Origin of the sequence: Scandinavium sp. M-37 (genome assembly GCF_043558715.1) — a bacterium.
GTDB classification, from domain to species: domain Bacteria; phylum Pseudomonadota; class Gammaproteobacteria; order Enterobacterales; family Enterobacteriaceae; genus Scandinavium; species Scandinavium vulneris_A.
This window is the reverse complement of sequence record NZ_JBIGIN010000025.1, coordinates 1-56,958: the sequence shown is the minus strand read 5'-3', so window position 1 is coordinate 56,958 and position 56,958 is coordinate 1. Positions and strand designations below refer to the sequence as shown.

The window sequence follows — 56,958 nt, the reverse complement described above, 5'->3', positions numbered from 1 at the left end:
ACCACCGGCAAACGCCGTCACGATGCCTACCTCGCCTTCTGCAAAAAGCACAAGCTGCACCCGGTCGCCGCCCTCCCCGGCCTGGCGATGAAACAGGGCTATGACGCGGTGGCCAGCGTCACCCATGCCGAGACCACCGCGCTGGTGTGCGCCACTGACACCCTGGCGCTCGGGGCCAGCAAATATCTTCAGGAACAGCGTAACGACACCCTGCAATTGGCGAGCGTCGGCAACACCCCGCTTATGAAGTTCCTGCACCCGGAAATCGTCACCGTCGATCCCGGCTACGGCGAGGCCGGACGTCAGGCTGCGCACCAGCTGATCGAGCAGATCAACGGCCGCGCCGCGCCGCAGCAGCTGGTTATCCCGGCCGCCCTGGCCTGATCCCTTCCTGCCTGTTCATAACGAATTATTGTGATCCTCGCCTGATTTCGGGAACGTTCCCATTTTCCCAAATAAGCGAAACGGATAGGCTTGCGTCCAGGTCATTACTCTCTTCTTGAGGTTTCATGGTGAGCAAAGTCAGACAACAGGATATCGATCGGCTGATCGAATTGGTGGGTGGACGGGACAACATCGCCACGGTCAGCCACTGCATTACCCGCCTGCGTTTTGTACTCAACGATCCGGCGAAGGCCAACCCGAAAGCCATCGAAGAATTGCCGATGGTCAAAGGCTGCTTCACCAACGCCGGGCAGTTCCAGGTGGTGATCGGCACCGAAGTCGGTGATTACTACAAGGTGCTGATCGCCAGCACCGGTCAGGCATCGGCAGATAAAGAGCAGGCCAAACTCGCGGCGCGCCAGAACATGAAATGGCATGAGCGGATGATCTCGCACTTCGCGGAAATCTTTTTCCCACTGCTGCCAGCGCTGATCAGTGGCGGTCTGATCCTCGGGTTCCGTAACGTGATCGGCGATGTGCCGATGAGCAACGGCCAGACCCTGGCGCAGATGTATCCCGGCCTGAAAACCCTGTATGACTTCCTGTGGCTGATTGGCGAGGCTATCTTCTTCTATCTGCCGGTCGGCATCTGCTGGTCTGCGGTCAAGAAAATGGGCGGGACGCCGATTCTCGGCATCGTGCTCGGCGTGACGCTGGTTTCCCCGCAGCTGATGAACGCCTACGAACTCGGGAGCAAAATCCCGGAGGTCTGGAACTTCGGCCTGTTCGCAATTGAGAAAGTCGGCTATCAGGCGCAGGTGATCCCGGCCCTGCTGGCGGGCCTGGCGCTCGGCATGATTGAAACGCGCCTGAAGCGGATCGTGCCTGATTATCTGTATCTGGTGGTGGTTCCGGTGTGTTCGCTGATCCTCGCGGTATTCCTGGCGCATGCCTTTATCGGCCCGTTTGGCCGCTGGATTGGCGACGGCGTGGCCTATGCGGTGCGTCACCTGATGACCGGCAGCTTCGCGCCGATTGGTGCCGCGCTGTTCGGCTTCCTGTATGCGCCATTGGTGATCACCGGCGTGCATCAGACTACCCTCGCCATCGACATGCAAATGATTCAGAGCATGGGCGGTACGCCGGTGTGGCCGCTGATTGCGCTGTCTAACATCGCTCAGGCCTCTGCGGTGGTCGGGATCATTATCTGTAGCAAGAAACACAACGAGCGTGAGATTTCCGTTCCGGCCGCGATTTCCGCCTTCCTCGGCGTGACCGAACCGGCGATGTACGGCATCAACCTCAAATACCGTTTCCCAATGCTGTGTGCGATGGTCGGCTCCGGTCTGGCGGGTTTACTCTGCGGTCTGAACGGCGTGATGGCCAACGGCATCGGCGTCGGTGGCCTGCCAGGGATCCTCTCCATTCAACCAACCTTCTGGCAGGTTTATGCCCTGGCGATGGCAATTGCGGTGATTATCCCGATTGTCCTCACCACGGTGATGTACCAGCGTAAGTTCCGTCAGGGCACGCTGCAAATCGTTTAACTCCTTTTGGGGCGCGCTTGCGCCCCTTCTGTTTTTGATCAGGAAAGCCTTATGAACAACCTTCCGCAGTGGTGGCAAAACGGCGTCATCTACCAGATCTATCCAAAAAGTTTCCAGGACACCACCGGCAGCGGCACCGGCGATTTACGCGGCGTCACCCTGCGTCTGGATTACCTGAAAACCCTCGGGATTGATGCCATCTGGCTGACGCCGTTTTATGTCTCTCCGCAGGTGGATAACGGCTATGACGTGGCGAATTACACCGCCATCGACCCGGCCTACGGCACGCTGGAAGACTTCGATGAACTGGTGGCTGAAGCCAAATCGCGCGGGATTCGGATCGTGCTGGACATGGTGCTGAACCACTCCTCGACGCAGCATCCGTGGTTCCAGGCCTCACTCAACCCGGACAGCCCGTATCGTCAGTTCTATATCTGGCGCGACGGGAAATCGGGCGAGCTGCCGAATAACTGGCGCTCCAAGTTTGGCGGCAACGCCTGGCAGTGGCACGCCGAAAGCGAACAGTATTTTCTGCACCTGTTCGCGCCTGAACAGGCGGACCTCAACTGGGAAAACCCGCAGGTTCGCGCTGAACTGAAAAAGGTCTGCGAATTCTGGGCCAATCGCGGGGTAGATGGCCTGCGCCTCGACGTGGTGAACCTGATTTCTAAAGACCAGGATTTCCCGAACGATCCGGTCGGCGACGGGCGCTGTTTCTACACCGACGGCCCGCGCGTGCACGAATTTCTGCAAGAGATGAGCCGGGATGTGTTCACCCCGCGCGACCTGATGACGGTGGGCGAAATGTCCTCTACCACCCTCGATAACTGCCAGCAGTACGCCTCCCTCGATGGCAGCGAGCTGTCGATGACCTTTAACTTCCATCATCTCAAGGTCGACTATCCGGGCGGGGAAAAGTGGACCCTCGCCAAACCGGATTACGTGGCGCTGAAAGCCCTGTTCAGCCACTGGCAGCAGGGAATGCACAATGTGGCATGGAACGCGCTGTTCTGGTGTAACCACGACCAGCCACGCATCGTGTCGCGCTTTGGCGATGAAGGTGAATACCGCGTTCCGGCGGCGAAAATGCTGGCGATGGTGCTGCACGGGATGCAGGGCACGCCGTACATCTATCAGGGCGAAGAGATTGGCATGACCAATCCCCACTTCTCGCGCATCACCGATTATCGCGACGTCGAAAGCCACAACATGTTCGCCGAACTGCGTGCCCAGGGCTTTGATGCTGACGAGCTGCTGGCGATCCTGGCCAGTAAATCGCGCGATAACAGCCGGACCCCAATGCAGTGGAGCCGCGAGACTCACGCCGGGTTTACCACCGGAGAACCCTGGATAAGCCTCGCCGATAACGTGCAGGAGATTAACGTCCAGGCGGCGCTGAAAGATACGGATTCGGTGTTCTACACCTATCAGCAACTGATCGCCCTGCGTAAAAACGAACCGCTGCTGACCTGGGGCAGCTATCTGGATTTACAGCCGGAGCATCCCTTCCTGTGGTGCTATCGCCGTGAATGGCAGGGGCAGACGCTGTTGGTGGTGGCGAACCTGAGCCGTGACAACCAGTCGTGGCAGCCAGAAGCGGTCGACGGCGAGTGGGAGGTGGCGATGAGCAACTACCCGAACGTCGGTGCTCAACCGGGCGCGATGACCCTGCGCCCGTTTGAAGCGGTGTGGTGGATACAGAAGTAATGTGTTGAATTGCCCGGCGGCGCGTGGCTTGCACGGGCCTACCGAACCTGTCGGCCTGGCACGCTACGCGCCGCCGGGCGCTTCTGCGGTCACCGCCGTTTCTTTCTGCTGCGACGCATGTTCCTCTTTCGCCTTCAGCTTGTCCCAGGCGCGGAAGAACGGATAGTAAATCACCAGCGAAATCCCGAGGTTCACCGCCTGCAACACCGTGCCGGAAACATGCCCCCCGGTGGCCAGATAGCCACTGATGAAAATCGGGGTAGTGAACGGCAGCGCGATCCCCGCAGGCGGTGCTACCAGCCCGGTCGCCATCGCGGTGTAGCTGACAATCACCAGCAGCACCGGGGTCAGAATAAACGGCAGGAAGAAGTACGGGTTCATCACCAGCGGAATGCCAAACACCATCGGCTCGCTGATATTAAACAGTGCGGCCGGGGCGGCGATTTTACCCAGCTGTTTCATCTGCGCACTGCGGCTGCGCAGCACCATGAAAATCACCAGCCCTAACAGCGCCCCCGTCCCGCCCGGGGCAATCCACAGGTCATAAAATTGTTGGGTAATGATGTGCGGAATCGGCTGCCCATTCTGGAATGCGGTCAGGTTTTCCGCCATGTTCGATAGCCACACCGGCTGAATGAACACCAGCACAATGGCGTCGCCATGCAGGCCGAGCGTCCACAGAATGCCTATCAAAATCACCGACACAATCATCCCCGGCAGCGTGCCGCCGACATGATGCATCGGAATACCGATAATCGTCGCAATCATGCTGTTAATGTCGCCGAACGGTGAGGCTTCCACCACCAGACGCAGGGCCAGCACCACCGCCAGCACGCAGAACCCCGGCACCAGAGCGAGGAACGATTTCGCCACCGCTGGCGGCACGCCGTCCGGCATGCGAATAACCAGGTTACGGCTGGCGACAAAGCGATAAATTTCGGTGGAAAGCAGCGAAATCACAATCGCCACGAACAGCCCCTGGCTGCCCACCATACTGATGGGTAACACCCCTTTGACCACTTCTGCCGCCCCGTGAACCGGAGTGAACAGCGTGTTCTGTGGGATGGTCATCACGAATGCCACCAGCGACATCGCCCCGGCGGTGAGCGGATCCAGCGTGCGATACTTTTCCGCCAGGCGGTAAGCAATGCCGAAGCTCGAGATCAGCGCCATGATGTCGTAGGTCGCCTTCACCGGATAGAGCATCTTATCGCGCCAGACGTCGCCGAACAGATGGCTCATCATGTCGGCATAACCCGGCACTGGCAGGTAGGCAAAAATCAGGAAAAATGAGCCAATCAGCATAAACGGCATGTTCAGAATGATGCCGTCCCGAACCGAGAGCACGTGCTTTTGCCCGGCGATTTTCAGCGCGACGGGCATGACATAGCGTTCAATGAGCGTAGTTTTTGACATGGTGATACCCCGTGTTTATGCGTAAGAGAGCCGAACTCAGTTAAATTGCGGTAACCACTGACGATTCAGGGTTAAGACTTCTGCCAGTAACGCCTGGGCGTCGGTGACGTTGCCCACCAGCGGATTGGTCACCAGCGCCAGCAGCGCGCTGTCACGGCAGCCATGCACCGCCGCCTCAATGGCCAGGCGCTCGAAGGCCTTCACCTGCTGGGTCAGGCCATTCATCGCCGGAGGCAGCGGGCCAAAGGTAAGCGGACGTGCGCCCTGTGCGTCGATAATGCTATTGGTTTCCACCACCGCATCGTCATCCAGCCCGTGAATGGCGCCGTTGTTGCGGGTGTTGACCACCATCTCTTTGCCGAGATTGTTGTGAATGGCGTTGATCAACTCCACCGCCACTTCGGAATAGTACGCCCCGCCGCGGAAGCTCAACTGCTCCGGCTTCTCGTCCAGATTCGGATCGGCGTACAGCGCGAACAGCTCCTGCTCAACCTTCATCACCTGCTCCGCGCGGGTGCCTTTGCTTTTCGCCGCCTCAATCTCATCGGCCAGCATCGCAGGCGTCAGCCAGAAATAGCGGTGATACGGGCAGGGGATCGCCTTCAACGCCCGCAGGAAATCCGCCGGCCACGGCAGCTCTTTGATGTTGTTCATCGACAGCGCGTTGCCGTCGCACAGCATCTCAATCACCTCGGCGGTGACGTCTTTCCGGTCCTGCATCACCTTGTGGATCCATACCATGTGATTCAGTCCGGCAAAGCGCAGATTGAGCGTGGCTTCGTCGGCGTTGAGCATTTTTCCAATCATGTGCTGCATGTTGATCGGCACATTGCACAGGCCGATGATTTTCGCCTTGCTGTAACGGCTCACCGCTTCGGTAACGATCCCCGCCGGATTGGTGAAGTTGAGGATAAAGGCATCCGGGGCCAGTTCTTCGACCTTGCGCGCCACCTCAAGGATCACCGGAATGGTGCGCAGCGCTTTGGCAAACCCGCCCACGCCGGTGGTCTCCTGGCCGAGCAAATGGTATTTCAGCCCTAAGCGCTCGTCCTGCGCCCGCGCCGCCAGTTGGCCGACGCGTAGCTGGGTCAGCACAAAGTTAGCCCCGCGAATGGCGGCATCCAGCGTGAAGTGCACGCTGACGTGGACGTGCTCAAGCCCTTTGTGTTTCAGCATCCGCCGGGTCAGCGCGGCAATAATCTCGACCTTTTCGCGACCCGACTCGACGTCCACCAGCGCCAGCTCGGTGACCGGAAGCTGCTCGTAACGCAGAATAATCCCTTCAATCAGTTCTGGGGTGTAGCTACTGCCGCCGCCGATGACGGCGATTTTTAAGGGTGTCATGATGACCTCGTTTTCGGCACAGGGAAGCCCACGCGTGAACGTGAACGCCACGCGGAAGTGCCGGTCAGCGTAAAAGGAAAATCAGGAAGCGATCAGGGCCAGGGCTTTGTCGAGCACCGCCGCACCGCGCATCAGGCCATAGTCGGCCATGTCAATCACCGCCACGGCTTTGCCCTGCGGCTCAGCGATGGCGGCGAGACGGGTGATTTCATATTTGACCTGCGGGCCAAGCAGCACCACGTCGGCCCCCGGCAGTTCACGTTCAAACTCGGCGACGGGGACGGCGTAGATATCCAAATCCAGCGCGCGCAGCTGGGCTTCGGCTTTCATTTTGTTGACCAGCATGCTGGTCGACATTCCGGCGGCACAGCATAAAACGATTCGTTGCATGAGATTCCCCTTCAGTCATTCATGCGGTCAATAACGACGCGCATGTCTATATTGTTAAGATTATGTAATGAAGCAGGCTATATGAAATTTATTTTCATGGATGTGATCAAGGCTCAATTTCTCATCATAATTTACGCGAGCATTGGTGAGATAACCTGCGAAAACGTAGGCGTCATCGCCATTAAGTGGTATAAAAAGCCCTATCCATAAGTGAAAAATATTTTCAAACCGTGACAGCGCGCAAAGGACACAAACCGATGGATATCGTGGGTCAACTACAGGATGGGATGAGTCGCTTTAGTGCGCAGGAATCCCGCGTAGCGACGTTTATTCTGGAAAACATGAGCTTTACCGCCAGCGCGTCGATTGATGAACTGGCGGCGAAAGCGGGCGTCAGCCCGGCGACCATCACCCGTTTTGCCCGCTCGGTGGGCTGCGATGATATCCGCGACCTGCGTAAACAGCTGGCGCAGGCGAGTGAACGGCGTTCAACCTGGGTATCGGGCAACAGCCCGGCCCTGCCGTCCACCTGGCGGGACCGTTTCGACGTGATCAATCTGACGCTTGCCCATCAGCTACAGCACACCAGCGAAGGCGCGGTCGAGAAGCTCAAAGCCCGGCTGCAAACCGCCCGCGCGGTACACTGTTTTGCCCTCGGCGAGCAGGATGTGCCGCTTGCGACGCTGTTACAGCATCAGCTCCTGCCGCTCGGAATTGCGCTCAATCTTTGCCAGGATGGCAACCTGATGCGGATGATTGCCAGCACGCTCAGCGACGATCACCTCCTGTTGGTCCTCGCCACTGGCCCAGCGGACAACCTGCTGCAAAGCGCTACCTTGCAGGCCAGGATGCAGGGCGCGGCGATTTTCGCCCTCACCCCGCGCAGTCATGCCCTGAGCAATATGGCCGCCGAGGTGCTGCCCATCGCGCCATCGCCCCAGGCCGCGCGTTACGCGATCCTGATGCTGGTCGATTTGCTCAACGACACCCTCATCGCGTGATCGACCTCACAGCGCGGTGTGCGCTGTGAACATCTGATTTCGCTGCTTTTTTGCCCACATCAAATTACCAGAAATTTCTAATTAAGCAGAACTGCCCATCTGCTGCGCTGTCCCATTTTTACTTTGTTCTGAATCAAAAAAATCGCAAACATGTTTAATGCATAGCACTACATATAGAACTTAAAATGCACGCCGACCCTATATATTGTATTAAACGATGGAGTGATCATGACACCGCATGTGATGAAAAGAGACGGCTGTAAAGCGCCTTTCAACTCAGCACGCATCCAGGAAGCTATCCTGCGTGCGGCTAACGCAGCGGGAGTCGATGACGCAGATTATTGCGCCACCGTCGCAGATATTGTCAGCGCCCAGATGCAGGGCCGCGAGCGCGTGGATATCAATGAGATCCAGACTGCGGTCGAAAATCAGCTGATGTCAGGTCCCTACAAACAGCTGGCGCGTGCCTATATTGAGTACCGCCACGACCGTGACGTCCAGCGTGAAAAACGTGGCCGCCTGAATCAGGAAATTCGTGGCCTGGTGGAGCAGACCAACTCAGCGCTGCTCAACGAGAATGCGAACAAAGACAGTAAAGTGATCCCGACCCAGCGCGACCTGCTGGCGGGCATCGTCGCCAAGCACTATGCCCGTCAGCATCTGCTGCCGTACGACGTGGTGCAGGCGCACGAGCGCGGTGAAATCCACTACCACGACCTCGACTATTCGCCGTTCTTCCCGATGTTCAACTGCATGCTTATCGACCTGAAAGGCATGTTGACCCAGGGCTTCAAGATGGGGAACGCGGAAATCGAGCCGCCAAAATCCATCTCCACCGCCACTGCCGTGACCGCGCAGATCATCGCCCAGGTGGCGAGCCATATCTATGGCGGCACCACCATCAACCGTATCGATGAAGTGCTGGCCCCGTTTGTGACCGCCAGCTTTGAGAAACACCGTCGGACGGCGCAAGAGTGGCAGATCCCGGATGCCGACGGTTACGCCCATTCCCGCACCGAAAAAGAGTGCTACGACGCGTTCCAGTCGCTGGAATATGAAGTGAATACGCTGCACACCGCTAACGGCCAGACGCCGTTCGTGACCTTCGGTTTTGGTCTCGGCACCAGCTGGGAATCGCGGATGATCCAGCAGTCGATTCTGCGTAACCGCATTGCGGGGCTGGGCAAAAACCGTAAAACCGCGGTGTTCCCGAAGCTGGTGTTTGCTATCCGCGACGGCCTGAACCACAAACCTGGCGACGCGAACTACGACATCAAACAGCTGGCGCTGGAGTGTGCAAGCAAGCGCATGTACCCGGATATCCTCAACTACGATCAGGTGGTGAAAGTCACCGGTTCGTTCAAAACCCCGATGGGCTGTCGTAGCTTCCTCGGCGTGTGGGAAAACGAGAACGGCGAGCAGGTGCATGAAGGCCGCAACAATATCGGTGTGATCAGCCTCAACCTGCCGCGCATTGCGCTGGAAGCGAAAGGCGACGAAGCCGCGTTCTGGACCTTGCTGGATGAGCGTCTGCAGCTCGCCCGTAAAGCGCTGATGACCCGCATCGCCCGTCTGGAAGGCGTCAAAGCGCGGGTGGCCCCTATCCTGTATATGGAAGGTGCCTGCGGCGTGCGTCTGAAAGCGGACGACGACGTGTCTGAAATTTTCAAAGACGGTCGCGCGTCGATTTCACTGGGTTACATCGGCATTCACGAAACCATCAATGCGCTGTTTGGCGATTCGCACATGTACGACAGCGAGGCCCTGCGTGCCAAAGGCGTTGCCATCGTGCAGCGTCTGCGTGATGCGGTCGATCGGTGGAAAGACGAAACCGGCTACGGCTTCAGCCTGTACAGCACCCCGAGTGAAAACCTGTGCGATCGCTTCTGCCGCCTCGATACCGCCGAATTTGGCCTGGTAGAAGGTGTGACCGACAAAGGCTATTACACCAACAGCTTCCATCTCGACGTCGAGAAGAAAGTTAACCCGTACGATAAGATTGATTTCGAAGCGGCGTACCCGCCTATCGCTAACGGTGGCTTCATTTGCTACGGCGAATACCCGAACATCCAGCACAACCTCAAGGCGCTGGAAGACGTGTGGGATTACAGCTATCAGCACGTGCCGTATTACGGCACCAACACCCCGATCGACGAGTGCTACGAGTGCGGTTTCACCGGTGAGTTTGAATGCACCAGCAAAGGCTTCACCTGCCCGAAATGCGGCAACCACGACGCGGCTCGCGTCTCAGTAACCCGTCGCGTGTGCGGCTATTTAGGCAGCCCGGATGCCCGCCCGTTTAACGCCGGTAAGCAGGAAGAAGTGAAGCGCCGCGTCAAGCATTTGGGGAATGGGCAGTTAGGTTAATTTATTCATTGAGCTGCTGTCCCCCCTCACCCCGGCCCTCTCCCTGAGGGAGAGGGGGCAAAAAGTCCCCTCGCCCCTTTGGGGAGAGGGTTAGGGTGAGGGGAAAAAGGTTATACACTATGAATTATCACCAATATTACCCGGTCGACATCGTCAACGGGCCAGGCACCCGCTGCACCTTGTTCGTCTCCGGCTGTGTGCATGAATGCCCCGGGTGCTATAACAAAAGCACCTGGCGGCTGAACTCCGGTCTGCCGTTTACCGATGACATGGCCGACCAGATCATCGCCGATCTGAACGACACCCGGGTCAAACGGCAGGGAATTTCGTTATCAGGTGGCGATCCGCTGCATCCGCAAAACGTGCCGGAGATCCTGCGGCTGGTGAAACGTATTCAGGCCGAATGCCCGGGGAAAGATATCTGGGTCTGGACCGGTTATAAACTGGAAGAGCTGAACGCAGCACAGCGGGAAGTGGTGGATCGGATCAACGTCCTGGTCGATGGCAAGTTTGTGCAGGACCTGAAAGATCCGTCGCTTATCTGGCGCGGCAGCAGCAATCAGGTGGTCCATCACCTGCGCTAGCCGGTCAGAAGCGGCTGACGCACTCCATCGCCACGCTTTTGAATTCGCTGAAGTTCTGACAGGTACACAGCCGGGCCATCGCCCGTTCACGCAGGAAGGTGACGAAAATATCGTAAATCGCCATCGCTTCTTCGTATTCGCTTTTGCTGATCGCCAGCAGGAAAATCACATGTGCGGTTTCATCTCCCCAGGCAATGCCCTGGGGAGCCAGAACGGTGTACACCACGGTTTTCTTGGCCATCAGGCCTAAGGCGTGCGGGAGCGCGATGCCGTCGCCGAGCATGGTGCTGACGATGGCCTCACGCTCTACCACCGAATCAACAAACTCGCCATCAACAAACCCTTCCTCACGCAGCTGCTCACACAGCTCGGCAAACAGCGTCTGACGGTCAACCGGCGCGTTGATAATGCGGAAATGGCGGGCATCGAAGAACTTCTCCAGCATCCATGGCCGGGTTCGGTCCACCAGCACCAGCTTACCAATTTGCTCTAACTGGTAGTCCGTCGGGAACGGCGACATCACCACCACCGGCTTATCTTTTTCGGCGATACGCACCGTCGACACCACAAAATCTTCGCTGATGCTGTCCCGCTGCTCGTACTCGCGCAGGGTGATGGTTTCGGTCATTTCGAGCTGGGCATACTTGCGTTGCAGCACCGCTTCAATCATGCGCACCATCGCATTCCCGGCGTCGCACACCAGCAGCACGCGCGGCTGGCGCTGATAGCCAATGTTGTAGTGACGCTCCAGCCCGACGCCAATGTGCAGCACCAGGAAACCCATTTCGGTTTCACTGATGGTCCACGGGGTGTATTTGCTCCAGCCGGACACCGCTGCCAGGGTCATGTCCCACGCCATCGGATAGTGCTGCTTGATGTTATCCAGCAGCGGATTGGGGATCATAATCTGGTAGCGTACCCGGGTGATCATCGTTTTGATGTGGGTCAGCAGGTCGGCGTGCAGCTGCTCGTCGCTGAGCAGGTTGTAGTTATAGTGGTTATTGATGTACTGCAGAATGTAGTTCACCAGCGCTTCGTCATCGTCGGCGTTAATCTGGCTGGGGGCAATGTCCTGCACCTGACGCGCGGCGATATGCACCCGCAGCCAGTTCTCTTCCGATGTCGCCAGCGTTTTGCCCGCCAGCTGTTGAATGGCCGCCGCGATGTCGCGCGCGGCATGACGCACGTCGTCGGTTACGTCTTCGGCGCTAAACTCCGGCAGCGGGTAGCCTTCGCTTACGCGACGGACCGCCACCGCACAGTACAGACGCACAAACAGCTCGCCTTCATCGGTCAGGCGAATGTGCCAGCGGTTAAAGACGTCCTGCAATACGCCCGCCAGCTGTTCCGGCACGCCCGCATTCAGGGCTTCCTGGCTGAGCAGGGGATTGGCGCTGTCCTGCTGGGCCAGCTGCCAGAGCAGGTCCGTCAGACAGGCGCGAATCGACATTTCACTGCCGAACAGCTTCACCCCGTGTCGCGGTCGGGTTTCCAGGGTCAGTTGATAACGCGCCAGCCCTTCGCGGACTTCGGCCATATCGCCCTGCAACGTTGCCCGGCTGACAAACCATTCATCGGCCAAATCTTCCAGCTTCAGCGAGAACGCTGAGGTCAGGAAGCGAACCATCAAATAATGCACCCGCTCGCTGCCGGTGCGCGGGATGCGTAGCGTGCGCGGCCGGGCATCCAGAATCGACTGAAACAGCGTCGGATCGTCCACCCGCAGCTGATACCCGTTGCCACGGCTGAGAATAAACTGCGCCCCGTGCTGGGCCAGCAGCGCATTGAGTGCGGTGATATCGGCCCGAACGGTACGCGTGGAAACGGACAACCGCTGGGCGAGTTCATCCTGCGGCAGCGTTTCGTTTTGCAACATTTCAAACAGTTGCGCTAAGCGTTGATTCGGGAATCGCACTCGGGTGTCCTCTTGTTCAAAACGGGCGACATGCGCCCGTGGTCCTGCTTACTGTTACGGTGATATCACCATTTGCGATGGGCTGCCGATGGCGGTATAGCCCGGTTCGAAGGTCAGTTTTCCGCTGTGCGGCGCAACCTTAAAGCGGGTGATGTTGTCACTGCGCTGATTCATCACGTACAACCACTGCCCTTTGCTATCGAGAGTCAGGGTGCGCGGGTGGTCGCCACGGGTCCAGATATCATCCTGGTGAATAAGTTCCCCGTCAGCGGATACCGTAAAGTGTGCGATGCTGTTATGCAAACGATTGGCAACATACAGCTGTTTTCCGTCCTGGCTGAGGACCAATCCGGCGGCAAAACTGGTGCCTTGATACGCTTTCGGCAGCGACGACACGGTTTTCCCTTCGGTTAGGGTGCCTTTGCTCCTGTCGAGCGAATAATGGGTTAGCGTCGAGGCTTCTTCGTTAATTAACCATAGACCATCGCCCTTCGGGGTGAACACAAAGTGACGTGGCCCCGCGCCTTTAGACGACGCAGCAATAAACGGCGGGGTGTTTGGTGTCAGCTTGCCGGTGGTGTCATCAAGATGATATTGATAGATCCGGTCCAGCCCCAGATCGGTGGAGAAAACGTATTTTCCCTGAGGATCGGCAGCGATCATATGCGCATGTGGCCCGTTATGATCGCTGATGGCGAAACTGCCTTTCGCCGCCGCTTCCGGTTTACCTGCCCCCGCCGGACCCTGATCCTGATGGGTATCCGAGGCTTCGCTCAGGCTGCCGTCATCTTTCACCGGCAGCACCGCAATCGTGCCGCTGACATAGTTCGCCACCAGCAGGTGTCGCCCGTTCGGCGTCAGCGACAGATACACCGGCCCGGCCCCGCCAGAAGATACCTGATTCAGTTCCGTCAGGCTGCCATCAGCGCTAATCCTCCACGCCTGCACCACGCCTTTCTCCGCTTCACTGGCGGCATACAGCGTTTTGCCATCATGGGAAACGGTCAACTGCGCGGCGTTGGGTAGGGAGCTCACCAGCGTTTTGTCATGCAGATCGCCGGTGGCCGGATCGACCGTGAACCGGTACAGACCTTCGCCGTTCGGATTGTAGGTGCCAACCCAGGCAAACTGCGCCTGAGCATGGGCGGCGGTCGCGAGCAGTGAGAATGAAGCGACAAGCAGATGGCGTGCGGACAGCATGGGAACTCCTTGACGGTTGTGATGTGGTTTCCCCTCTCCCCAAAGGGAACTGTTTTGCTCCCTCTCCCCTTGGGGAGAGGGCCGGGGTGAGGGGTAACGATTTTACCCTACCAGCTTTTTGGTCATCTCCAGCAAGGTGCGAACATCGTCAGGACGCGTATTGCCGCTTTCCTTGTCGATAATCGAGCTGTAGATATGCGGGATCACTTTCTTCACCCCCGCATCGAGGGCGATCTTCAGGATTTCGCTGTAGTTTTCCAGATCGATCCCGCCGGTGGGCTCCAGCCAGAAATCGTGCCGGGCGCAGGCTTCGGCGACCACCTGATATTCATCGCGACTCTTCAGGCCGCCCATCGGGAAGTATTTAATAGAGCTGCAACCCATATCTTTCAGCAGGGCAATCGCGGTCTCCACTGGCACAATGCCGTCCGGCGCTTTGCTACTCAGCGGGCCGGTGGAGATTTTGACCATCCCCGGCGTGCCGGTGGGCGATACCAGACCGTTAACGACCGTCTCGTTTTGTCCGAGCAACGCGCGGCTGGTGGCCACGCCGGTGAACACCTGGTTCACGTGCTGCGGCTGCACTTCACGGGAAATCAGGCTGACCATTTCGGACTGGTTCGGATCACCCGCGCCGAGACCTACCGACAGCGCGTTATCAATCAGCGCCGCGTATTCGCGCATGTCGGTCACTGCGCTTGCCACATCAGGATAATTTTTGGAGAGTACGCCGACCAGCACGTGGCCTTCAGAAGCCTCGTAAACCTCGCTGGCGTTAGCTTTCGACCCGGCCAGGACATTCAGACAGACACGGTCACGGTAAAAATTCGGGCTCAGTTTCATGCGTTTTTCTCCTTGTTCAACACCTGCTCGATACGGCTGGCGACAATTTCCAGCTGCGCCGCGTTCACGCTGCGCACATCGGCTTCAATAATGCCTTCGTTGGCTTTGTAGCCCCGGAAGTAGATGGCGTATTCGCCTTTTTTCAGCTCGGCAACCAGTTCGCCGGTGGCGATGCCGGTCACGGCTTCATCAAATTTGATTTCGGTACGGGCGATGTCGCGTCCGGCGGCATCCCACACCACGCGGGAGGTCACACCGTTGAGGGCGTTCAGGGCGGTGATAAACGGCGTCATTTTTTCGACCATCTGCGCCCCGCTCTCTTTCTGCGCCGTCAGGTAATGTTCGATGGCGCAGGTCAGGCCGAGAATGCCTTCTTTACCGACTTTCATCGCCCGGCCAATGCCCGCAGACTGGCGTTTCACCCATTCAACGTACTGGGTTTTACCGATAACCAGGCCGCTGGTCGGCCCTTCGATGGCCTTCGCCCCGCTGTAAATCACGAGGTCTGCACCTGCACGGTAGTAGCACTGCAAATCTTCTTCGGCAGCCGCATCGACGATCAGCGGCAGGTTGTGCTTACGCGCCACCACCACCGCCTGCTCGACGCTGAGCATGCTCTTCTGCACGCAGTGGTGCGATTTGATGTACATAATCGCCGCCGTACGCGGGGAAATCGCCGCCGCCAGCTGATCGGCTGAACATTCGTTCGCGTAGCCCGCTTCGACCATTTTGCCGCCGCCCAGGGCGATCATGGTGCTGACCGGGGCGCCAAAGTTGACGTTATGCCCGCGCGGCAGCACGATTTCGTTGTTCTCAATCGCGGTGCTGTGCAGGTTTTCCAGCAGCCAGTCGCTGTCTTTCACCAACACTGCGGCAACGGACTGCGCAATCCCGGCAGAGGCACAGGACACCACCGTTGCGCCTTCGACCTCGAGTAGTCTGGCAATGTATTCCCCGGTCTTGTTGACCAGGTCTTTCATTTCAAAGTAGTGATTCATGCCGGTCAGCACCGCGTCAACCACTTCCGGGCGTGGAGTCGACACACCAAGCGCCGTCATGCGGCCAGAAGCGTTAATCACTTGTTTAAGCTGGTATTTCTCATAAATCGAAGACATGTTCTGCACTCCCTTGTTCGGTCATATAGCCCTTGCCCGCGCGGATCGCGGCCAGCGGCACCAGATCCAGGTCCGCCTGCAGAGCGTTGTTTTCAGCATCCACCAGCGTCACTGGCTGGTGTTTCAGGGTGAATACGGTCAGGTCGGCGTCGAAGCCCACCGCCAGTTGGCCTTTGTGCTTGAGGCGCATCGCCTCTGCAGCGTTGGCGGTTACGCAGTCGATAACCTGTGCCAGCGTCATCCCGATGGCGAGGAATTTCGCCATCACCCGCGCCAGGGAATGTACAGGCCCGTCGATGCGGTTGCGGCAGTAAATATCAGAGCTGATGGTGTGCGGCAGAATGTCCATCGCAATCGCCTGTTTCGCCACCTCAAAGCTAAAGCTGGCGGTGCCGTGGCCGACATCAAGCTTGATACCGCGCTTCAGGGCACCGGACACCGAGGCCCGCAGCTCGCCCGCGGGCGTCAGGATGCGATTCGGTTTGCCGTTATAGCAGTGGGTAATGATGTCGCCGGAGGTCAGCAGCTCGGTGATTTCATCGAGATTCGGCGGGTTGTTACCGATGTGGACCATCAGCGGCAGGTCGCCGTTGGCGGTCTGGATCTGTTTGGCTTTTTCCAGCGGGGTGATGCCGTTTTCACCGACCACGCTGCTGCTCATGCGTGCCTTCAGGCCGACGATGAAATCCGGGTGACGCTGGATAGCCGCCGCCGCCGCGTCCGCGTCGATGTTGGCCATATTCGCCAGTTCGTTCTGCGCGATTAACCCCACGCGAGAGATGTTCAGCAGTGCATACACGTCGGTGGCACAGGCGCGGGTCAGTTGATGGAAGGTATCCACATCGTCCGCCCCGGTGCTCCCTGCGTCGATAACGGTGGTGACGCCCGTCGACACGCCGACGCTGTCCGGCTGGTCGTGGTAAATCGGCGATTTCGGGTAGCAATGAACGTGTAAATCAATCCAGCCTGCGCTGACGTAGCACTCGCCGTTGAGCGAGACGACTTTCGTCGCCTCTGCGTCAATGTCGCCCAGCGCGGCAATTTTACCGTCCTGAATGGCGATATCGGTGACCGTATCGTCAACCAGTCGCGCACGCTTAAGCAGTAAATCAAACATCGTTTTCTCCTTGCGGACTTAACCGATCGCTACCGGGAAAATAGATCCGAGGATCATCGCACCGAGGATAGCCCCGCCGGTGATCGGCTTCTGCCAGATGTAGAACAGTAACGCGCCCACCAGGGAACCAATGCCGATTGGAATGGAGGCGGTCATCGCGCTGAGGATAATCAAAGGACCGAGGAAGCGGCCGGAGGTGTTACCCGCGCCCATCATTACGTCTGCCCCGTAGGTGGAATCGCTCTGATTGATGGTGAACTTACGCGCGAGGATGATGACGTAGCCAATCGCCAGACCAATCACCAGGCCGGTCAGCAGCGATGCGCCGAAGTTCGCCACCGGGAACACGATACCCGCGCCAAGCAGCAGTGCCGGAACGCCGAGGCCAACCCCGGTCTGGATAGCGCCGCCGATATCAAGGATGCCTACCAGCGAGCCTTCGATGATACGGGCGAACAGGAAGCTGGCCCCGAACGCCGCGACCGCGCCGTAAACGCCGGTATCAATACCCGATTTCAACATCGCCACGAAGGCGACTTCGTTAAACGCGCCGATACCGTACAGGTAGTACATGTGTGTCCCGGCGAAGATGCCGGAGGAAAGCAGGCCGACAAAGATCGGGAATGACCAGTCCGCGTACCAAAAACCTTTATTCTGTTCCATGCGTTATCTCCTTATTTCCCGCTCATGGCGTTGTGCAGCAGATCCAGCCAGTTCGGTACCGACATGTGGAAGGACTCAATCAACTTCATGTCGAAACCACGGAAGAAGGCGCTCAGCACAAACAGGGCCACAATCGCGCTCATCATCACTTTGGTAACGCGATGCCAGCCGCTCTCTTCAACGCCTTTACCGATAAGAATACCCAGCACCAGGCCCGGTACGGCGTTACCCATAATCAGCTGCGCTGCGCCACCGAAGATGGTCGCCCAGAAGCCCGATTTTTTACCGGCATCAATCGCGGCCAGCCAGAAGATAACCGGCATGATGATGTTCACCAGCAGGTTCGCCGCCGGGACCAGCACTTTCACTGCCGTGACCTGTAACGCTTCCGGAACCGCAGAAGCAGTAGAGTTGAGGAACGCGACCACCACCATGCCAATCAGACCACAGGCAATCGCCATTTTTTTCGGGTCATGCAGGGTTTCGGCTACGTTGCGGTTTTTAATCATCAGCGCCGCGGCACCCCAGTTTGGGATGATGCGGTGGTCAACGTCCTGAGTGAAAGCGCCCGCCGCCACTGAGGATGCCCAGGCGTTAAAGAAGAAGCCCAGACCGAAAGAGAAGTGGGAAGCCGGGTCACCTTCGCAGGAATTCAGCTCGCCCAACGTACGAAAAGCACCCATCCCCTGTGTGGTGGGCGCATGAAACATGCGTGCAGCTCCGGCACCCACACCGACGCCAACCAGGCCGCCAATGATGAGTGATTTAAAGAGAATAATCAGGAACATGTGTCTGTCCTTTTATACGGTTTATGTTGTTGTGACGAAATCCACTTTGTCGAGATTTAAGGCGGTCACGTTGACGGTAACGTCCAGCTCCACGCTGAACGTGCGTCGTTCCCGGCGCAGAAAGATAAACAGAAACGCCTCTTTCCGAACCGCTTCCTGCGCATGAACAACCGCCACGTCCTGTGGTTCGATGCGCAGTAGAATATGCGGCGATGATTTCATCACCGCACCCTGAACCTGGTTGAGCGCATCGGCGAAGGCGCGTGCTTTGGCCTCACCTTTGCCCTTGACCCTCACCGTGGTGGTGAATTGTTCTTTCATGCTTATGCGCCGTATTTCTTCTGCCAGGCCAGCACCAAACGCTCGCCCAACTCTTCTTTATCCATAAAGCCGAAGCCCAGCACGTTCGCGCCTTCGTTGATAGCGGTCACGCCTTCATCCACTGAGCGCATACCGTATTTCGCTTTGTAGCCGTACTTGGTCTGGGCGGTGATAGCCCCCGCGCCGCCGCTGCCACAGAAGGAGATGCCGAAGGTCGCGTTTTCCGCTTTCATCACATCGCCGAGCTTCATATCTGCGGCCACACCTGGCACCACTACCGCGCGGCCACCGGCCTTTTCCACACCAGCGGCAACTTTTTGGCCTTTGCCCAGACGATCGCCAATCACTACGGTAATTTGTGTCATGTTTTGCTCCTTAAAGGTTTTCTTTTGCCACTTCGAAGTGCACTGACAGCAGCCAGGCTTCTTCATCCGGAAGGTTGCCGAACTGCGCGACCACTTCGCGGGCAAGCGTCATTGAATCTTGTGAAATTTCTTCAAACAGGCTGGCTTCCACTTCCGGCAGCGGCTCTCCGGTTATAGACCGGTGGGCCATTGCACGGACATGAGATGTCAGCATTTGCTCCTGGACGGCGTTAGGGATGATGCCGTGACCTTTTAGCAGGCTATACACCTGGCTCAGCATGCGAGTTGCAAGCTCTTCGGTCTGACTCCCGACGTCGGTAATAACTGCTCCGTTGTTCACTCTTGTAGCCCCGTTTATTGCGTCTGCATTAAAACTAACGTGCGCGGGGTCGGGTTTGTAGCGAGTTGTTTTCCACTTCAAAGTGGAAAGGCGGCAGGCGGGAGTGATCTGTTCCACATAATTCGGCTTAACTTAGATTAAATACCCTATTTGCGTGATGAATATCACGGGAAACCACTGAAAATTGATGAAACGAAAGGGCGGAAAGGTGGAGAGGTTTCGGATAAAAGCGTGATGTCGATAAGCTTTTGTGATGACGATGCGGAAGAATTACGTGGAAGCGTGCCGGGAAAAGGGAATTTCCCCGGCAGGGGAAGAGCATTGGCGGGCGATATTAACGGTATTTCTGGTGGTAGGTATTACGGGTTCCGGCCAGATCGAGTGCCACGCCCTGCGCTTCCTTGATTTTGCCTTCGTTCGCCAGTTTAGTGGCGTTATCAATCTGGCTAATCAGAACATCAAAGCCGTGACGATAGTCTTTCATTTCAGCGCTGTCCGCCGCCTTGTTTTCCAGCTTCGGTGGCGTCTGCTTTTGGGCATCCTGTGCGGCGATGCGCATTTTGCCGAGTGCAGCTTTCATTTCAGCCGCATCGTTGCTCTTTTGCACCACTTTCAGGTTTTCAGACAGGGTGTCCATGTCATCGCCGAGATCGGCAAATGCCGGTGCTACGCCCATCATCAGGGTGGAGACAGCCAACAGGGCCAGTACTTTTTTACGCATTGCTCGCATTGCTCACTTCCTTTTTTATTTTTGAAGAGGCGTGGCGCGGCAGGTTGCGCCACCATCAGAACAAGGTTATTGCCCGGCGATTTTCATTTCCGGCAGCAGCACGGAACCGCACTGAATATTGCTGCGCGTTTCGATGTCGTCGGCCACGGTCACGATATTACGCCACATCTCTTTCAGGTTTCCAGCAATGGTAATTTCACTCACTGGATACTGGATCTCGCCATTCTCGACCCAGAAGCCTGATGCGCCGCGAGAGTAGTCGCCCGTGACGCCACTGACACCCTGCCCCATCAGTTCGGTGACAACAAGGCCGGTGCCCATCTCTTTAAGCAACTTTTCAAAACTGAGGCCCTGACCCTGGATGCGCCAGTTATGGATCCCGCCCGCGTGACCGGTGCTTTTCAGCCCCAGTTTACGCGCTGAGTAGTTGGTCAGCAGCCACTGGGTCAGAATGCCGTCTTTGATGATATCGCGACGCTCCGTGCGCACGCCTTCGCTGTCGAACGGCGTCGAGGCCAGGCCTTTCAGCAGGTGCGGATGCTCTTCAATGGTCAGCCATTCCGGCAGAATTTGTTTCCCGAGCGAGTCGAGCAGGAACGTCGATTTGCGATACACCGCGCCGCCTGCAATCGCGCCAACCAGGTGTCCAAACAGCCCGGTCGCCACTTCGTTAGCGAAAATGACCGGCGCCTTCATGGTTGAGAGTTTACGCGGGGAAAGCCGCGACAGGGTGCGCTGCGCGCAGTCGGCCCCAACGGATTCCGGGTCGAGCAAATCGCCCATCGCGCGGCCAATGGTATAGGCATAGTCGCGCTCCATGTCACCGTTTTCTTCCGCGATAACGCAGCTCGACAGCGAGTGACGGGTGGAGCAGTAGCTCTGCAACATGCCGTGGCTGTTGCCGAAGACCTTGATCCCGTAGTGGCTGTTGAAGCTGCCGCCTTCGGTATTGGTGATGCGTTTGTCGGCTTTGAGCGCTGCCTGTTCGGCGCGGGCAGCCAGTTCAATTGCTTCGTCCGGGGAGACTTCCGCCGGGTGGAATAAATCGAGGTCCGGCGCATCAAAGGCCAGTAATTCTTTCTCCGCTACGCCCGCGTACGGGTCCGGCGAAGTGTAGCGAGCGATATCCAACGCTGCCTGCACGGTACGCGCCACGGCGTCCGGGCTTAAATCGGTGGTCGATGCGCTGCCCTTGCGGTTCTGATGATAAACCGTAATCCCCAGGGCACCATCGCTATTGAATTCAACGTTTTCCACTTCGCCATAACGCGTGCTGACGCTGATTCCGGTCGATTTGCTGACCCCGACCTCTGCGGCATCAGATTTACCTGCCGCCAGTTCCAGTGCGGTGGAGACGGCTTTTTCCAGTGCTTTACGCTGCTCTGCAACCTGTGTGATTACTTTCATCGCTAATGCCATAATGTAGAAAGGAGTTTATTGAAGTCTAACAGAGAACCGTTTTTCAGTGCGTACCGAAACTGTTAATATGGATCTCTTTTTTTAGGAGCCTGAGATGACAAAGCAGCCCGAAGACTGGCTCGACGACGTGCCCGGTGATGACGAGATCGACGATGAAGATGATGAAATCATCTGGGTCAGCAAAAGTGAAATTAAACGCGATGCCGAGGAGTTAAAAGACCTCGGGGCCGAAATCGTTGAGCTCGGTAAAAACGCGCTCGACAAAATCCCGCTGGATGAAGACCTGCGTGCCGCCGTTGAACTGGCGCAGAAAATCAAGAAAGAAGGCCGCCGTCGCCAGATGCAGTTGATCGGTAAAATGCTGCGTCAGCGTGACGTGGAGCCGATTCGTCAGGCGCTCGATAAGCTGAAAAACCGTCATAACCAGCAGGTTGCGCTGTTCCATAAACTGGAGCAACTGCGCGATCGTCTGGTCGATGAAGGGGATGATGTGGTCGCGGAAGTGCTGAATCTGTGGCCGGATGCTGACCGTCAGCAGCTGCGTTCGCTTATCCGTAATGCGAAGAAAGAGAAAGAAGGCAATAAGCCGCCGAAATCCTCTCGTCTGATCTTCCAGTATCTGCGTGAACTGGCAGAAAACGCCGACTAAGTCATTGCCGGATGGCGCTGCGCTTATCCGGCCTACGATGCTGTAGGCCCGGTAGGCAAAGCGCCACCGGGCGCGTAGGTTACTCTACCGCTTCCGCTTTTTTCGCCAGCTTATCCAGCAGTTTCTGATGAATCCCGCCAAAGCCACCGTTGCTCATCACCAGAATGTGATCGCCCGGCTGTGCAGCTTTAACAATCATATCCACCAGCGTATCCACATCAGCGCTCCAGTGCGCAGGCTGAATACAAGCTTCGGCGACTTCAGCGACCTGCCACGGAATATGCTGCGGCTGTAACAAGAACACTTCATCCGCACGGCCCAGCGATGGCGCTAAGTCGTCTTTGCAGATGCCCATTTTCATGGTGTTGGAGCGCGGTTCCAGCACGGCGAGAATGCGCGCCGTTCCGCCCACTTTGCCCCGCAGCGCCTGCAACGTGGCGAGGATGGCGGTCGGGTGATGCGCGAAATCGTCATACACCGTAACGCCATGCGCTTCACCGCGCAGTTCCAGACGGCGACGGGCGTTGACGAATGAACCCAGCGCGTCGGCGGCATCGGTCGGTTTCACCCCCACATGACGCGCGGCGGCAATCGCCATCAGCCCGTTATGCATGTTGTGTTCGCCCACCAGGCCCCATTTCACCTGACCGACTTTTTCACCGTCGAGCCACACTTCCCACTCTGCGGCATCAGGGGTGATTTTCTTCGCCTGCCAGTGACCCTGCTCGCCCACCAGCTCCTGCTCGCTCCAGCAGCCCATCGCCAGGGTTTGCTTCAGATTAACGTCATTTTCCGGCGAGATGATGCGTCCCTGGCCCGGCACGATACGCACCAGGTGGTGGAACTGTTTTTGAATCGCTTTCAGATCGTCAAAGATATCAGCGTGATCGAACTCAAGGTTGTTGAGGATCAGCGTGCGCGGGCAGTAGTGAACGAATTTAGAGCGCTTGTCGAAGAAGGCGCAGTCATATTCGTCGGCTTCAATGACGAAGAACGGGCTGTCACCCAGACGCGCGGAGACGTCGAAGTTACCCGGCACGCCGCCGATCACAAAGCCAGGCTTATAGCCACAGGCTTCGAGGATCCACGTCGCCATGCCTGCGGTGGTGGTTTTACCGTGCGTGCCTGCCACGGCGACCACCCAGCGGTCGCGCAGCACGAAATCGTGCAGCCACTGCGGGCCAGACAGGTATGGAATGTTTTTCTCAAGCACCGCTTCGACGCACGGATTGCCGCGGGTCATGGCGTTGCCGATGATCACTAAATCCGGCCGCGGTTCGAGCTGACTCGCGTCATAACCCTGAATCAGGTCAATGCCCTGCTCTTCCAGCAGGGTGCTCATCGGCGGATACACATTGGCGTCCGAACCGGTCACTTCATGGCCAAGAGAACGAGCCAGCATCGCCAGACCGCCCATAAAAGTGCCACAAATCCCCAAAATATGAATGCGCATACGTCACTGTTCCTCTCTCATCAGCCGCGCATTTTACCCTCTTGTGAGGGGGCAGAGAAACGCATTTCGGTTAATTCCGTATTTAGCTGGCGCGATTCACCATTACGCTGCATTTTGAATGTTTGTTAAGATTGTTGGACATTAACCGCTTTACTCAACATCAAATGCAGGGAAAGTGTTATGAAAACGTTAGGTGAATTTATTGTCGAAAAGCAGCACGAGTTTTCTCATGCTACCGGGGAGCTCACTGCTTTGCTGTCGGCAATAAAGCTCGGCGCCAAGATCATCCACCGCGATATCAATAAGGCCGGTCTGGTCGATATCCTGGGTGCCAGCGGGGCTGAAAACATTCAGGGCGAAACGCAGCAGAAGCTGGACCTGTTCGCCAATGAAAAGCTGAAAGCCGCCCTGAGAGCCCGTGACATCGTGGCTGGGATTGCCTCCGAAGAAGAAGATGAAATTGTGGTCTTCGACGGCTGCGAGCACGCCAAATACGTGGTGTTGATGGACCCACTCGACGGCTCGTCCAACATCGACGTGAACGTCTCCGTCGGCACCATCTTCTCTATCTACCGTCGCGTCACGCCCGTTGGCACGCCGGTCACCGAAGAAGATTTCCTGCAGCCGGGCAACAAACAGGTTGCTGCCGGATATGTGGTATACGGCTCATCAACCATGCTGGTGTACACCACCGGCTGTGGCGTGCATGCCTTCACCTACGACCCGTCGCTCGGCGTGTTCTGCCTGAGCCAGGAGCGTATGCGCTTCCCGGCCAAGGGCAATACCTATTCCATCAACGAAGGTAACTACATCAAATTCCCGATGGGCGTGAAGAAGTATCTCAAGTTCTGTCAGGAAGAAGATAAGAACACCCAGCGCCCGTACACCTCGCGCTATATCGGTTCTCTGGTGGCGGATTTCCACCGCAACCTGCTGAAAGGTGGAATTTATCTCTACCCAAGCACCGCCAGCCACCCGCAAGGTAAGCTGCGTTTACTGTACGAGTGCAACCCGATGGCGTTCCTCGCCGAACAGGCGGGCGGCAAAGCCAGCGACGGTAAAGAGCGCATTCTGGATATTATACCGGAGACACTGCACCAGCGCCGTCCGTTCTTCGTCGGTAACGAGCATATGGTTGACGATGTGGAACGTTTAATTCGCGAGTTCCCTGAGGCGTAATGTAAACGCATTGCCGACAGGCAATTCTTTGAGAGTCGTATTGCCGGATGCCCTCTCCCACGGGGTAAGGGGAGCGTGATGCTCCCCTTACCCCGTTCACGTTCTGCACGGGTTGCGGAACCGGCTAAACATTTGGTGAACGGAACCATTCCGCCCAGATCAGCGGATCCCGCCTACGCCGCCTGACTCTGCAATCTGAACGACGCCATCGCTTCCATTAGCTCGCGGGACTGCTCTTCCAGCGAACGGGTTGCGGCGGAAGATTGCTGTACCAGCGCCGCGTTCTGCTGCGCGGTTTCATCCATTTGAATCACCGCAATATTGACCTGCTCGATACCGCGACTTTGTTCCTGCGATGCGCTGGCAATCTCACGCATCAGCCTGGTCATGCGCATCACTTCGGAGGCGATTTCATCCATCGTTTCCCCGGCCTGTTGCGCAAGGTCGCTGCCTTCGCTGACGTGCGTTTGTGAGGCACTGATCAACTGGCGAATCTCTTTCGCGGCATCGGCACTACGGCTGGCCAGATTACGCACTTCCCCCGCCACCACGGCAAATCCACGCCCTTGCTCACCGGCACGCGCTGCTTCAACTGAGGCGTTGAGGGCCAGAATATTGGTCTGGAAAGCAATCCCGTCGATGACGCTGAGGATATCGCCGATCCGGCTCGAACTGCCGGAAATATCACGCATCTTCTCAATCACATAGCACACCATTTCGCTGCCGCGATCGGCGGTGTCAGACACCGTTTTCGCCAGCTGGTGCGCCTGTTCGGCATTGTCGGCGTTCTGTTTCACCGTGGCGGTGATCTGCTCCATACTGGCTGCGGTCTGTTCCAGCGAGGTGGCCGTCGATTCTGTGCGCTGCGCCAGATTGTTATTACCTGCGGTCAGCTCGCGGCTGCCGATATCAATCTGCGAACTGGCATCGCGCACCCGTAATACCGAGTCCATCAACGACTGCCGCATTTCGCTTATCGCCGCATTCAGACGGTTGATTTCCTGACTCACCGGCGCATTCACGCTGTGCGTCAGATTGCCTGCCGCCACCTGTTCAAGCTGTACAATCGCCGTATTCAGCGGCTTGAGCAGCATATGACGCAGCGCCAGCCAGGCCAGCACAATCACGCCTGCCGTCAGCAGAATGGCGATAATCATCAGCGTCATCACCCGATTTTTACTGCTGTGTACCACCTGCACTTCCGCCTGGCCACGGGTGTCCACCCACGCCTGGAATGCCTGCATGTCGTTATCAAACTGACGAGAAACCGGGATCAAATGGTTTTCCAGCAGGTCGTAATAGCTGTCTGCGCTCTGCTGATTCAACGCCGCCAGCATCGGGGTAATGCCCTGTTTATTATAGGCAGCATAGCTTTTTGCCACCTGCGCCAGCAGCTGCGAGCCCTGCTCGTCATCGATTTTCGAGGCAATGACGTTCGACAGCGTTTTCTGCGCCGTCGCCACTTCACGATTGATGTTCTGCACCGATTTCGCCGCGTCGTCGAGCATACCGATTTCCATCAGTCGCACAGCCTGCCCCGCTTCATTACGCGCCCGCAGGATCAGGGTGTAGCCCTTGTTGAGCTGCACTAACTGTTCACCCTGAAGATGATTGATGCGCGTGAGAGAGGTCGAACTTTGGTTGAGAGCGTAAATGCCAATCCCGCTGACCAGCAGCAGAAGGAGGGTCATCACGGCCAGTAAAGAAAGCAGGCCGGTACGGATTGAAAGCTGTTTAAGCATGATGTCATTCCCGGTAGCAAAGAGACTTTTGGGCGTAAACAAAAAGTATCGGCTGCTACCGGAAAAACATTAGGGTTCAGGATGTTATTGCTTTGTTATGGCTGGAGCGATACGGGTGACCGGCGAGCTCTGACGGTTCTCCCAGAGCACGATCAGGCCGCGTTGCAGGGCGATAAAAATAAACAACAAAATGCCGATAGCGATTTTCGTCCACCACGAACTGAGCGTCCCGTCGAAGTTGATGTAGGTCTGAATCAGCCCCTGAATACCGACCCCGAACAGCGTACCCAGTACCGTACCGACCCCGCCGCTCAGCAGCGTGCCGCCAATCACCACCGAGGCAATCGCATCCAGTTCCACGCCCATTCCCGCCAGCGCGTAACCCGCCTGGGTATAGACCGAGAAGACAATTCCGGCGAGGGTCGCCAGACCCGTCGACAGCATATAAATCCGAATGGTGGTGCTGCGGGTAGAAATCCCCATCAGGTTGGCCGACACCGCGCTGCCGCCGATGGCATAGACCTGATTGCCAAACCGCGTGCGATGCGCGACAAACATCCCGGCGACCACGACCAGCAGCATCAGCAGGCCCATGGCGCTAAGCCGCCCGCCGCCGGGGATCATCCATGCCATATCGGACAACGAGTCGTAAATAGGGTGGTTAATCGGAATCGACTCTTCGGACACCAGGTAGCTGACGCCGCGCAGGAAGAACATCCCGGCCAGGGTGATGATGAACGCCGGGATTTTCAACGCGTCGATAAGCAAGCCCATAAACGCGCCGAAGGCGCAGCCCATCAACAGCACCAGCGGGAATGCCACCAGCGGCGACAGACCCCAGTACCCGATCGCTTTGGCGAGAAATACGCCGGTAAAGGCGATTACCGACCCGACCGACAAATCAATACCGCCGGAAAGGATAACAAAGGTCATGCCGACGGCGATGATGCCGAGAAATGCGTTATCGGTGAGGATGTTGCAAATCACGCGGGTCGAGGCGAAGCCAGGGAACTGCGTGAGGCAATAGAGATAGCCGAGGATAAACACCCCGAGGGTGATCATCAGCGGCAAATTACGTTTTATCATGGCCGCGCACTCCTTTCAGTAAACCGATAAAGCGCGGCGACTGGACCACCAGCACGCACAGCACCACCACCGCTTTCACCACCTGATTCAGCTCCGGCTGGAAACCCGACAGCAGAATGCCGGTATTCATCCCCTGGATAATCAGCGCGCCAATCACCGACAGCAGCAGGTTAAAGCGCCCGCCCATCAGCGAGCCGCCGCCGATCACCACCGCCAGAATGGCGTCCAGTTCCAGCCACAGCCCGGCGTTGTTGGCATCGGCCCCGCGAATATCCGCCGCCACGATGATGCCAGCTATGGCGGCACACACCCCGCTGAGCACGTAGGTCAACATCACCACGATCCGGGTATTAACCCCGGCGTTTTTTGCGGCACGGATGTTAATCCCCACCGCTTCGATGAACATGCCCAGCGCGGTTTTACGCGTAAACAGCCAGAACACAAGTAGCGTCATTACGGCGATAATCACCGGCGTCGGGAGCAGCAGCAGCTTGCCACTGCCGAACCAGGCCAGCGCATCCGAATCGAAGGTGACGATTTGCCCAGCGGTGATAAGCTGCGCCACACCGCGCCCGGCGACCATTAAAATCAAGGTTGCCACAAACGGCTGGATCTTGAGGATTGCCACCAGAATCCCGTTCCATAACCCGGCCAGCACCCCGGTCGCCAGCGCCGCCAGAATCACCATCGGCAAGCTGTGCCCGGCGACTTCCATCGACGCCGCCGTCGCCCCGGCAATCGCCATCACCGCGCCGACCGAGAGGTCAATTCCGCCAGTAGCGATAACCAGCGTCATGCCGATAGCCAGCAGCGCAACCGGCGCCGCACGGTTAAGAATGTCTATCGGGCTGCCAAACAGGCGTCCGTCCTGCAATACCACCTGGAAAAAATGCGGTGACACGATACTGTCGACCAACAGGACGAGGATCAACGCCGCGATCTGTGGCATCCCCGTCGGCCAATGGAAGCGACGCTTAGGCCGCTCGGTTTGTGGGAGTGATTGTGGCATCACGTCGTACCCCTTATGCCGCAATAGCATTCATGATAGCCGGCACCGTCAGGGCATCCAGCGGGATCTCAGCTACCTGTTTACGATCGCGCAAAATAATCACCCGATCCGCATAGCCCACCAGTTCTTCCAGTTCCGACGAAATGACCAGCAGCGCGAGGCCATCGGCGCACAGCGTTTCGATCAGGCGGATGATCTCCGCGTGCGCCCCGACGTCGATCCCCCGGGTCGGCTCGTCGAGGATCAAGAACTGCGGGCGGGTCAGCAGCCAGCGGGACAGCAACACTTTTTGCTGGTTGCCGCCGGAGAGAAATTCGATCGGCTGTTCCGCACTCGGGGTGCGAATGCCTAACTGGCGAATAAAGCGTTCGGCAATTTCGTTTTGCTCCCGCCGTGGGATCGGCCGCAGCCAGCCGCGCTGCGCCTGTAGCGCCAGAATAATGTTTTCCCGCACGGTCGCCGCGGCGATGATGCCGTCGGTTTTCCTGTCTTCCGGGCAAAAACCGATGCCCAGGCAGGAGGCCTGATGCGGGGAACGCAGCGTTTGCGGTTTGCCTTTAATTTCCGCACTACCGCGGTCGGCAGGTTTGATGCCGAAAATCACTTCCGCCGTTTCGGTGCGTCCGGAGCCAAGCAGCCCCGCCAGCCCGACGATTTCGCCTGGCCGCACCTGTAAATCGAACGGTTCGATGACCCCTTTTTTGCCGTAGCCTTTAAACGCCGCCACCGGCCTGTCGCTCAACAGCGTGCGGCCTGCACGTTGCAGGGCGTTGTTGTCCAGCTCGCGGCCCAGCATCATTTTGACCAGCTCGATTTGCGGCAGCGCGTTGGTTTCTTTGCAGCCGACAAAACTGCCGTTGCGCAGCACCGTGATGCGGTCGCTGACCTGGTAAACCTGATCGAGGAAGTGGGTGACGAAAATCAGGCTGACACCCTGGTCGCGCAGCTGGCGCATCAGGGTAAACAGCATCTCCACTTCCTGGGTATCGAGGCTGGCGGTGGGTTCGTCGAGAATAAGCACTTTGGCCGAGAGATCGATGGCGCGACAAATAGCCACTATCTGCTGCATCGCCACGGAAAGGCGGTTTAGCGGCTCGCGCACGTCGAGCGAAAAACCGTATGAGGCCATCAGCGCGGTGGCACGTTTTTCCATCTCTTTGCGTTGAATCAGGCCAAAACGGCGCGGTTCGCGGCCAATAAACAGGTTATCTGCCACCGACATATTCGGCAGCAGGTTCACTTCCTGGTACACCGTGCCAATGCCCAACTGTTGAGCATGAGCGGTGTTTTTGGGCGAAATGGCTGCGCCTTCCAGCCAGATAGTGCCGCGATCGGCGTGGTACACCCCGGTCAGCGCTTTAATGAGGGTCGATTTCCCGGCACCGTTTTCACCGAGCAGGGCCATAATTTCGCCGCGTCGCAGGCTGAAATCCACGTTATCCAGCGCTTTTACGCCGGGGAAAAATTTGCTCAAGCCTTCCGTGCGCAAAATGTCCTGATTGTGGTTTACGTCAGTCATCATTAACCCCCTGAAAATAACCCTCACCCAACCCGTTCCCAACAAGGGAGAAAGCGCTCCCTTCCGGAGAAAGGGTTACGGTGAGGAGTCACACTACTCACTCAGTACCCCATGTTTTTCTTCTTCTCTAACTCTTCTTTCGCGGTGTCAGGCAGATAGAGTGTCGATTTCGTCAGGGTCAGCTTCGGTGGCAGGGTGCCGTCTTTCTTGAATTTCTCGAGCGCGTCAAACGCCGGTCCCGCCATATTCGGCGTCAGCTCTACGCTGGCGTTGGCTTCACCATTCATCATCGCTTTATAGATATCCGGCACGCCGTCGATAGACCCGGTCAGGATATCTTTGCCCGGCTTGAGACCGGCTTCTTTGATGGCCTGAATGGCCCCAATCACCATGTCATCGTTATGGGCATAAACCATGCAGATGTTTTTGCCGTTGTTCTCAGCCTTGATGAAGCTCTCCATGACTTCTTTGCCTTTACTGCGGGTGAAGTCCCCGGACTGAGAGCGAATAATTTTGATGTTTGGCGCTTTGGCAATGGCCTCAGCGAAACCTTTCTTACGATCAATCGCCACGCTTGCGCCGACGGTGCCTTGCAACTCAACCACGTTACACGGCTTGCCCGCTTCGGTTTTCACCAGCCAGTCGCCGATCAGCTTGCCTTCAAGGATGTTGTCGGCGGTGACGGTGGTCATGTAGAGCGATTTGTCTTTCACATCAATTGAGCGATCAAGCAGGAACACCGGAATGTTGGCCTGTTTGGCCTCTTTCAACACCGGCTCCCAGCCGGTGGCGACTACCGGAGCAATGAAGATCGCGTCAACGCCCTGGGCGATAAACGAACGTACGGCTTTGATTTGGTTTTCCTGTTTCTGCTGGCCGTCGGCGATCTTCAGCGTGATACCGCGCTTTTGAGCCTCACTTTTCGCCACGCTGGTTTCAGCAGCACGCCAGCCGGATTCCGAACCGACCTGTGAAAATCCTACGGTTAATGGGGCAGCCATTGCCATAGACGACATGGCTGCTGAAACAGCGGAGACAAGAAGTAAGCGCTTCCACATAAAGGTACCCTCTTCGATTTATTTGCTGGTTTGCCCGTCATATTTCGAGCTGCATGTGCCGAAAAACTATAGACAATGGGAAAGGTAACGTGATGCGTTACATCACACTTCCAAAAAGAGAAATAGGGATTTGTAAGCGCTTCCATAACCTTATTCAGGAAGCGGCTATGTTTATGGATTTTTCAGTTGGGTAAAGGCTCTGAAAAACGGTGCGTCAGCCCTCTATGGCCTAAAAGAAGCGAAGACATTTAACGTGAGTTGGCTATAATACCGGGCACTTTGTTGCCACACATTTTAAAGGAATCAGACATGAGCTTACTCAACGTCCCGGCGGGCAAAGAGCTGCCTGAAGACATCTACGTTGTTATCGAAATTCCTGCTAACGCAGATCCAATCAAATACGAAATCGACAAAGACACCGGTGCTCTGTTTGTAGACCGTTTCATGTCTACCGCGATGTTCTATCCGTGCAACTACGGTTACATCAACCACACCCTGTCCCTGGACGGTGACCCGGTTGACGTTCTGGTCCCAACGCCATATCCGCTGCAGCCGGGTTCTGTGATCCGTTGCCGTCCAGTTGGCGTGCTGAAAATGACCGACGAAGCCGGTGAAGATGCGAAACTGGTTGCCGTGCCGCACACCAAACTGAGCAAAGAGTACGATCACATCAAAGATGTGAACGACCTGCCAGAACTGCTGAAAGCGCAGATCTCCCACTTCTTCGAGCAGTACAAAGCGCTTGAGAAAGGCAAATGGGTTAAAGTTGAAGGCTGGGATAACGCTGAAGCTGCGAAAGCAGAAATCATCGCCTCCTTCGAACGCGCTAAGAAGTAATTCTTGCCGTCGTGAAGACACCGCCTACGGGCGGTGTTTTTCATTCAACGATAGCCATCAGTCTGGCCAATGCTTCCTCGACGATTTCAGCTGGCGCAGTTTCAATTTTGCTTGCACCACGCGCCCCCAAATCGACCATCCTGACCTGATTAATCAGCACCACGCCGTTCGTTTTCGTCCCCGAGCCACTTAATGAAACGCTAAACCCCGCCTCACGCGCAAAATTTCCGCCCTGCGTGACCGGTGCCACCAGCGCAGTACCTGTTCGGTTAAAGGCCGCGGTAGAGAGGATAATTGCGGGTCGACTTACCCCTTGCTGTTCGCGTCCACACGCGGGAGAGAAACTCACCAGAACGATATCTCCACGTTCAAAACTGGGTCGTTTCACCATACTTCATTGCCCAATGGATTATCGTTTCCCCAAACCTCTTCTTCTGAAAGCTTAGGCGCATCCAGATCGCATTCGGCCAGCAACTGTTCAAGCGTATAGCGCTTGCGTGCCACCGGCGTCAAAACCAGCTGATTATTGATCACTTCCGCCTCCATGCTTTGACCTGCTTTAAGGCCAAGCTCTTTTACGACAACACCAGGAATGACCATACCGGTACTGTTTCCCCATTTTTTAATAACGATGCGCATCGCTCCCCCTCAGTTAGACAAAGTATAACCCCGGGGAGCGTAATGTCATGTTCTACGTGTTAAACCGGGTGACAGCCAGCGTGATTTTCGGAATTTAATAAGAAATGCGCACGGCTACGGGCGGAAAGGAAAAAGCAGAAGGTGTTGCAGGAATTTCTTCGGCATAACGCGCAAAAAAAATCACGCCACCCGAAGGTGGCGTGATTCATTTAGCCTTTCAGTACGACTCTTTATCCAGCCAGTTGCCGGTCGGGATCAGCGTAAATCCGTCCACCGGACGCTGGTAGACGTACATCCACGCACTACCGTACGGTGTCTGGATTAAACGGCGCGCGTATTCGCCGCCTTTGGTACGCAGCGCGTCAAGTTCGGCCAGCGTCGAGGCATCGATACGATACACTTCACCTACTACAGTACCATCCCCTGGCACGGCGCCTGGATAGTGGCCCAGGCTGTAGAGTTGATAGTTATCGACGCTGTGATCGCCCAGCCACTGGGCGTTGGTCATCCAGTGACTGTTGCCTTGTTTGCGCCGCAAACTGCCATATACAAATATTCGCATTGCTAGAACTCAAACTGATAGAGCAGATCTAGTGCCTGGTCGATACCAGACACCGCTTCCAGATATAGCTTGGGCATCAGGCGGTAGCGTAACGTGAGAGTTGCCAGCGAGTCAAAAATTCCCACGCCGTATTTTACCTGCAGGCCTGGCGCGATATAGCCACTGACCACCACCTGCGAGGAATCGCCCACCCCTGCGGTATCCAGGGCCAGATTGCTTACGCCAAACGTCTCGCCGATTTTACCCACAATCTGCCCACTTTGCGCAACCCCCAGGCCGACTAATGCGGAAGTCAATGCCGCGCCGTCGCCCTGCTCGCTGTTAAGCCCCTGACCGCGCAGCAGATAAGACAATGCAGCCTGTTGCGACATCGCCGGATCCGAGAAGATTTCGGCTTTCGGCTGGTCGGCCATGCCGGTGACGCGCACCCCGGCGATGACGTTGTCTTCCGTGGCGTCCGGATTACGGATCGCCTCAATATTCAATACCGGCTGGTCCGGCGGGCCGGAGAACAGCAGGATGCCTTTGCGCACGATCAGATCCTGACCGTAGGCGTGGAATCGGCCTTCCGGAATGTTGATCTGCCCGTTGAGGCCGAGGCCGTGGTTGTCCTGAGCCACTTTCAGGTCACCGGTCAGACGCGCTTTCAGGCCAAACGCATTCAGACGGACGTTGTTGCCAACGTGAATAGTCAGGTTACTGTTGATAGGAATGCCCGCGGTCTGTGGATCTACCGGCTTGAGATCTTTATCCAGCATCACCTCATCGCTCGACACCCCTACCGCGCTTTCCGGCACGTCATGCACCACGATCCGCGCCCACGGCACATCAACGTTGCCATCCAGCGTGAACAGGCTCGGCGTGGCGGTAAACACCACGTCCGGCGACACGTCCAGCCGCACCATCGGCGGCACGGTAATACGCACGCGGCTCCCCTTCGCCGCCACCTGCGCCCGCCAGTTGTCGATTTGCGTCCAGTCGGCGTTTCCACTGAGGCTAATCTGCCCCTGTTTCGTCGCGATAACCCCGTCCAGGGTGGATCGCGTGCCGTTGAAGTTCATCGCCACTCGGCTCGGCTGCATATCAAACGGCATAAAGTTGCCGTCGATATCCAGCCCGCTAAGCTGCAACTGCCCGAACAGCTGTGGGCTCTGAACGTTGCCGCCGAGGCGCAGGTTGGCGTTCAGGCTGCCCGCCGCTTTTTCTCCCCGAGCGAAAATCGGGTTGATCATCGCCAGTGAGAAGTTGCGAATATTGACGTTGCCGCCAAGATTACGCCGCCCCTGCGGGTCGGTGACTTCAATCTGTCCGTCCATCTGGCCGTTGTTAGTCAGACGGATAAGCCAGCCCAGCTGCGCACGGTTGTTGTGTAGGTCGGCGTTCAGGTTGAGCGTGTCAAACGCCACCGGCAGCACGCCGTCATTAACCGTCTGCGTGACCTTCACGTTGCGCCCGGAGAGGGTGACTTTACCCTGCGGCAGGCCTTCTTTGGTGGTGTCCCAGCTCACGTCGGCGTTGCCGCTGAACACACCGCTGGCCTGCGTAGCTTCTGGCATGAACGGTTTGAGCATCGCCAAATCAAAGCGATTGAGGTTTACCACCGCCCGGCCTGCGGCCCCGGCATCAATGGTCTGCGGCACGCAGAGTTCGGCGTTCGGGTTGGTCCAGCAGTGTGGCCCGATGCTGATTTTCTGCTCTTTGCTGCGGAAATCGAGGGCGATCGCCCGGGAGAGCGCCCACGGCCCGACCGGCGTCTGGAAGCGGGTGTTGCTCAGGGTGCCTTTCCAGCGCTCTTCTTTGCGATCGAAGCTGCCTGCTAAATCGAGCTGACCGGACACCGGCTCGCCCTGAATACGCAGCTCCAGCTTGTGCTGCTTCTCATTGCCTTTGGCGGAAAGCAGCACCTGACTGATATTGACCCCAGGCTGCGCAATCCCGTTGACGCGCACATCGAGGTTACCGCCAATCTGATCGGTCGATTTGACGTCGCCTTTAATGCTGGCCTGTGCGACAGAGAGCTCCTGCCAGCGCAGGTTGCGGGCGGTGATGTCGGCCAGCAGCTGCGGTGCATCGATAGTGCCGCGCACTTTCAGCAGCCCTTTCGCCGTGCCGCCGAGTCCCGGCAGGGCGTTATCCAGCCCCGGTGCGTCGATGGTGGCATCGAGATTTAAATCTTTTACCCCTAGCTCGCCCTTCACTTCCGCGCTGTTACGCCCCAGCTCCAGATGCAGGCCCGGGATCTTCCATTGCAGATAGCTGTTGCCGGAGAGTTTACCCTCGACGTTAACCTTATTCTGCTTCACGTTCCCGCTGAGTTTCAGCTCCGGCACATCCATCTGCCAACTGCCACCGTACAGGCTGCCGCTGGTTTTGATAATACCGTTGAGCTTCGCTGGCCAGTCCGGCACCTCTTTGGCGGTGTTGATATCTTTCAGGGTTAATTCGCCGCGCCAGCTGATGGCCTTCTGCCAGTCGAGCAGCGCTTTCAGTTCGGTTTTCCCTTCCAGCGCCGCAATGGTCAGCTTGTCGAGGTTCACCTGCTGCTCGTTGCCTTTCGCATCCAGGGTAATGGTGGCTGGCGGCACACCCTGCCCTTTCACCGCGGTGCGGAACGACAGCGTGTAGTCGGTCATTTTGCCGCTGAGCTTCAGCTTCAGGTCATCCGCCTGATACTGTTTTTCGCCGGTGAACGGCCAATAAAGCTGTTTACTGAGCACTTCGAGATTAAGCGGCAGTCCGGCTTCCGCCAGCTGCGCCTGGGCGCGAATACCCACATCTACCGGGCCGGACAGATTGATCCCGACGTCGAGCTGCTTACGCACTTCGCCGCCAATCTTCATTTTGATTTTCTCGCCCTTCACCGGGTCGATGTTCAGGGTGCTGTTGAGGGTCAAATCGACCGGCCAGTTATCCTGTAATTTCGCGGTGCCGGTGGCATTGACCGTGCCCTGGCTCGAATCCACGTCCAGCGCGTCGAGCTTCATGTTGCCGTCGATGCTGCTGACTTTGAGCAGCAGCTTATAGACGGTCAGGTCGGTGTCACCGGTCAGACGCAGTTGCTCCCCGCTAAATTCCTCTATGTTGAGGTTCAGCGGCAGATGCACATCGGTCATCGCGGGAAGGATAGGCTGAGAGAAGAGATCTTTCATCGTCTCACCAAGCGGTTTTTCATCCGGCTTCGGGTTGTCGATTTTCGGCTCAACCACCTGTTCCTGCGCCACTTTCGCCACTTTTGGCAGCGCAATCAGCAGCCCTTGCAGCGAGGTTGGCCTGAGGGTCAGGTTTTTTTCCTGCCAGTGCAGGCCGGAGGTGAAATCCATCACCGATACCGTGGTGTCGTCAATTTTGATATTGACGTTGTTGAGCGCCACCCGGCTCAGGGTAATCGGATACGGCATTGAGAGGTTCAGCGGTCCGCTGTCTTCCTCTTCAGGTGCGGGCGCTGACGGCGGCATTTTCTTGCTGTCGATCGCCACGTTGATGTTACTCAGCGACAAATCATTCACGCACAGGCTGCTGTCCCACAGGCAGGCCGTTTTCACCGCCAGATGGAATTGCCCTGCATCGACCGCCACCCCTGGCTGTTCGTAGCGCACGTTTTTGAGCGTTAAATCTTTCCAGCCCCCGACCACCTGGCCGATAGAGAGACCCGGCACCCAGCGATCGGCGGCCTTAAACAGCAGATGCAGGCCGCTGGTGGTGCCCACCAGGAACGCCACCGTGCCCAACAGCAGGATGATAAACGCCAGCACGCCGAGGCTAATCTTCTTCCATAAACTCATAATTCTGGCCCCAGACCGATATAGAACTGCACACCGTGCTCATCTTTGTCGCCGACCGGAACGGCTAAATCGAGTTTGATTGGCCCGACCGGAGATTGCCAGCGCACGCCGACCCCGGTCCCGGTTTTGAAATTACTCTGGCTGAAATCATTCACCGCCTCGCCGCTGTCGACGAACACCGCGCCCCACCATTTGCCGGTCACGTTGTATTGATACTCGAGCGAGCCGGTCAGCAGGCGCGAGGCCCCGGTCAGCTTACCTTTATCATCCTTCGGCGAGATAGACTGGTATTTATAACCGCGAATGCTGCGATCGCCCCCGGCGAAGAAACGCAGGTCAGGTGGCACTTTGTCGAAGTCGCCGGTTTCAATCCAGCCGATGTTCCCACGCGCCACAAAGCGATGGCGGTCATAGAGGGTGCGAATCCAGGTGTTCTGCGCCTGGGCGACGACGAAGTCGACATCCGATCCCCAGGTGGTGTTCGACACATCCACCGAGTAGCGCTGTGAATCGCCCCAGGTTGGCATCAGCCCGCCGCGTGAACGGGTCCGGCTGATCATCACCCCCGGATAGAGCAGCATGGTGGTGTTAGTCACATCAGCCTGGGTAAAGTGAGACAGGCTCCAGCGCATGTTGATGGCGCGCTGCCAGCCACTGGACAGATCCCAATAGCGCGACACGCCGAGGGTGGTGGAATCCGATTCGGTATCGTTCAGGTCGGTACGTTTAAAGCCGCCCTGCAACAGATAATATTGCTCCAGCGGGTTCTTGAGCAACGGCACTTTGTAGCTGAAATCAAGCTGCTGTTCCGGCGCCGAAAGGCTCAGATCGGACGTCAGGCTGTGGCCGTAGGAGTTGATCCACGGCTTGTTCCATGAGGCTTTTACCCGTGGGCCCACGTCGGTTGAATAGCCAACCCCGGTTTCGACGGTGTTTTGGGTGCGCGGAGACACCACGCCCTCCAGCGGCAATACCTTGGTTTTTCGCGCTTTATCAAACTCGGGGGCCACTACCACTGAGTTAAACCAGCCCGTCGCCGAGAGGCGGCGGTTCAGTTCCGCCAAATCGTCGGAGGTGTAGTAATCCCCCTCTTTGAACGGGATCAGGTTTTGCAGGTAACGATCCTGGATCTGCGAACCCTGGAAGGTTACCGGGCCGAAGCGATAGCGCTCGCCGCTGTCGTAGTCGATATCCCAGAACGCCTGATGGCGCTCCAGCGAGACGCCCAGCTGGCTCTTTTTAAATTCGCTGTCGAAGTAGCCTTTGCGCAGCGACACGCCGGTCAGATCTTTTTTGAAGCCGTCGTAATCCGCGTGGTTGAGAATGGTCCCAATCGCCGGACGGGTCTTCAGTAAATCCAGATAGTCGCGGTCGGTACGGGCTCCGCCGCGTAAAATCACATCCGTCCCGCCAATCTTCACCGGGACACCGGGCGTGACGTGTGCCAGCAACACCTGACGGCCTTTGGCTGGCGGCGGTTTGAGTTCGAATTCAATCGTTGGTTCGTAGTAGCCCAGCGCTTTGAGCCCTTCCCGGATAGCATCATCTACACGCGCACGGAAGCGGCGATCCGGCGTCACCTCATCGCCCTGAATGGTCGATAGCTGCGCACGGACGTTTTTCTGTAGCTCACCCGAGAGTCCTTCGACCTGCAAGCGGATGTTTGCTGCTTCGGCAACCCCGCTGACCAACAAAAGGCTGGCCCAACATAACTGGCGAATTTGTGGCACGTTTTCTCCCAAATATCCTTGTTTCCACCCCGTCAGGAAACGCAATAGCCGATCCACGGCTTAACAAAATTTCAACACTACCGGTTGAAAAAAAGACGTTCACCTCAATATTTCTTATGTTTAAATCTAGACCTATTCACCGCCTTTATTGTCAACAAAGACAGGCGCTGTGACAACCTTAACCCCAATTTCATTTATCCGGAGGCCAAACCGTGAGTTTATTCGATAAAAAACACGTAGTTGCTCAAGCGGATGCGCTGCCCGGTCGTAATACACCGATGCCTGTCGCCACCCTGCACGCCGTTAATGACCATTCGATGACCAACGTTCCCGAAGGCATGGAAGTGGCGCTGTTCGCGATGGGCTGCTTCTGGGGCGTTGAACGTCTGTTCTGGCAGTTGCCGGGCGTGTACAGCACCGCGGCGGGCTACACCGGCGGCTACACGCCGAATCCAACCTATCGCGAAGTCTGTTCCGGCCAGACCGGCCATGCCGAAGCGGTGCGCGTGGTTTATGATCCGTCGGTGATAAGCTACGACCAGTTATTACAGGTATTCTGGGAAAATCACGACCCGGCTCAGGGCATGCGCCAGGGTAACGATCAGGGCACGCAGTATCGTTCCGCGATTTATCCATTAACGCCGGAGCAGGATCAGGCGGCCCGCGCCAGCGCTGAACGTTACCAGTCCGCAATGCGTGAAGCCAATGACGATCGTACCATCACCACTGAAATCGCCACCGCAAAACCGTTCTACTATGCGGAAGACGACCACCAGCAGTATCTGCACAAAAACCCGTACGGCTATTGCGGTATCGGCGGGATTGGCGTGTGTTTACCGCCGCAGCCATAAAGGCCGTTTAACGTGTACGCCGTCTTATTGCGTACACGATTACCAATCCTGTGCAGACGGTTGTTGGCCCTTATTCCCACGCCACTTTTTCAATTCCTGCAGACTCTTAGGGGAAAGGTAAACATTGCCTTTCCCCTCTTTCATTGAACGCATCAACCCCAATTCTGTCAGCTTTTTCAGATCGTCCCTGGCCGTGTTGTCAGAGACGTTCATCTGCTGCGCGACTTCGGCTGCCGTAAATATCACCCCAGGGTTTTGAATGGCGGTTGTGGCCAGCGCAAGTTGGCGGGTATTGACGTTATCGGCAAGGCCAGTGTTGTACAACCAGTTCGCCAATTCACCCCGCGTCTTCAATAAATCCTTAATGTAATCGGTATAGTCTTTGACGGCCCTTGAGACGATTTCACACTGATAATCAACAAAATAGGTCAAATCCAGCTCATCGGTTTCGGTATAAAGATAGGCTCTCACATATTTAGCCGGTGCATTCTTCAATAACTTACTGATGGAAATATAACGGAAAGCACTGTAGCCGCATTTGAGCATATACCAGTAAAACAGCGCGCGGGCAGTACGCCCATTTCCATCCCTAAAGGGGTGGAGATAACCGATCATGAAATGAATAATCGCCGCTTTAACCAGAGGGTGGAGATAGCTTTCATCTTCGGCCGTTTCATGCGGGGTATTAATAAAGGCGCAAAGCTGCTTCAGCGCGGGTTCCAGATACTCGGCTGCAAGCGGGGTATGCAGAATATTTTGCTCATGATCGACCACCACAACATCGTCTGTCGTTCGACGTAATTCACCGGGGGAGTATCTATTATCATCAATGCCCCCCACCGCGACGCTCTGCAAATGCAGGATCTCTTTAACATCAAACGGCCGGGCTCCCCGTTCTGAGACATATTGCATCATGCGATAATTCCCCATGATCATCTTCTCGCTGTCGTCCCGGGGATGACGACCTAACTTGATCATTTCCAGCGCAACACGGCTGGTAGTTGCTGCCCCCTCCAGCTGGCTTGACGCAATCGACTCCGCCGCCGTCAGTTCAGTCATCAGATAGTTATCAGCATTAAATTTCTCATGCCGTTCCGACTCCGCCGCGGAAGAGGTAAGGCGATCGACTATCGAGCACGATTTCTGCATCACCGAGGTGATATTGATTTTGGGCGTCGGGGAGAGGAGTTGGGCGTCCCCCTCCATTTTAAGATCCAGCCATTTTGCTGACAGCATTCTGGCAAAATGCAGGCCCAACCAAAGCTCATCGAGCGCCTGCTTAGACGCTACCCGATGCCGGAGCTGATCGTAATGAAGGTATTTCGCGCCTGAGACCTTTTGGTCTAGCGCAAGCTTTGCGGCACTGGCGAGGGTAATGCCTTGCTTCGCTTCCAAGGGTGATGGCGGTTTGACAACCTTCATGCTTCATCTCAATTTATATCAATATTGAGATGAAGATAGATATTGCTCAAAGAAAATACAAGCAAAACGTCATCTGCTCGCCTGACCCTTAGCTCTCTATCGCCACGCGGCCAGTGTGTCGCGTGGTGTTACTCACCGTTCCGCCCTCCTGCAATTTCCCCTGTAGCAACACGTTCAGCACCGAGGTGCCTTGCCGGTTAAGCCTGTTTTGCAGCAAATGCACCGCTTCTACTCCCAGTTCCCGACACGGCACCGTCACGCTGGTGATAGGTTTTGCCAACTCATTTTCCAACCGCCAATGAAAATCAGTGGTGATAAGCGAGATGTCTTCCGGGACGCGTAACCCGTAGCGCGCCAGCACCTTCTGCACGCCAAGGGTCATATTGGTGCTACCGGGAAAAATCACCTGCGGCCACTGATCAGGCGGCGTTTCCTCCAGCCATTTTGCTAACGCCAGTTCGGATTCTTCCGCGCTAAAGCCCTCGGTGACAATCACGTCCCGCTGGGCGTTGAACGGCACATGGTAGCGGCGATAGGCTTCCTTGATGCCATCCAGGCGGGCATACAGCGTTTCACGGCGCAGGGTGGTCAGACACAGGACACGTCGGTGGCCCTGCTCAAAGAGATACCGCATGGCGTTAAAGCCGATGGCCCGGTGATCGGGCGATACCGCATCCAGTAATCGCTCTTTATCATTGGTATTAATTAATACGCAGGGTTTATTTAGGGTCGTCGCCAGTTTAAACACGGTTGAATCATCAGTTCCAATGATAATTATCGCGTTTATATTCTTATTATTGGCCTTTTCGAGGAAAACCTTAATATCGGCATCCTGCTCTTCCAGCCCACAAAATGTGAGATATACGTCATGCGGCTCTATCGCATCGGCAATTCCACGAGTCACTTCCTGGTAAAAAATATCGCCACGCGCCGTGAAGGTTCTCGACGGGGCAAATACCGCAATCCCATTAATCAGCAGCCGTCCGGTGGCCATTTCGTCCAGTACCCCGAGCTTTCTGGCGCAGCGAACAATCGACTCCCGCGCCTTTTCACTGGTGTACGACTTGCCGCTCAACACCCGGGAAACGGTGCTGACCGAGTAGCCCGTTTCCGTCGCAATTTGGTCCATTTTAAGCTTGCCGGACATTGTGTGACCTCTCTCACAATCAATATCTGCAAATTTTTGCAGACACAATAGGATGATTTTAAAACAGATTTATCCCACGCACTGAAATTTGATAATTAGCCTGCGAGCATTCTCACAAATTCCTTTTGTCTGGGTGCGTCGTTGTTCCTATTTTCGCCTTATTCCTGATGAACGATGAATAAGGTGTGACATGGATAAGATACGTTTTGGCATTATTGGTGTGGGTAATATCGGTACCGTTCATGCGCGTTATTTGCTGGCAGGCACGGTAAAAGAAGCGCAGCTGACGGCCGTTTGCGACAGTGACGAAAAAAAGCACGACGCCATTCGGCATATTGTTGGCGAAAAAGTGGAAATTTTCAGCCATGCCCAAGACCTGCTGCAAAGTGGACTGATCGATGCGGTGATCGTAGCCACCCCGCATTACGCCCATCCTGAACTGTCGATGCTGGCGATGCGCCACGGGATCCATACCCTGTGCGAAAAACCGGCGGGCGTGTACACCGCGCAGGTGCAGGAGATGAACGCCTGCGCACGCGAGTGTGATGTGGTGTTTGGCATCATGTACAACCAACGCCCGAACCCGCTGTATCAGAAAGTAAAAGATCTGATCGACAGCGGTGAACTCGGAGAAATCCGTCGCTCCAACTGGATAATTACCAACTGGTATCGTTCACAAAGCTATTACAACTCCGGCGGCTGGCGCGCCACCTGGAAAGGGGAAGGCGGCGGCGTACTGCTCAATCAGGACCCGCATCAGCTCGATCTTTGGCAGTGGTTGGTCGGAATGCCGGTGCGCGTGCGCGCTTTCTGCCAGTTTGGTAAACACCGCCAGATAGAAGTTGAAGACGAAGTCACCGCCTATGCCGAGTACGCCAACGGCGCAACCGGGGTATTCATCACCACCGTGGCGGAAACTCCGGGCACCAACCGCCTGGAAATCGCCGGTACACGCGGAAAAGTAGTGGTAGAAGAAGGCCGCTTACGCTACTGGCGGCTGCGGGAATCTGAAGACGCGTTCAACGCCCGCTGGCAGAACGGCTTCGGTGAACCGGAGTGCTGGGAAGTCACTATTCCTGTCGCCGCTGAATGCAGCGAACATCATGTGATCACCACCAATTTCTGTGCCGCCGTGTTGCGCGGCGAACCGCTGATCGCCCCCGGTCTGGAAGGCATTCGCGGCCTGACCCTTTCCAACGCTATGCACCTTTCCACCTGGACCGACGGCTGGGTCGACCTGCCATTCGATGAACAGCGCTTCAAGCAGCTGCTCGACGAACGCATCACCGCTTCGGTGAATAAACAGGTCGAGAGCCGCATTCTCGACGCGTCCGGCACCTGGTAAGCAGGAGGCATCATGTTACGAGTCGCTATCGTCGGAACCGGGAACATTTCGCACAACCACATTCAGGGCTATCTGGAGATGGGCGAACGCTGCCAGATTGTCGCGCTGGTTGATATCTACCCGGAAAAGGCGCAGGAGAAAAAAGAACGTTACGCGCTGCACGACGCCCGGATTTACAGCAGCCATCGGCAGATGCTCGACAACGAGCCGGACCTCGATATCGTTGATGTCTGCACCCCGCCCTACGTTCACGCGGACATCAGCATCGACGCCCTGCACGCAGGTAAAAACGTACTGTGCGAGAAGCCAATGGCAGCTTCGCTGGAAGAGTGCGATGCGATGATCGCCGCCGCTCAGGCCAGTGGCAAAACGCTGTCCGTCATCGCCCAGAACCGCTTTACCGACGCCTTCTGGCGATTGAAAGCGGCGGTCGATTCAGGGCTGGCGGGGAAAATCTGCCACGCGCAGGTCGATTCCTTCTGGTGGCGTGGGCACTGCTATTACGACCTGTGGTGGCGCGGCACCTGGGAAAAAGAGGGCGGCGGCTGCACGCTGAATCACGCGGTGCATCACATCGACGCCATTCAGTGGATGCTGGGCTTCCCGTCCGAAATCGTGGCGATGATGAGCAACGTGGCCCACGATAACGCCGAAGTGGAAGACATAAGCGCCGCCATCTTCAAATACCCTTCCGGCGCGCTGACCCAACTCACGGCCTCGGTGGTGCATCACGGCGAAGACCAGAAGATGGTCATTCAGGGGGAGAAAGCCCGTATTTCTGCGCCCTGGAACGTCTTCGCCAGCCAGTCAGCCGACAACGGTTTTCCGCAGGAAACCCATAATGTCGGGCTGGAAGATCAGCTGCAAACCCTGTTTGCCGAGACGCCCCGGCTGCGCTGGACCCTGCATACCGGGCAAATCGATAACCTCCTCACCGCCCTGGAACAGCACACGCCGCCGTTGGTCGATGGCGTGCAGGGCAAGCGTTCGCTGGAAATCATCACCGCCATCTATAAATCAGCCATCACCCGCACCGTGGTGCCGCTGCCGATCTCCCCGGATGACGACTTTTACCGGACCGGCGGCCTGACCGCCCGGGCCCCACATTTTTATGAAAAATCCGCCTCGGTGGCCAACTTCAACGAAGTAGGCGCCATCCCGCTTGGCAAGAATTTCGATACAGGAGCAGCACAATGAACAAGAACGACGGTATGAATTACGCCCCAACCGGCAAACCGCAGCCGGTAGTGAAGCCAGGTGAGTTTGTCTTTGCCGCCGCCGCGCTCGATCACGGGCATATCTACGGCATGTGCAACGGATTGGTTGAAGCCGGGGCCCAGCTGAAATGGGTGTGGGATCCGGACCCGGCGAAGGTCGATAAGTTCGTGCAGCAGTACCCGCAGGTGCAAATTGCCCCGTCGCTGGAGACCTTACTCAACGATCCGCAGGTGCAGCTTATCGCTGGCGCAGGCGTGCCGTCCGAACGCTGCCCGCTGGGACTAAAAGTGATGGCGGCGGGGAAAGATTACTTCGTCGATAAAGCGCCGTTGACCACCCTTGAACAGCTCGAAGATGCCAAAGCAATGGTGGCCAAAACCGGACGCAAATACGCGGTCTACTACAGCGAACGTCTGCACGTGGAAAGCGCCGTCTTCGCTGGGCAACTGGTGAAACAGGGTGCGATTGGCACCGTGATGCAGACCCTCGGCACCGGGCCGCACCGCGAAGGCGAAGGCCGTCCGGACTGGTTCTATGACAAACGCTACTTCGGCGGCATTTTGTGCGACATCGGTAGCCATCAGATTGAACAGTTCCTGTTTTACACCGGCAACGAAGAGGCTCACATCGTCGCCAGCCAGGTGCGTAACGTTAACCATCCGCAGTATCCCCAGTTCGAAGATTTCGGCGACGCGATGCTGGCCGGGGAGAACGGCGCGACCGGTTATTTCCGCTGCGACTGGTTTACACCAGCAGGGCTGCCAACCTGGGGTGACGGTCGTCTGACCCTGCTCGGCACTGAAGGCTATATCGAAATCCGCAAGTACATCGACCTGACGCGCGGCGAGCAGGACGTGGTGTATCTGGTGAATAAAGAGGGTGAGCACCGCTATCCGGTGGCGGGCCAGGTCGGTTTCCCGTATTTCGGCGAGCTGATTAAGGACTGCCTGAACCGCACCGAGAATGCCATGACGCAGGCGCACGCCTTTAAGGCCGCCGAACTGTGCGTTAAAGCGCAAATGCTGGCCAACGCGGGCCGATAAGGAGGCCGGGATGAGAACGCTGAATGCCGCCATTATCGGCTGCGGAGCCATTCATCAGTGTCACGTGGAGGCGCTGCGCCAGATCCCTGGCGTCACCCTCCGAGCGGTAGTCGACACCGAGAAAGACAAAGGACTGGCGCTGTCTGCGGAGTACCACTGTCATTTTTATCAGGACTATCGGGAGATGCTCTGCGATGTGTCCATCGACGTGGTGCACATCTGCACCCCGCATTACCTGCATAAACCGATGATCCTTGCCGCGCTGGCGGCAGGGAAACAGGTGTTCTGCGAAAAGCCGGTCGGCATGAACATGGCGGAAGTCGCGGAAATTCAGGAAGCGGAAAAGCAGGCCGACGGGCGTTTGGGGGTCTGTTATCAAAACCGCCTGAACCCTACCAGTCTGGCCCTGCATCAACTTCTGGAAGAAAACACCTTAGGGCGGCTGCTCAGCATAAATGCGTACCTCACCTGGTCGCGCACGCCACCTTATTACACCCACAGCCCGTGGCGTGGGCGTTACGCCACCGAGGGTGGCAGCCTGCTTATCAATCAGGCTATTCACACCCTCGATCTCGTGCAGTGGTTTGGCGGTGGCATCACGCGCCTGAAAGGCGTGGTCGACTGCGCAAGACTTGCGGACACCATCGACACCGAAGACACCGCCATGGCCACGCTGGAATTTTCCGGCGGCGCGCACGGCCTGTTTTTTGCCAGCAACAATCACACCCGCGACGCGCCCTTACAGCTGGAAATCCATTGCGAACAGGGCGAGCTACAGCTGCGAGATAACACCCTATGGCGCGTGACCGAGGGCACGCGGGTGATCATCGCCTGCGACGAATCACCTTACAGCCACAGTAAAAGCTATTGGGGGGCAGGCCATCTTCAGGCCATTCGCCAGTTTTATGACGCCGTGCGCAGCGGCAGGTCAGAGGGCGTTACGGGTCTTCACGAGGCGGCTAAATCCCTCCAGCTCGTAGAGGCCATTTACCGTTCATCACAGTGTCGACGCTGGGTCACGTTACCCGAATAACAACATAGTTCCGGCTGTAATAAGATGCGGCACACAGTGAGCGTGTGCCATATAACGAAACATCGAACAGAGAATAATAAATATGGTTAAACCTACTGAACGCAAAGTGGGTTACGGCGTGGCGATTGGCTACGGCGTAACTGACCTTTTTGGCGGAGGTGCTTTTGCCGTTATCGGCACCTGGTTACTCTTTTTCTACACCACCTACTGTGGCCTGTCGGTCCTGGAAGCAGGATCGATTTTCGCCATTGCCAGGGTGATTGATGCCATCCTGAGCCCGATTATGGGCTACGTGACGGACAACTTCGCCGATACCTGGCTTGGCAGACGCTTTGGTCGGCGTCGGTTCTTCCTGCTGCTGAGCGCCCCGCTGATGTTCCTGTATGCGCTGGTCTGGGTCACCGACATGAGCTACTGGTACTATCTCGGTACTTATCTCTCCATCGAGCTGCTTTCCGCAATGGTGCTGGTGCCGTGGGAAACGCTGGCGGCGGAAATGACCAACCGCTTTAGCGAACGTACCCGTCTGTCTGGCGTGCGTATGATGTGCTCCTCCCTCGGTGGATTTTTAGCGGTGTCGGTGCCGGGCGTGATTATGCAGTTCACCGGGAAAGACAACTCGTTCACCTACACCCTAACCGGCAGCATCTTTGCGCTGATTTTCTGTATCGCCGTCTTCACCACCTGGGCCTGTACCTGGGAGGCAAAAGATGTGCGCGAGGAATACGAATTTGCCCCGGTCAACGACAGAAAGCCTGGGCTGCTTAACCACCTGAAATATCTGATACTGGACCTGTTTTCATCGTTCAAAATCAGGGCCTTTCGCCAGCACATCATCATTTATATCTGCTCGTTTACCGCGATGGACGTGTTCGGCTCGGTCTTCACCTATTTCGTCATTTACGGTCTGCATCGCGATGCGGGTGCCGTGTCGGGCTTGCTGAGTATCGCCGCGTTTGTGTCTATTCCCGGCACGTTCGGCTTTATGATGCTGATGAACAAACTGAACCTGACCCCGTCCAGCGCCCTGCGGCTGGCCTACAGCTGCATCTTTGCGGTGTTGGCGTTTTTGTTCGTGGTCTATCTCTACGATATTGCGGTGAACACCTTCGTGTTCTCTGGCGTGTTTATGCTGCTGGGTCTCGCCCGAGCCGGGCTGTATTACATTCCGTGGAACATTTACAGCTTCATTCCGGACGTGGATGAGATGGTGACCCGCCAACGCCGGGAAGGCATTTTCGCTGGCGTGATGGTGCTGACCCGCAAAAGCACCGTCGCACTGGCGGTGATGCTGATCGGTATTGTGTTACAGGAAAGCGGCTTCGTGAAAGGCGGAGGTGCGCAACCGATCAGCGCCCTGCACGCGATTATCGGCCTGATGATCTTCGCTACCGCCGCCCTGTTGGCCATCAGCTTCTGGATGACCTATAAGTTCAAGCTGACTCAGCAGAGCCATAAGACGCTGATTAAAGAAATCGCCCGCCGCAAACTGGGCGGTGCCGCGGAAGATTGTGATGAAGAGACCCGGGTGGTGATCAAAGAGCTGACCGGCCGGGCCTATAACGAAGTGTGGGATGCCACGCCGGATAAAAGCAAAAACGGTGCCGCTTTAGTGCCTGGAAGTTAACCTCTGGCGAATTTACAGTCCCTTACGCTATACTATCCCTCGATATAACCGGTCCAGCGCCTTCGGACCGGTTTTTTTAAGTGACATTTCCGTTAAACCAACGACTCAACCATCCTTCCGAGGTTCTGACCTGAACGGTTAGAAAAACTATGCTAAACAGTATATTAATCATACTCTGCCTCATCGGCGTCAGTGCGTTTTTCTCGATTTCCGAGATTTCGCTTGCAGCTTCCCGCAAGATAAAACTGAAGCTACTCGCCGATGAGGGCAACATTAATGCACAACGTGTTCTGAAAATGCAGGAAAACCCCGGTATGTTCTTTACCGTGGTGCAAATCGGCCTTAACGCCGTCGCCATTCTGGGTGGTATTGTCGGCGATGCCGCCTTCTCCCCGGCCTTCCACACCATCCTTATCAACTACATGTCCGCTGAGCTTGCCGAGCAGATTAGCTTCATTCTGTCGTTCGTGCTGGTCACCAGTATGTTCATCCTGATTGCTGACCTGACCCCGAAACGCATCGGTATGATTGCGCCTGAAGCCGTGGCTTTACGCATCATCAACCCGATGCGCTTCTGCCTGTCGGTGTTTCGCCCGCTGGTATGGTTCTTCAACGGCATGGCCAACATGATTTTCCGCCTGTTCAAGCTGCCGATGGTGCGTAAAGACGACATTACCTCCGACGACATTTATGCGGTGGTGGAAGCCGGTGCACTGGCAGGCGTGCTGCGTAAGCAAGAGCACGAGCTGATTGAGAACGTATTTGAACTCGAATCCCGTACCGTTCCGTCTTCCATGACGTCGCGCGAAAACATCATCTGGTTCGATTTGAATGAAGATGAACAGAGCCTGAAAAACAAAGTCGCCGAGCATCCACACTCCAAATTCCTGGTGTGTAAGGAAGACATCGACCACATCATCGGCTACGTTGACTCAAAAGACCTGCTGAACCGCGTGCTGGCTAATCAGAGCCTGGCGCTGGCCGGGGGCGTGCAGCTGCGCAATACGCTGATTGTGCCGGACACCCTGACGCTCTCCGAAGCGCTCGAAAGCTTCAAAGCCGCGGGTGAAGACTTCGCGGTCATCATGAACGAATATGCGCTGGTGGTGGGCATTATCACCCTCAACGACGTGATGACCACGCTGATGGGTGACCTCGTCGGCCAGGGTCAGGAAGAGCAGATTGTCGCGCGTGATGAGAACTCATGGCTGGTTGATGGCGGTACGCCGATTGACGATGTCATGCGCGTGCTGGATATCGACGAATTCCCGCAGTCTGGCAACTACGAGACCATCGGCGGCTTCATGATGTTTATGCTGCGTAAGATCCCTAAACGCACCGACTTCGTGAAGTTCTCTGGTTACAAGTTCGAAGTGGTGGATATCGATAACTACCGTATCGATCAGCTGCTGGTCACCCGCGTCGACAGCAAACCGACGGTGCTGACGCCAAAACTGCCTGACGCCCAAGAGAAAGGCGCGGCGTAAGTCAGTCGCGTGCAGAAACACTAACGGCTCCCGATGGGAGCCGTTTTTTTTACTGATTACTGCATAGCACGTTATTGATTACGCCATCTCTGTTTGCAGACGCGTAACCTGACGGTTGATTTCGGACATCACGGAGAGGTGCTGTTTGTCCTTCACTTTCGGGATCAGGATTTTACCCTTATCAAACTCGAAAGCGCCCACGTCCTTGATGTACAACCGTCCACGAAACAGGATCTTCACGTACTTCGCCACCTGAAGCGGGTTGTACCGTTGGAAAATTTTCATTGTTATCTCCTGCTGAGGATTACGCCCTTGCGACTCCATCATCGGGTCCGCGTTCCGGGGCGCAAAATTAATGCTCTGAAACTATAGTCCATATCGACCGGGACACCCAGTCTGTAGAAGTTTATTTACCGTTTGATGACACTAATTAAGAATATTCTATTCACATAGACGCATTACGCAGTATAAGCCTTCATTTTTTAGCGGTTATGTGCGGTCGCCCGCAAACTGGCATCATGCTTGCGGGAAAACCTAATCATTCACACTTATGATTAATGTTCAGAACCAAGTGGTCGGATCACCTGCATAAAATAAGGAATAAACCATGACCCTACGTAAGCTGATGGCGATCTCATGCCTGCTCATGCCGCTGATGGCCTCTGCCCACAACTTTGAAAAAGGTCAACGCGTGGCCGCCGTCGGCATCTCTGACCGTGGCGAACTGATGCTTGATAAAGATGAGTTTAGCTATAAAAACTGGAATAGCGCGCAATTGCCTGGCAAAGTGAGAGTTGTACAACATATTGCCGGTCGTACCTCTGCCAAAGAGAAGAACGCCACGCTGGTTGAGGCTATCAAAGCCGCCAAATTCCCGCACGATAAATACCAGACCACCACCCTCGTCAACACCGACGATGCGATCCCCGGCTCGGGCATGTTCGTGCGCAGCAGTATCGAAAGTAATAAGAAGCTCTACCCATGGTCGCAATTTATCGTCGACAGCAACGGGGTAGCGCGTAACGCCTGGCAGCTTGAGGAAGGTAGCTCAGCGATTGTGGTGCTGAACAAAGACGGACGCGTGGAATGGGCGAAAGACGGGGCGTTGACGCAAGAAGACGTGCAGCAGGTCATCGCCCTGCTGCATAAACTTCTCGGTCAGTAGATAGCCACCCGGAAGCCGGGGTTGAGGAACGATTCACGCGGCGTATAGTCGAGGGTTTTGCCCTGCCAGTCGTGAACGTGCGCCCCGGCGGCAACCGCCACCGCGTGACCCGCCGCAGTGTCCCAGACGTTGGTCGGCCCGAAACGCGGATACAGCTGCGCCTGCCCTTCTGCCACCAGGCAGAATTTCAGCGATGAGCCAATGGAGGTGGTCTGGTGTTCACCGAGTTGCTGGAGATACTCCTGCAGTTCGGTGTCGGTGTGCGAGCGGCTGATCACCACCAGCGGTGGACGAGCGTCACGCACCTGAATCTGTTTGCGAATGTCGCACTCTTCTTTCCAGGCTTTGCCTTCGTGCGCGCTGTACATCACTTTCATCACCGGGGCGTATACCACGCCGAGCACCGGTTTTCCCTTTTCAATCAAGGCGATGTTAACGGTAAACTCACCGTTGCGCTTGATAAACTCTTTGGTGCCATCCAGCGGGTCAACCAGCCAGTAGCGCTGCCAGTGCTGGCGCACGTCCCAGCTCTGCGGATCTTCTTCCGACAAAACGGGGATATCCGGAGTCAGGGCATTCAGGCCGCTGATAATCACTTTGTGAGCGGCAATATCCGCCGCTGTCACCGGAGAATCGTCCGCTTTGCTGACCACGTCCATCGGCTGCATTCCATCATAAACCTGCATAATGGCATCACCCGCTTTCCGTGCAAGCTGACATACCTGTTCCAACATATTCCACCTCGTGTTGAGTAGAGTGGTGTTAACTCGTTGTTTTATTTATATCCCATCGCGACCAGTTGCGCTATCTGTGAAGCGATCCCCGTTTCCTCGCGCTTTTTTCTGGCAAGCTTCACACTTCTGTAAGCAACAGGATGTATACACTTTTATCTTTTGTGCCCTCGATCAACGAAAGGACCCCTCTGATGATTAAGTTTAGCGCAACGCTCCTTGCTACGCTGATTGCTGCCAGCGTGCAGGCCGCGACGGTGGATTTGCGAGTTATGGAAACCACCGACCTGCACAGCAACATGATGGATTTTGATTACTACAAAGATACCGCTACGGAAAAATTTGGTCTGGTGCGAACCGCCAGCCTGATTAACGCCGCACGCGGTGAAGTCAAAAACAGCGTATTGGTGGATAACGGCGATGTGATTCAGGGGAGCCCGCTTGGCGATTATATGGCGGCGAAAGGCCTGAAAGCCGGGGATGTGCACCCGGTTTACAAGGCGATGAACACCCTCGATTACGCGGTGGGCAACCTTGGAAATCACGAATTCAACTACGGTCTGGATTTCTTGCACAAGGCCATCAATGGCGCGAAATTCCCGTACGTTAACGCCAATATCATCGACGTTAAGACCAAAAAACCGCTGTTTACACCCTACCTGATTAAAGAAACCCAGGTTGTCGACACTGACGGCAAAACGCATACCCTGAAGATTGGCTATATCGGTTTTGTGCCACCACAAATCATGACCTGGGATAAAGCGAATCTCAGCGGTAAAGTCACGGTAAACGACATTACCGAAACCGCACGTCAATATGTGCCCGAAATGCGTGAGAAAGGGGCCGATGTGGTGGTGGTTATCGCCCACTCTGGCCTGTCCGCAGACCCGTATCAGGCGATGGCGGAAAACTCCGTTTACTACTTAAGCCAGGTACCGGGCGTGGATGCGATCATGTTCGGTCATGCCCATGCGGTGTTCCCGTCGAAAGATTTCGCCAGCATTAAGGGGGCAGATATCGACAAAGGTCTGCTCAACGGCGTACCGGCGGTGATGCCTGGCATGTGGGGCGACCATCTCGGGGTGGTGGATCTGGTGCTGAACAACGACAGCGGCAAATGGACGGTGGCACAGGCCAAAGCCGAAGCGCGGCCAATTTATGACACCGCGGCCAAAAAATCCCTCGCCGCCGAAGACGCTAATCTGGTGAAGGTGCTGAAAGCCGACCACGATGCTACCCGGGCGTTTGTCAGCAAACCTATCGGCAAATCCTCCGATAATATGTACAGCTATTTGTCACTGGTGCAGGACGATCCGACTGTTCAGGTGGTGAATATGGCGCAGAAAGCCTACGTCGAGCACTATATTCAGGGCGATCCGGATCTGGCGAAACTGCCCGTGCTTTCGGCCGCAGCACCTTTCAAAGCCGGTGGACGTAAAAACGATCCGGCGAGCTTTGTCGAGGTGGAGAAAGGTCAGTTGACCTTCCGTAACGCCGCCGATTTGTATCTCTATCCGAATACCCTAGTGGTGATGAAAGTCAGCGGTAAAGAGGTGAAAGAGTGGCTGGAGTGCTCCGCCGGACAGTTCAATCAGATTGACGTCAACAGCAGCAAACCGCAGGCGCTGATTAACTGGGATGGCTTCCGCACCTATAACTTCGACGTTATCGACGGGGTGAAATATCAAATCGACGTCAGCCAACCGGCGCGCTACGACGGGGAATGCCAGAGCGTGAACCCGAAAGCGGAGCGTATTAAAAATCTGACCTTCGACGGCAAGCCAATTGACCCGAATGCGATGTTCCTGGTTGCGACCAATAACTATCGTGCCTATGGCGGCAAGTTTGCGGGCACCGGCGAGAGCCATATTGCGTTTGCCTCACCGGATGAAAACCGTTCGGTGCTGGCGGCATGGATAAGCGCGGAGTCGAAGAAAAACGGAGAGATCCACCCGGCCGCGGATAACAACTGGCGCTTAGCGCCGATTCACTCGGCCTCCCCGCTGGATATTCGCTTTGAAACGGCCCCGACGGACAAAGCCGCGGCGTTTATCAAAGACAAAGCGCAGTATCCGATGAAGAAAGTCGGTACCGATGACATCGGCTTTGCGGTCTATCAGCTTGATTTGAGTAAGTAACAGCAGGTGTTGTAGGCCCGGCACGTGTCAGTCCACTGCGCCGCCCATTTTACGGCGCAAATCGCTGAAACGATGAGTGCCGTCGCGCATCACATCTGAAGACAAACCCTAAGGGATAGATCTCCTGAAGGAAGCTTTTGTATCTTAAGTTAACGATGCCCGCTGCCGCCGGTATTCTCTGGGGGAGTGACATCCCCCCACTAGATTAGTGGAACGGGCCGTATTCCCTTCACTCAGTCAGGAGCGCTGGTTTTTGCCACCAGTGCATCACCTTTCTGCGACGACACCTGTTCCAGCACATGAATAAGTGAATCCAGATGGCGTGCCGCCTGTTCAATGTTCGCCTGAGGCGCATTTGTCTCTCCTGCAGCAGGTACCAGCTGTCGCAACTGTTCTTCCACCGGGACCGCGCTGGCGAATGTGCTGGTGATACGCCAGACGATCGTCTTCAGCTCACTGCCCGTCATATACTTGCCTTTCTGTCTGTCCAGTGCATCAAGCTGCGCCGATAATTCCCGGAGCTGCATCATTCCGTCATGCCAGCCTGTCAGTTCGCTCGCGGGCAGCGTTCTGCCTGCCTGATATTGCTCCCAACGCTGAACCAATGTCCGGGTTGCCGGATCATCCGGCCATAGCGCTTTTGCCTGTGCAACCAGACCCTGACCGTAGCGGAGGCGCCAGCCGGGTGCCAGCGTGGTTATCCAGTTCATCTGACTGGACATGCGCGCAAGCCACATCCCGGAATTTGTCTGACTACTTTCGGTTCCGCGAAAGGCTTCAATCTGTGCTGGGGTCATCGCTTCAGGTACCCAAGCGACGGATGCCGCCATCGGCTGAGTTGCTTTATCCGGACGATGGACAACCTGCCAGCCGAAGACCGTGGCAGCGCTGAGTACCAGGGCGGTCGCCATACCGGCCACAAAGAAAGGCCAGCGCCTCGGCGGTACGGGCTGTTCTTCAGTGACCTGAATACCCACTTCCGGCGCTTTCTGGATGACATACACCAGACGGCTGGCCGGGGCGTCTTCAGCTATGACAACGTCCTGTCCGGGTACCGTGTTCCCGACAGGCTCACTCTCCGGCTGAGAGCTGTTCTCCAGGCGACTTATCGCGCTGCGTATCAGCTGCATCAGCGGATTCATCTGGCAGGCATGCTCCAGTTCCTGCCGTCTGAGGATGTCCTTCATCTCCAGCAGTTGCTTTTCAGCGAGTACCAGGGCCGGCACATCTGCAGTTCCCAGCGAAAAGGTGCGGAACAGCTTTTGCACACGCTGCAGGAGGCCGTTGATTATCTCTGCCCGGGCATGTGCCGGTTGTGGCCAGAGCTGAGCCCACTGGTGGCTCAACAGTGCCGTCAGTATGCCCAGCCCCTCGTTCAGACCACTGACCCGCGCCAGATGGCTGCGGGCAAGGGTATACCAGGCACCGGTCTGCAGCTCGACGCCGTTGATTTCAAACAGGGAGAGCGACAGTTTTTCCACCTGCTTCCAGTCGACGTCCGGGCGGGCCGGATGCGTCAGCTTACTCATCTCGTCGCGCAGTGCCATAAACGCAGACAGTGAACGCGGGTCGCCACCGGTTCTCACCTGGCGGGGTTGTTCATCATGCATGTTGGGTTGTCCGTGGGTATAAATGAGAGCCAGGCTCAAAATCAGATACGGTGGTTACTCAGGGAGCAGAGGCGCAATCATCGTAAAGAAGACCTCTTCATCAAACCGGGCAGGATTTCCGTTCTGCATTCCTGTCGGGCACCAGGTCCAGTTATCCTGCTCACCACTGCGCATAAATAGTCGGTACAGGGAACTGATTTTGCTATCTGCAGCCAGGCAGACTTCAATACAGCCGGTTACGCCTTGCCCGTACAGAAAAATGGGGGTAAACCGGATACTCCGTTGCCCGTAGTGCAGTGTAATACCGGGAACCGAAAACGCGCTCCCGCCAATCAGGAACTCAATCAGGGTGGCGGTAGTGGCTTCGGTGCCTATCTCTGTCCCGGTTAGCCACTCATCCATGGACTCATGGAGCTGAGTTATTCGCTGGCGAAAGGCCGCGATATCGGCTTCGGCTTTCGTGTCAAAGGTGGCACTGCGAGGCTGCTGGTCCTGCAATTTTTGAAGAAATCGAGCTTTTGCCGACATGTTTTCACTGTCCGTCAGGAGATTAGAGGCGGGTCTGTGCGTCAAGATACTGTTGCTGTTTGAGGTGACGTATCAGCACGCGACCTTCAGGCATAAATTCCGTACCGTAGCGCACCAGCCCGATGCCTTTCAGCTCGGCATCGATGGCATAGCGCAGTTCACCGGGAATATCCTGCTCAAGCAGAACCACCTCGATTTTCTTAAGCCGCGGCTCGTATTTGAGCAATACGTCTGACAAAGTCCCCATCAGTTCATGGGCTGTACCCGGCATCCCCTGCAGGATTTTGGTCATATCCGGTAACCCGTAGTCCGGCAGGTGCGCCAGCGTACCGGCGCGGCAGTTGAGCACCCGCTGCATGTTATCGAGCACAGATAAAATCACCTGATTCTGCTCACTGACCTGACTGAGGCTCAGGCCACCGGAGAAATTCCCGCTCAGCATTTCATACAGCGATGGCGTGTTGTGTCCCTGTGGCATCAGTCATCCTTCAGCGGTTGTAACGTCAGATGATTGTTACCGGCTTCCAGGACGCGGGATTTATCCGGCTCGAGGTCATCGCGCTGAATGACCTGCTTCCAGGTGTTGTTGACCATGTCCGGGTGGCGGAACAGTCCTACCACGGCCACAAACTGTGCGTCTTCTTCCATCGGCATATTGAGGTTTACGTCCCCGCCGGGCTTCACCACCACGTCGCGGGTTGCCAGCAGGTCAGCTTTCAGCACCGTTTCGCCATCTTTAAGCAGTTGTTGATACACCGTCTTGTCGAAGGTCTTACGGTCTTTCAGCTGGTAGACCCGCACCACCACAGGTT

The 56,958-nt window shown here is 56.5% G+C and carries 52 protein-coding genes (1 of these 52 only partly in view); 18 read left to right on the top strand and 34 right to left on the bottom strand.

Features of this window, described 5'->3' with window-relative positions; genetic code table 11:
• From treR to treC, 3 genes are all read left to right on the top strand, one after another.
• Positions 1-384, top strand: the end of a protein-coding gene (gene treR / locus ACG0Z5_RS17200) for a trehalose operon repressor TreR (RefSeq protein WP_319785146.1). It extends 564 nt beyond the left edge of the window; 384 of the gene's 948 nt are visible here — the last part of the coding sequence; its start codon lies beyond the left edge, outside the window; the stop codon is at positions 382-384.
• Between the two features lie 128 nt (positions 385-512).
• Entirely contained in the window at positions 513-1,931 is a 1,419-nt protein-coding gene (treB, locus tag ACG0Z5_RS17195; protein WP_394449635.1) for a PTS trehalose transporter subunit IIBC, read from the top strand.
• Positions 1,932-1,982: 51 nt separating this feature from the next.
• On the top strand, positions 1,983-3,638 hold the full coding sequence (gene treC / locus ACG0Z5_RS17190) for an alpha,alpha-phosphotrehalase (protein WP_394449613.1): 1,656 nt from the start codon (positions 1,983-1,985) through the stop codon (positions 3,636-3,638).
• A gap of 63 nt (positions 3,639-3,701) precedes the next feature.
• Here the strand turns inward: treC and celB are convergent, their stop codons facing one another.
• From celB to ACG0Z5_RS17175, 3 genes are all read right to left on the bottom strand, one after another.
• The gene (gene celB, locus ACG0Z5_RS17185) at positions 3,702-5,054 is read right to left on the bottom strand and encodes a PTS cellobiose transporter subunit IIC (protein WP_394449611.1); all 1,353 of its coding nucleotides are present in this window, start codon (positions 5,052-5,054) and stop codon (positions 3,702-3,704) included.
• Between the two features lie 36 nt (positions 5,055-5,090).
• Positions 5,091-6,398, bottom strand: coding sequence for a 6-phospho-beta-glucosidase (locus tag ACG0Z5_RS17180; RefSeq protein ID WP_394449609.1), 1,308 nt, complete (start codon positions 6,396-6,398; stop codon positions 5,091-5,093).
• An 81-nt stretch (positions 6,399-6,479) separates the two neighbouring features.
• Complete coding sequence (locus tag ACG0Z5_RS17175) at positions 6,480-6,788, bottom strand: PTS sugar transporter subunit IIB (protein ID WP_319628374.1); 309 nt, start codon at positions 6,786-6,788, stop codon at positions 6,480-6,482.
• Positions 6,789-7,045: 257 nt separating this feature from the next.
• On the opposite strand from ACG0Z5_RS17175, the gene ACG0Z5_RS17170 reads away from it, so the two are divergent.
• The 3 genes from ACG0Z5_RS17170 to nrdG all read left to right on the top strand — a co-directional run bounded on the left by ACG0Z5_RS17170 (position 7,046) and on the right by nrdG (position 10,740).
• Positions 7,046-7,789 carry a MurR/RpiR family transcriptional regulator gene (locus ACG0Z5_RS17170; protein ID WP_394449606.1) on the top strand — a complete coding sequence of 248 codons (744 nt, stop codon included), beginning with the start codon at positions 7,046-7,048 and terminating at the stop codon, positions 7,787-7,789.
• 228 nt (positions 7,790-8,017) lie between these two features.
• The gene (gene nrdD / locus ACG0Z5_RS17165; RefSeq protein WP_394449604.1) at positions 8,018-10,156 is read left to right on the top strand and encodes an anaerobic ribonucleoside-triphosphate reductase; all 2,139 of its coding nucleotides are present in this window, start codon (positions 8,018-8,020) and stop codon (positions 10,154-10,156) included.
• A gap of 119 nt (positions 10,157-10,275) precedes the next feature.
• Positions 10,276-10,740, top strand: coding sequence for an anaerobic ribonucleoside-triphosphate reductase-activating protein (gene nrdG / locus ACG0Z5_RS17160; protein ID WP_394449602.1), 465 nt, complete (start codon positions 10,276-10,278; stop codon positions 10,738-10,740).
• A gap of 4 nt (positions 10,741-10,744) precedes the next feature.
• Here the strand turns inward: nrdG and ACG0Z5_RS17155 are convergent, their stop codons facing one another.
• The 12 genes from ACG0Z5_RS17155 to pmbA form a co-directional block, all read right to left on the bottom strand.
• Positions 10,745-12,655 carry a BglG family transcription antiterminator gene (locus ACG0Z5_RS17155; RefSeq protein WP_394449600.1) on the bottom strand — a complete coding sequence of 637 codons (1,911 nt, stop codon included), beginning with the start codon at positions 12,653-12,655 and terminating at the stop codon, positions 10,745-10,747.
• Positions 12,656-12,709: 54 nt separating this feature from the next.
• A complete protein-coding gene (locus tag ACG0Z5_RS17150) occupies positions 12,710-13,855 on the bottom strand; it encodes a lactonase family protein (RefSeq protein WP_394449598.1) in 1,146 nt (381 codons plus the stop codon).
• 102 nt (positions 13,856-13,957) lie between these two features.
• Positions 13,958-14,698 carry a 2-dehydro-3-deoxy-phosphogluconate aldolase gene (gene dagF, locus ACG0Z5_RS17145; RefSeq protein ID WP_394449596.1) on the bottom strand — a complete coding sequence of 247 codons (741 nt, stop codon included), beginning with the start codon at positions 14,696-14,698 and terminating at the stop codon, positions 13,958-13,960.
• Positions 14,695-15,813: a DgaE family pyridoxal phosphate-dependent ammonia lyase gene (locus tag ACG0Z5_RS17140; RefSeq protein WP_394449594.1), complete on the bottom strand. Its 1,119-nt coding sequence runs from the start codon at positions 15,811-15,813 to the stop codon at positions 14,695-14,697. Before ACG0Z5_RS17140 ends, dagF begins: the two co-directional genes overlap by 4 nt.
• Positions 15,797-16,930, bottom strand: a complete 1,134-nt coding sequence (locus ACG0Z5_RS17135; RefSeq protein ID WP_394449593.1) for an amidohydrolase/deacetylase family metallohydrolase — start codon at positions 16,928-16,930, stop codon at positions 15,797-15,799. The genes ACG0Z5_RS17140 and ACG0Z5_RS17135 overlap by 17 nt, the downstream gene beginning before the upstream one ends.
• An 18-nt stretch (positions 16,931-16,948) precedes the next feature.
• Positions 16,949-17,593 (bottom strand): DUF4310 family protein, encoded by a 645-nt coding sequence (locus ACG0Z5_RS17130; RefSeq protein WP_394449591.1) that lies wholly within the window; start codon positions 17,591-17,593, stop codon positions 16,949-16,951.
• Positions 17,594-17,604: 11 nt separating this feature from the next.
• Positions 17,605-18,381: a DUF4311 domain-containing protein gene (locus ACG0Z5_RS17125; protein WP_394449589.1), complete on the bottom strand. Its 777-nt coding sequence runs from the start codon at positions 18,379-18,381 to the stop codon at positions 17,605-17,607.
• 21 nt (positions 18,382-18,402) lie between these two features.
• A complete protein-coding gene (locus tag ACG0Z5_RS17120; RefSeq protein WP_319628385.1) occupies positions 18,403-18,702 on the bottom strand; it encodes a DUF4312 family protein in 300 nt (99 codons plus the stop codon).
• Between the two features lie 2 nt (positions 18,703-18,704).
• Positions 18,705-19,067 (bottom strand): SFCGS family glycine-rich protein, encoded by a 363-nt coding sequence (locus tag ACG0Z5_RS17115; protein ID WP_394449587.1) that lies wholly within the window; start codon positions 19,065-19,067, stop codon positions 18,705-18,707.
• 10 nt (positions 19,068-19,077) lie between these two features.
• A complete protein-coding gene (locus ACG0Z5_RS17110) occupies positions 19,078-19,407 on the bottom strand; it encodes a glycine dehydrogenase (protein ID WP_394449585.1) in 330 nt (109 codons plus the stop codon).
• A 334-nt stretch (positions 19,408-19,741) separates the two neighbouring features.
• Entirely contained in the window at positions 19,742-20,128 is a 387-nt protein-coding gene (gene cybC, locus ACG0Z5_RS17105; RefSeq protein WP_394449633.1) for a cytochrome b562, read from the bottom strand.
• Positions 20,129-20,203: 75 nt separating this feature from the next.
• Positions 20,204-21,556: a metalloprotease PmbA gene (pmbA, locus tag ACG0Z5_RS17100; protein ID WP_394449583.1), complete on the bottom strand. Its 1,353-nt coding sequence runs from the start codon at positions 21,554-21,556 to the stop codon at positions 20,204-20,206.
• A 94-nt stretch (positions 21,557-21,650) separates the two neighbouring features.
• On the opposite strand from pmbA, the gene yjgA reads away from it, so the two are divergent.
• Entirely contained in the window at positions 21,651-22,205 is a 555-nt protein-coding gene (yjgA, locus tag ACG0Z5_RS17095) for a ribosome biogenesis factor YjgA (protein ID WP_319628389.1), read from the top strand.
• Between the two features lie 79 nt (positions 22,206-22,284).
• On the opposite strand, the gene mpl is transcribed toward yjgA, so the two are convergent.
• A complete protein-coding gene (gene mpl / locus ACG0Z5_RS17090; RefSeq protein WP_394449581.1) occupies positions 22,285-23,658 on the bottom strand; it encodes a UDP-N-acetylmuramate:L-alanyl-gamma-D-glutamyl-meso-diaminopimelate ligase in 1,374 nt (457 codons plus the stop codon).
• 180 nt (positions 23,659-23,838) lie between these two features.
• Here mpl and fbp point away from each other — a divergent pair, with 180 nt between their 5' ends.
• On the top strand, positions 23,839-24,837 hold the full coding sequence (gene fbp / locus ACG0Z5_RS17085; protein ID WP_394449579.1) for a class 1 fructose-bisphosphatase: 999 nt from the start codon (positions 23,839-23,841) through the stop codon (positions 24,835-24,837).
• Between the two features lie 173 nt (positions 24,838-25,010).
• Here fbp and ACG0Z5_RS17080 read toward each other — a convergent pair whose 3' ends face one another.
• The 5 genes from ACG0Z5_RS17080 to ytfQ form a co-directional block, all read right to left on the bottom strand.
• On the bottom strand, positions 25,011-26,579 hold the full coding sequence (locus ACG0Z5_RS17080) for a methyl-accepting chemotaxis protein (protein WP_394449577.1): 1,569 nt from the start codon (positions 26,577-26,579) through the stop codon (positions 25,011-25,013).
• An 84-nt stretch (positions 26,580-26,663) separates the two neighbouring features.
• A complete protein-coding gene (gene yjfF / locus ACG0Z5_RS17075) occupies positions 26,664-27,665 on the bottom strand; it encodes a galactofuranose ABC transporter, permease protein YjfF (protein ID WP_394449575.1) in 1,002 nt (333 codons plus the stop codon).
• Positions 27,652-28,677 (bottom strand): galactofuranose ABC transporter, ATP-binding protein YtfT, encoded by a 1,026-nt coding sequence (ytfT, locus tag ACG0Z5_RS17070; RefSeq protein WP_394449573.1) that lies wholly within the window; start codon positions 28,675-28,677, stop codon positions 27,652-27,654. The genes yjfF and ytfT overlap by 14 nt, the downstream gene beginning before the upstream one ends.
• Positions 28,678-28,687: 10 nt before the next feature.
• A complete protein-coding gene (gene ytfR / locus ACG0Z5_RS17065) occupies positions 28,688-30,193 on the bottom strand; it encodes a galactofuranose ABC transporter, ATP-binding protein YtfR (protein ID WP_394449631.1) in 1,506 nt (501 codons plus the stop codon).
• Between the two features lie 101 nt (positions 30,194-30,294).
• Positions 30,295-31,251, bottom strand: coding sequence for a galactofuranose ABC transporter substrate-binding protein YtfQ (gene ytfQ, locus ACG0Z5_RS17060; protein WP_394449571.1), 957 nt, complete (start codon positions 31,249-31,251; stop codon positions 30,295-30,297).
• A 309-nt stretch (positions 31,252-31,560) separates the two neighbouring features.
• Here ytfQ and ppa point away from each other — a divergent pair, with 309 nt between their 5' ends.
• Positions 31,561-32,088, top strand: a complete 528-nt coding sequence (gene ppa / locus ACG0Z5_RS17055; protein ID WP_319628396.1) for an inorganic diphosphatase — start codon at positions 31,561-31,563, stop codon at positions 32,086-32,088.
• Positions 32,089-32,128: 40 nt separating this feature from the next.
• Here the strand turns inward: ppa and ACG0Z5_RS17050 are convergent, their stop codons facing one another.
• From ACG0Z5_RS17050 to tamA, 5 genes are all read right to left on the bottom strand, one after another.
• Entirely contained in the window at positions 32,129-32,479 is a 351-nt protein-coding gene (locus ACG0Z5_RS17050; protein ID WP_394449569.1) for a type II toxin-antitoxin system ChpB family toxin, read from the bottom strand.
• Entirely contained in the window at positions 32,473-32,727 is a 255-nt protein-coding gene (locus ACG0Z5_RS17045) for an AbrB/MazE/SpoVT family DNA-binding domain-containing protein (protein ID WP_394449567.1), read from the bottom strand. Before ACG0Z5_RS17045 ends, ACG0Z5_RS17050 begins: the two co-directional genes overlap by 7 nt.
• Before the next feature lie 217 nt (positions 32,728-32,944).
• The gene (locus ACG0Z5_RS17040) at positions 32,945-33,289 is read right to left on the bottom strand and encodes a gamma-glutamylcyclotransferase (protein WP_394449565.1); all 345 of its coding nucleotides are present in this window, start codon (positions 33,287-33,289) and stop codon (positions 32,945-32,947) included.
• 2 nt (positions 33,290-33,291) lie between these two features.
• Positions 33,292-37,071 (bottom strand): autotransporter assembly complex protein TamB, encoded by a 3,780-nt coding sequence (gene tamB, locus ACG0Z5_RS17035; protein ID WP_394449563.1) that lies wholly within the window; start codon positions 37,069-37,071, stop codon positions 33,292-33,294.
• The gene (gene tamA, locus ACG0Z5_RS17030; RefSeq protein WP_394449561.1) at positions 37,068-38,801 is read right to left on the bottom strand and encodes an autotransporter assembly complex protein TamA; all 1,734 of its coding nucleotides are present in this window, start codon (positions 38,799-38,801) and stop codon (positions 37,068-37,070) included. Before tamA ends, tamB begins: the two co-directional genes overlap by 4 nt.
• A gap of 212 nt (positions 38,802-39,013) precedes the next feature.
• Here tamA and msrA point away from each other — a divergent pair, with 212 nt between their 5' ends.
• Positions 39,014-39,652 (top strand): peptide-methionine (S)-S-oxide reductase MsrA, encoded by a 639-nt coding sequence (msrA, locus tag ACG0Z5_RS17025; RefSeq protein WP_394449559.1) that lies wholly within the window; start codon positions 39,014-39,016, stop codon positions 39,650-39,652.
• A 39-nt stretch (positions 39,653-39,691) separates the two neighbouring features.
• Here msrA and ACG0Z5_RS17020 read toward each other — a convergent pair whose 3' ends face one another.
• The gene (locus tag ACG0Z5_RS17020; protein ID WP_394449557.1) at positions 39,692-41,074 is read right to left on the bottom strand and encodes a Fic family protein; all 1,383 of its coding nucleotides are present in this window, start codon (positions 41,072-41,074) and stop codon (positions 39,692-39,694) included.
• Positions 41,075-41,162: 88 nt separating this feature from the next.
• On the bottom strand, positions 41,163-42,221 hold the full coding sequence (locus tag ACG0Z5_RS17015; RefSeq protein ID WP_394449555.1) for a LacI family DNA-binding transcriptional regulator: 1,059 nt from the start codon (positions 42,219-42,221) through the stop codon (positions 41,163-41,165).
• 190 nt (positions 42,222-42,411) lie between these two features.
• On the opposite strand from ACG0Z5_RS17015, the gene ACG0Z5_RS17010 reads away from it, so the two are divergent.
• From ACG0Z5_RS17010 to ACG0Z5_RS16985, 6 genes are all read left to right on the top strand, one after another.
• A complete protein-coding gene (locus tag ACG0Z5_RS17010; protein WP_394449553.1) occupies positions 42,412-43,566 on the top strand; it encodes a Gfo/Idh/MocA family protein in 1,155 nt (384 codons plus the stop codon).
• A 12-nt stretch (positions 43,567-43,578) separates the two neighbouring features.
• Entirely contained in the window at positions 43,579-44,763 is a 1,185-nt protein-coding gene (locus ACG0Z5_RS17005; RefSeq protein WP_394449551.1) for a Gfo/Idh/MocA family protein, read from the top strand.
• A complete protein-coding gene (locus tag ACG0Z5_RS17000; RefSeq protein ID WP_394449549.1) occupies positions 44,760-45,827 on the top strand; it encodes a Gfo/Idh/MocA family protein in 1,068 nt (355 codons plus the stop codon). The genes ACG0Z5_RS17005 and ACG0Z5_RS17000 overlap by 4 nt, the downstream gene beginning before the upstream one ends.
• A gap of 10 nt (positions 45,828-45,837) precedes the next feature.
• Positions 45,838-46,860: a Gfo/Idh/MocA family protein gene (locus ACG0Z5_RS16995; protein ID WP_394449547.1), complete on the top strand. Its 1,023-nt coding sequence runs from the start codon at positions 45,838-45,840 to the stop codon at positions 46,858-46,860.
• A gap of 82 nt (positions 46,861-46,942) precedes the next feature.
• On the top strand, positions 46,943-48,487 hold the full coding sequence (locus ACG0Z5_RS16990) for an MFS transporter (protein ID WP_394449545.1): 1,545 nt from the start codon (positions 46,943-46,945) through the stop codon (positions 48,485-48,487).
• 149 nt (positions 48,488-48,636) lie between these two features.
• Positions 48,637-49,974 (top strand): hemolysin family protein, encoded by a 1,338-nt coding sequence (locus tag ACG0Z5_RS16985; protein WP_394449543.1) that lies wholly within the window; start codon positions 48,637-48,639, stop codon positions 49,972-49,974.
• 78 nt (positions 49,975-50,052) lie between these two features.
• On the opposite strand, the gene ACG0Z5_RS16980 is transcribed toward ACG0Z5_RS16985, so the two are convergent.
• Positions 50,053-50,259, bottom strand: a complete 207-nt coding sequence (locus ACG0Z5_RS16980) for a DUF1107 domain-containing protein (protein WP_110510900.1) — start codon at positions 50,257-50,259, stop codon at positions 50,053-50,055.
• A 322-nt stretch (positions 50,260-50,581) separates the two neighbouring features.
• On the opposite strand from ACG0Z5_RS16980, the gene ACG0Z5_RS16975 reads away from it, so the two are divergent.
• Positions 50,582-51,139, top strand: a complete 558-nt coding sequence (locus ACG0Z5_RS16975; protein WP_394449541.1) for a YtfJ family protein — start codon at positions 50,582-50,584, stop codon at positions 51,137-51,139.
• On the opposite strand, the gene cysQ is transcribed toward ACG0Z5_RS16975, so the two are convergent.
• On the bottom strand, positions 51,133-51,873 hold the full coding sequence (cysQ, locus tag ACG0Z5_RS16970) for a 3'(2'),5'-bisphosphate nucleotidase CysQ (RefSeq protein ID WP_394449540.1): 741 nt from the start codon (positions 51,871-51,873) through the stop codon (positions 51,133-51,135). The two genes, ACG0Z5_RS16975 and cysQ, sit on opposite strands and share 7 nt — an antisense overlap.
• A 191-nt stretch (positions 51,874-52,064) precedes the next feature.
• Here cysQ and ACG0Z5_RS16965 point away from each other — a divergent pair, with 191 nt between their 5' ends.
• The gene (locus tag ACG0Z5_RS16965) at positions 52,065-54,008 is read left to right on the top strand and encodes a bifunctional 2',3'-cyclic-nucleotide 2'-phosphodiesterase/3'-nucleotidase (RefSeq protein WP_394449538.1); all 1,944 of its coding nucleotides are present in this window, start codon (positions 52,065-52,067) and stop codon (positions 54,006-54,008) included.
• A 233-nt stretch (positions 54,009-54,241) separates the two neighbouring features.
• On the opposite strand, the gene ACG0Z5_RS16960 is transcribed toward ACG0Z5_RS16965, so the two are convergent.
• From ACG0Z5_RS16960 to tssJ, 4 genes are all read right to left on the bottom strand, one after another.
• A complete protein-coding gene (locus ACG0Z5_RS16960; protein ID WP_394449536.1) occupies positions 54,242-55,618 on the bottom strand; it encodes a VasL domain-containing protein in 1,377 nt (458 codons plus the stop codon).
• A 54-nt stretch (positions 55,619-55,672) separates the two neighbouring features.
• A complete protein-coding gene (locus ACG0Z5_RS16955; RefSeq protein WP_394449534.1) occupies positions 55,673-56,146 on the bottom strand; it encodes a hypothetical protein in 474 nt (157 codons plus the stop codon).
• A 22-nt stretch (positions 56,147-56,168) separates the two neighbouring features.
• Positions 56,169-56,624, bottom strand: a complete 456-nt coding sequence (gene tssE, locus ACG0Z5_RS16950) for a type VI secretion system baseplate subunit TssE (protein ID WP_394449532.1) — start codon at positions 56,622-56,624, stop codon at positions 56,169-56,171.
• On the bottom strand, positions 56,624-56,958 hold a 335-nt coding region (tssJ, locus tag ACG0Z5_RS16945), incomplete at its 5' end, for a type VI secretion system lipoprotein TssJ (protein WP_394449530.1). The genes tssJ and tssE, both read right to left, overlap by 1 nt.

What these genes read in the sequence shown, in the direction of transcription:
- treC (WP_394449613.1), top strand. Translation starts at nt 1,983, where the DNA reads ATGAACAACCTTCCGCAGTGGTGGCAAAACGGCGTCATCTACCAGATC.
- celB (WP_394449611.1), bottom strand. Translation starts at nt 5,054, where the DNA reads ATGTCAAAAACTACGCTCATTGAACGCTATGTCATGCCCGTCGCGCTG.
- ACG0Z5_RS17180 (WP_394449609.1), bottom strand. Translation starts at nt 6,398, where the DNA reads ATGACACCCTTAAAAATCGCCGTCATCGGCGGCGGCAGTAGCTACACC.
- ACG0Z5_RS17175 (WP_319628374.1), bottom strand. Translation starts at nt 6,788, where the DNA reads ATGCAACGAATCGTTTTATGCTGTGCCGCCGGAATGTCGACCAGCATG.
- ACG0Z5_RS17170 (WP_394449606.1), top strand. Translation starts at nt 7,046, where the DNA reads ATGGATATCGTGGGTCAACTACAGGATGGGATGAGTCGCTTTAGTGCG.
- nrdD (WP_394449604.1), top strand. Translation starts at nt 8,018, where the DNA reads ATGACACCGCATGTGATGAAAAGAGACGGCTGTAAAGCGCCTTTCAAC.
- nrdG (WP_394449602.1), top strand. Translation starts at nt 10,276, where the DNA reads ATGAATTATCACCAATATTACCCGGTCGACATCGTCAACGGGCCAGGC.
- ACG0Z5_RS17150 (WP_394449598.1), bottom strand. Translation starts at nt 13,855, where the DNA reads ATGCTGTCCGCACGCCATCTGCTTGTCGCTTCATTCTCACTGCTCGCG.
- dagF (WP_394449596.1), bottom strand. Translation starts at nt 14,698, where the DNA reads ATGAAACTGAGCCCGAATTTTTACCGTGACCGTGTCTGTCTGAATGTC.
- ACG0Z5_RS17140 (WP_394449594.1), bottom strand. Translation starts at nt 15,813, where the DNA reads ATGTCTTCGATTTATGAGAAATACCAGCTTAAACAAGTGATTAACGCT.
- ACG0Z5_RS17135 (WP_394449593.1), bottom strand. Translation starts at nt 16,930, where the DNA reads ATGTTTGATTTACTGCTTAAGCGTGCGCGACTGGTTGACGATACGGTC.
- ACG0Z5_RS17130 (WP_394449591.1), bottom strand. Translation starts at nt 17,593, where the DNA reads ATGGAACAGAATAAAGGTTTTTGGTACGCGGACTGGTCATTCCCGATC.
- ACG0Z5_RS17125 (WP_394449589.1), bottom strand. Translation starts at nt 18,381, where the DNA reads ATGTTCCTGATTATTCTCTTTAAATCACTCATCATTGGCGGCCTGGTT.
- ACG0Z5_RS17120 (WP_319628385.1), bottom strand. Translation starts at nt 18,702, where the DNA reads ATGAAAGAACAATTCACCACCACGGTGAGGGTCAAGGGCAAAGGTGAG.
- ACG0Z5_RS17115 (WP_394449587.1), bottom strand. Translation starts at nt 19,067, where the DNA reads ATGACACAAATTACCGTAGTGATTGGCGATCGTCTGGGCAAAGGCCAA.
- cybC (WP_394449633.1), bottom strand. Translation starts at nt 20,128, where the DNA reads ATGCGTAAAAAAGTACTGGCCCTGTTGGCTGTCTCCACCCTGATGATG.
- pmbA (WP_394449583.1), bottom strand. Translation starts at nt 21,556, where the DNA reads ATGGCATTAGCGATGAAAGTAATCACACAGGTTGCAGAGCAGCGTAAA.
- yjgA (WP_319628389.1), top strand. Translation starts at nt 21,651, where the DNA reads ATGACAAAGCAGCCCGAAGACTGGCTCGACGACGTGCCCGGTGATGAC.
- mpl (WP_394449581.1), bottom strand. Translation starts at nt 23,658, where the DNA reads ATGCGCATTCATATTTTGGGGATTTGTGGCACTTTTATGGGCGGTCTG.
- fbp (WP_394449579.1), top strand. Translation starts at nt 23,839, where the DNA reads ATGAAAACGTTAGGTGAATTTATTGTCGAAAAGCAGCACGAGTTTTCT.
- ACG0Z5_RS17080 (WP_394449577.1), bottom strand. Translation starts at nt 26,579, where the DNA reads ATGCTTAAACAGCTTTCAATCCGTACCGGCCTGCTTTCTTTACTGGCC.
- yjfF (WP_394449575.1), bottom strand. Translation starts at nt 27,665, where the DNA reads ATGATAAAACGTAATTTGCCGCTGATGATCACCCTCGGGGTGTTTATC.
- ytfR (WP_394449631.1), bottom strand. Translation starts at nt 30,193, where the DNA reads ATGACTGACGTAAACCACAATCAGGACATTTTGCGCACGGAAGGCTTG.
- ytfQ (WP_394449571.1), bottom strand. Translation starts at nt 31,251, where the DNA reads ATGTGGAAGCGCTTACTTCTTGTCTCCGCTGTTTCAGCAGCCATGTCG.
- ppa (WP_319628396.1), top strand. Translation starts at nt 31,561, where the DNA reads ATGAGCTTACTCAACGTCCCGGCGGGCAAAGAGCTGCCTGAAGACATC.
- ACG0Z5_RS17050 (WP_394449569.1), bottom strand. Translation starts at nt 32,479, where the DNA reads ATGGTGAAACGACCCAGTTTTGAACGTGGAGATATCGTTCTGGTGAGT.
- ACG0Z5_RS17045 (WP_394449567.1), bottom strand. Translation starts at nt 32,727, where the DNA reads ATGCGCATCGTTATTAAAAAATGGGGAAACAGTACCGGTATGGTCATT.
- ACG0Z5_RS17040 (WP_394449565.1), bottom strand. Translation starts at nt 33,289, where the DNA reads ATGCGAATATTTGTATATGGCAGTTTGCGGCGCAAACAAGGCAACAGT.
- tamB (WP_394449563.1), bottom strand. Translation starts at nt 37,071, where the DNA reads ATGAGTTTATGGAAGAAGATTAGCCTCGGCGTGCTGGCGTTTATCATC.
- ACG0Z5_RS17020 (WP_394449557.1), bottom strand. Translation starts at nt 41,074, where the DNA reads ATGAAGGTTGTCAAACCGCCATCACCCTTGGAAGCGAAGCAAGGCATT.
- ACG0Z5_RS17015 (WP_394449555.1), bottom strand. Translation starts at nt 42,221, where the DNA reads ATGTCCGGCAAGCTTAAAATGGACCAAATTGCGACGGAAACGGGCTAC.
- ACG0Z5_RS17010 (WP_394449553.1), top strand. Translation starts at nt 42,412, where the DNA reads ATGGATAAGATACGTTTTGGCATTATTGGTGTGGGTAATATCGGTACC.
- ACG0Z5_RS17005 (WP_394449551.1), top strand. Translation starts at nt 43,579, where the DNA reads ATGTTACGAGTCGCTATCGTCGGAACCGGGAACATTTCGCACAACCAC.
- ACG0Z5_RS17000 (WP_394449549.1), top strand. Translation starts at nt 44,760, where the DNA reads ATGAACAAGAACGACGGTATGAATTACGCCCCAACCGGCAAACCGCAG.
- ACG0Z5_RS16995 (WP_394449547.1), top strand. Translation starts at nt 45,838, where the DNA reads ATGAGAACGCTGAATGCCGCCATTATCGGCTGCGGAGCCATTCATCAG.
- ACG0Z5_RS16990 (WP_394449545.1), top strand. Translation starts at nt 46,943, where the DNA reads ATGGTTAAACCTACTGAACGCAAAGTGGGTTACGGCGTGGCGATTGGC.
- ACG0Z5_RS16985 (WP_394449543.1), top strand. Translation starts at nt 48,637, where the DNA reads ATGCTAAACAGTATATTAATCATACTCTGCCTCATCGGCGTCAGTGCG.
- ACG0Z5_RS16980 (WP_110510900.1), bottom strand. Translation starts at nt 50,259, where the DNA reads ATGAAAATTTTCCAACGGTACAACCCGCTTCAGGTGGCGAAGTACGTG.
- ACG0Z5_RS16975 (WP_394449541.1), top strand. Translation starts at nt 50,582, where the DNA reads ATGACCCTACGTAAGCTGATGGCGATCTCATGCCTGCTCATGCCGCTG.
- cysQ (WP_394449540.1), bottom strand. Translation starts at nt 51,873, where the DNA reads ATGTTGGAACAGGTATGTCAGCTTGCACGGAAAGCGGGTGATGCCATT.
- ACG0Z5_RS16965 (WP_394449538.1), top strand. Translation starts at nt 52,065, where the DNA reads ATGATTAAGTTTAGCGCAACGCTCCTTGCTACGCTGATTGCTGCCAGC.
- ACG0Z5_RS16960 (WP_394449536.1), bottom strand. Translation starts at nt 55,618, where the DNA reads ATGCATGATGAACAACCCCGCCAGGTGAGAACCGGTGGCGACCCGCGT.
- ACG0Z5_RS16955 (WP_394449534.1), bottom strand. Translation starts at nt 56,146, where the DNA reads ATGTCGGCAAAAGCTCGATTTCTTCAAAAATTGCAGGACCAGCAGCCT.
- tssE (WP_394449532.1), bottom strand. Translation starts at nt 56,624, where the DNA reads ATGCCACAGGGACACAACACGCCATCGCTGTATGAAATGCTGAGCGGG.